The organism is Pseudomonas sp. GW823-FHT02E01 (assembly GCF_058797535.1).
Map to the genome: position 1 here is coordinate 57,672 of NZ_JBXAJS010000015.1, position 54,904 is coordinate 112,575.

42 protein-coding genes and 3 tRNA genes (1 of these 45 running past the window's edge) are annotated in these 54,904 nt (G+C 59.5%); 34 read left to right on the plus strand and 11 right to left on the minus strand.

The features are described 5' to 3' along the window. From dnaK to AC1RDQ_RS26870, 7 genes are all read left to right on the plus strand, one after another. Positions 1–1,793 carry the 3' portion of a molecular chaperone DnaK gene (gene dnaK, locus AC1RDQ_RS26840; protein ID WP_057716483.1) on the plus strand. The gene continues 124 nt to the left of window position 1, outside the view, so the window shows 1,793 of its 1,917 coding nt (coding positions 125–1,917); the start codon falls outside the window, past its left edge; it ends in the stop codon at positions 1,791–1,793. Positions 1,794–2,088: 295 nt separating this feature from the next. Further along, a complete protein-coding gene (dnaJ, locus tag AC1RDQ_RS26845) occupies positions 2,089–3,213 on the plus strand; it encodes a molecular chaperone DnaJ (RefSeq protein ID WP_057716482.1) in 1,125 nt (374 codons plus the stop codon). Between the two features lie 10 nt (positions 3,214–3,223). Continuing rightward, the gene (gene dapB / locus AC1RDQ_RS26850; RefSeq protein ID WP_492588601.1) at positions 3,224–4,027 is read left to right on the plus strand and encodes a 4-hydroxy-tetrahydrodipicolinate reductase; all 804 of its coding nucleotides are present in this window, start codon (positions 3,224–3,226) and stop codon (positions 4,025–4,027) included. A gap of 259 nt (positions 4,028–4,286) precedes the next feature. Beyond that, positions 4,287–5,423 carry a glutamine-hydrolyzing carbamoyl-phosphate synthase small subunit gene (gene carA, locus AC1RDQ_RS26855; RefSeq protein ID WP_492588602.1) on the plus strand — a complete coding sequence of 379 codons (1,137 nt, stop codon included), beginning with the start codon at positions 4,287–4,289 and terminating at the stop codon, positions 5,421–5,423. Positions 5,424–5,539: 116 nt separating this feature from the next. Beyond that, positions 5,540–8,761, plus strand: coding sequence for a carbamoyl-phosphate synthase large subunit (carB, locus tag AC1RDQ_RS26860; RefSeq protein ID WP_007988688.1), 3,222 nt, complete (start codon positions 5,540–5,542; stop codon positions 8,759–8,761). A gap of 2 nt (positions 8,762–8,763) precedes the next feature. Continuing rightward, positions 8,764–9,240 carry a transcription elongation factor GreA gene (gene greA, locus AC1RDQ_RS26865; RefSeq protein WP_057716674.1) on the plus strand — a complete coding sequence of 159 codons (477 nt, stop codon included), beginning with the start codon at positions 8,764–8,766 and terminating at the stop codon, positions 9,238–9,240. Between the two features lie 28 nt (positions 9,241–9,268). Further along, positions 9,269–9,673 carry an MFS transporter gene (locus AC1RDQ_RS26870; RefSeq protein WP_090457736.1) on the plus strand — a complete coding sequence of 135 codons (405 nt, stop codon included), beginning with the start codon at positions 9,269–9,271 and terminating at the stop codon, positions 9,671–9,673. A 9-nt stretch (positions 9,674–9,682) separates the two neighbouring features. Here AC1RDQ_RS26870 and AC1RDQ_RS26875 read toward each other — a convergent pair whose 3' ends face one another. After that, complete coding sequence (locus AC1RDQ_RS26875) at positions 9,683–9,991, minus strand: YhbY family RNA-binding protein (RefSeq protein WP_007942889.1); 309 nt, start codon at positions 9,989–9,991, stop codon at positions 9,683–9,685. Between the two features lie 105 nt (positions 9,992–10,096). Between AC1RDQ_RS26875 and rlmE the strand changes: the two genes are divergently transcribed. The 17 genes from rlmE (at position 10,097) to AC1RDQ_RS26960 (ending at position 26,269) form a co-directional block, all read left to right on the plus strand. Further along, complete coding sequence (rlmE, locus tag AC1RDQ_RS26880; protein WP_057716479.1) at positions 10,097–10,729, plus strand: 23S rRNA (uridine(2552)-2'-O)-methyltransferase RlmE; 633 nt, start codon at positions 10,097–10,099, stop codon at positions 10,727–10,729. A 199-nt stretch (positions 10,730–10,928) separates the two neighbouring features. Next, positions 10,929–12,839 carry an ATP-dependent zinc metalloprotease FtsH gene (gene ftsH / locus AC1RDQ_RS26885; protein ID WP_057716478.1) on the plus strand — a complete coding sequence of 637 codons (1,911 nt, stop codon included), beginning with the start codon at positions 10,929–10,931 and terminating at the stop codon, positions 12,837–12,839. 8 nt (positions 12,840–12,847) lie between these two features. After that, a complete protein-coding gene (gene folP / locus AC1RDQ_RS26890) occupies positions 12,848–13,699 on the plus strand; it encodes a dihydropteroate synthase (protein ID WP_218494886.1) in 852 nt (283 codons plus the stop codon). A 16-nt stretch (positions 13,700–13,715) separates the two neighbouring features. Next, entirely contained in the window at positions 13,716–15,053 is a 1,338-nt protein-coding gene (glmM, locus tag AC1RDQ_RS26895; protein ID WP_057716476.1) for a phosphoglucosamine mutase, read from the plus strand. Positions 15,054–15,119: 66 nt separating this feature from the next. Beyond that, entirely contained in the window at positions 15,120–15,875 is a 756-nt protein-coding gene (gene tpiA / locus AC1RDQ_RS26900) for a triose-phosphate isomerase (RefSeq protein ID WP_218494887.1), read from the plus strand. Positions 15,876–15,879: 4 nt separating this feature from the next. Then, complete coding sequence (gene secG, locus AC1RDQ_RS26905) at positions 15,880–16,263, plus strand: preprotein translocase subunit SecG (protein ID WP_017336473.1); 384 nt, start codon at positions 15,880–15,882, stop codon at positions 16,261–16,263. 22 nt (positions 16,264–16,285) lie between these two features. After that, positions 16,286–16,371, plus strand: a tRNA-Leu gene (locus tag AC1RDQ_RS26910). A gap of 97 nt (positions 16,372–16,468) precedes the next feature. Beyond that, positions 16,469–16,545 (plus strand) — tRNA-Met (locus AC1RDQ_RS26915). 138 nt (positions 16,546–16,683) lie between these two features. Next, complete coding sequence (gene rimP / locus AC1RDQ_RS26920; protein WP_007915250.1) at positions 16,684–17,142, plus strand: ribosome maturation factor RimP; 459 nt, start codon at positions 16,684–16,686, stop codon at positions 17,140–17,142. A gap of 59 nt (positions 17,143–17,201) precedes the next feature. Continuing rightward, complete coding sequence (gene nusA / locus AC1RDQ_RS26925) at positions 17,202–18,683, plus strand: transcription termination factor NusA (RefSeq protein ID WP_007988680.1); 1,482 nt, start codon at positions 17,202–17,204, stop codon at positions 18,681–18,683. A 27-nt stretch (positions 18,684–18,710) separates the two neighbouring features. Further along, positions 18,711–21,236, plus strand: coding sequence for a translation initiation factor IF-2 (infB, locus tag AC1RDQ_RS26930; RefSeq protein WP_057716474.1), 2,526 nt, complete (start codon positions 18,711–18,713; stop codon positions 21,234–21,236). A 159-nt stretch (positions 21,237–21,395) separates the two neighbouring features. Then, positions 21,396–21,797 carry a 30S ribosome-binding factor RbfA gene (gene rbfA, locus AC1RDQ_RS26935; protein ID WP_007973108.1) on the plus strand — a complete coding sequence of 134 codons (402 nt, stop codon included), beginning with the start codon at positions 21,396–21,398 and terminating at the stop codon, positions 21,795–21,797. A 3-nt stretch (positions 21,798–21,800) separates the two neighbouring features. After that, positions 21,801–22,718 carry a tRNA pseudouridine(55) synthase TruB gene (truB, locus tag AC1RDQ_RS26940; RefSeq protein WP_057716473.1) on the plus strand — a complete coding sequence of 306 codons (918 nt, stop codon included), beginning with the start codon at positions 21,801–21,803 and terminating at the stop codon, positions 22,716–22,718. Between the two features lie 117 nt (positions 22,719–22,835). After that, positions 22,836–23,105, plus strand: coding sequence for a 30S ribosomal protein S15 (rpsO, locus tag AC1RDQ_RS26945; protein ID WP_015093441.1), 270 nt, complete (start codon positions 22,836–22,838; stop codon positions 23,103–23,105). A 206-nt stretch (positions 23,106–23,311) separates the two neighbouring features. After that, positions 23,312–25,417 (plus strand): polyribonucleotide nucleotidyltransferase, encoded by a 2,106-nt coding sequence (gene pnp / locus AC1RDQ_RS26950; protein ID WP_007915263.1) that lies wholly within the window; start codon positions 23,312–23,314, stop codon positions 25,415–25,417. A 139-nt stretch (positions 25,418–25,556) separates the two neighbouring features. Continuing rightward, positions 25,557–25,632 (plus strand) — tRNA-Thr (locus tag AC1RDQ_RS26955). 331 nt (positions 25,633–25,963) lie between these two features. Next, on the plus strand, positions 25,964–26,269 hold the full coding sequence (locus AC1RDQ_RS26960) for a DUF6388 family protein (RefSeq protein WP_057716472.1): 306 nt from the start codon (positions 25,964–25,966) through the stop codon (positions 26,267–26,269). A gap of 131 nt (positions 26,270–26,400) precedes the next feature. Here the strand turns inward: AC1RDQ_RS26960 and nadC are convergent, their stop codons facing one another. Beyond that, positions 26,401–27,249: a carboxylating nicotinate-nucleotide diphosphorylase gene (gene nadC / locus AC1RDQ_RS26965; protein WP_057716471.1), complete on the minus strand. Its 849-nt coding sequence runs from the start codon at positions 27,247–27,249 to the stop codon at positions 26,401–26,403. Positions 27,250–27,492: 243 nt separating this feature from the next. On the opposite strand from nadC, the gene ampD reads away from it, so the two are divergent. The 3 genes from ampD to AC1RDQ_RS26980 all read left to right on the plus strand — a co-directional run bounded on the left by ampD (position 27,493) and on the right by AC1RDQ_RS26980 (position 31,125). After that, positions 27,493–28,053: a 1,6-anhydro-N-acetylmuramyl-L-alanine amidase AmpD gene (gene ampD / locus AC1RDQ_RS26970; RefSeq protein WP_218495116.1), complete on the plus strand. Its 561-nt coding sequence runs from the start codon at positions 27,493–27,495 to the stop codon at positions 28,051–28,053. After that, positions 28,050–28,886 carry a regulatory signaling modulator protein AmpE gene (gene ampE / locus AC1RDQ_RS26975; RefSeq protein WP_492588603.1) on the plus strand — a complete coding sequence of 279 codons (837 nt, stop codon included), beginning with the start codon at positions 28,050–28,052 and terminating at the stop codon, positions 28,884–28,886. The genes ampD and ampE overlap by 4 nt, the downstream gene beginning before the upstream one ends. A 1,534-nt stretch (positions 28,887–30,420) precedes the next feature. After that, positions 30,421–31,125: a methyl-accepting chemotaxis protein gene (locus tag AC1RDQ_RS26980; protein WP_371319476.1), complete on the plus strand. Its 705-nt coding sequence runs from the start codon at positions 30,421–30,423 to the stop codon at positions 31,123–31,125. 27 nt (positions 31,126–31,152) lie between these two features. Here the strand turns inward: AC1RDQ_RS26980 and AC1RDQ_RS26985 are convergent, their stop codons facing one another. Together AC1RDQ_RS26985 and cra are read right to left on the minus strand one after the other, a co-directional pair. Beyond that, positions 31,153–31,929, minus strand: a complete 777-nt coding sequence (locus tag AC1RDQ_RS26985; RefSeq protein WP_492588604.1) for a TatD family hydrolase — start codon at positions 31,927–31,929, stop codon at positions 31,153–31,155. A gap of 3 nt (positions 31,930–31,932) precedes the next feature. Further along, a complete protein-coding gene (gene cra, locus AC1RDQ_RS26990; RefSeq protein WP_150812831.1) occupies positions 31,933–32,928 on the minus strand; it encodes a catabolite repressor/activator in 996 nt (331 codons plus the stop codon). Between the two features lie 290 nt (positions 32,929–33,218). On the opposite strand from cra, the gene ptsP reads away from it, so the two are divergent. The 4 genes from ptsP to AC1RDQ_RS27010 all read left to right on the plus strand — a co-directional run bounded on the left by ptsP (position 33,219) and on the right by AC1RDQ_RS27010 (position 40,497). Next, entirely contained in the window at positions 33,219–36,080 is a 2,862-nt protein-coding gene (ptsP, locus tag AC1RDQ_RS26995; RefSeq protein WP_492588605.1) for a phosphoenolpyruvate--protein phosphotransferase, read from the plus strand. Next, on the plus strand, positions 36,080–37,021 hold the full coding sequence (pfkB, locus tag AC1RDQ_RS27000) for a 1-phosphofructokinase (protein WP_492588606.1): 942 nt from the start codon (positions 36,080–36,082) through the stop codon (positions 37,019–37,021). The genes ptsP and pfkB overlap by 1 nt, the downstream gene beginning before the upstream one ends. A gap of 11 nt (positions 37,022–37,032) precedes the next feature. Then, positions 37,033–38,772 (plus strand): PTS fructose-like transporter subunit IIB, encoded by a 1,740-nt coding sequence (locus AC1RDQ_RS27005; protein ID WP_492588607.1) that lies wholly within the window; start codon positions 37,033–37,035, stop codon positions 38,770–38,772. Between the two features lie 183 nt (positions 38,773–38,955). Next, on the plus strand, positions 38,956–40,497 hold the full coding sequence (locus AC1RDQ_RS27010; RefSeq protein ID WP_492588608.1) for an alkaline phosphatase D family protein: 1,542 nt from the start codon (positions 38,956–38,958) through the stop codon (positions 40,495–40,497). 128 nt (positions 40,498–40,625) lie between these two features. On the opposite strand, the gene AC1RDQ_RS27015 is transcribed toward AC1RDQ_RS27010, so the two are convergent. Together AC1RDQ_RS27015 and AC1RDQ_RS27020 are read right to left on the minus strand one after the other, a co-directional pair. After that, the gene (locus tag AC1RDQ_RS27015) at positions 40,626–43,154 is read right to left on the minus strand and encodes a PepSY domain-containing protein (protein WP_492588610.1); all 2,529 of its coding nucleotides are present in this window, start codon (positions 43,152–43,154) and stop codon (positions 40,626–40,628) included. A gap of 162 nt (positions 43,155–43,316) precedes the next feature. Beyond that, positions 43,317–45,641 (minus strand): TonB-dependent receptor, encoded by a 2,325-nt coding sequence (locus tag AC1RDQ_RS27020; protein WP_057716460.1) that lies wholly within the window; start codon positions 45,639–45,641, stop codon positions 43,317–43,319. Positions 45,642–45,848: 207 nt separating this feature from the next. On the opposite strand from AC1RDQ_RS27020, the gene AC1RDQ_RS27025 reads away from it, so the two are divergent. Next, a complete protein-coding gene (locus tag AC1RDQ_RS27025; protein ID WP_090453057.1) occupies positions 45,849–46,529 on the plus strand; it encodes a Fe2+-dependent dioxygenase in 681 nt (226 codons plus the stop codon). A 30-nt stretch (positions 46,530–46,559) separates the two neighbouring features. Then, positions 46,560–47,288, plus strand: coding sequence for a tetratricopeptide repeat protein (locus AC1RDQ_RS27030; protein WP_492588613.1), 729 nt, complete (start codon positions 46,560–46,562; stop codon positions 47,286–47,288). Between the two features lie 157 nt (positions 47,289–47,445). Here AC1RDQ_RS27030 and AC1RDQ_RS27035 read toward each other — a convergent pair whose 3' ends face one another. The 5 genes from AC1RDQ_RS27035 to AC1RDQ_RS27055 all read right to left on the minus strand — a co-directional run bounded on the left by AC1RDQ_RS27035 (position 47,446) and on the right by AC1RDQ_RS27055 (position 52,720). Continuing rightward, entirely contained in the window at positions 47,446–48,609 is a 1,164-nt protein-coding gene (locus AC1RDQ_RS27035; protein ID WP_056728269.1) for a type III PLP-dependent enzyme, read from the minus strand. A gap of 660 nt (positions 48,610–49,269) precedes the next feature. Next, complete coding sequence (locus AC1RDQ_RS27040) at positions 49,270–50,427, minus strand: osmoprotectant ABC transporter ATP-binding protein OsmV (protein WP_090453059.1); 1,158 nt, start codon at positions 50,425–50,427, stop codon at positions 49,270–49,272. Continuing rightward, the gene (locus AC1RDQ_RS27045; RefSeq protein ID WP_057716456.1) at positions 50,424–51,077 is read right to left on the minus strand and encodes an ABC transporter permease; all 654 of its coding nucleotides are present in this window, start codon (positions 51,075–51,077) and stop codon (positions 50,424–50,426) included. The genes AC1RDQ_RS27040 and AC1RDQ_RS27045 overlap by 4 nt, the downstream gene beginning before the upstream one ends. 12 nt (positions 51,078–51,089) lie before the next feature. Continuing rightward, positions 51,090–51,983, minus strand: a complete 894-nt coding sequence (locus tag AC1RDQ_RS27050) for a glycine betaine ABC transporter substrate-binding protein (protein WP_492588612.1) — start codon at positions 51,981–51,983, stop codon at positions 51,090–51,092. 20 nt (positions 51,984–52,003) lie between these two features. After that, on the minus strand, positions 52,004–52,720 hold the full coding sequence (locus AC1RDQ_RS27055; RefSeq protein ID WP_057716454.1) for an ABC transporter permease: 717 nt from the start codon (positions 52,718–52,720) through the stop codon (positions 52,004–52,006). 438 nt (positions 52,721–53,158) lie between these two features. Here AC1RDQ_RS27055 and AC1RDQ_RS27060 point away from each other — a divergent pair, with 438 nt between their 5' ends. Then, complete coding sequence (locus AC1RDQ_RS27060) at positions 53,159–54,742, plus strand: peptide chain release factor 3 (RefSeq protein ID WP_057716453.1); 1,584 nt, start codon at positions 53,159–53,161, stop codon at positions 54,740–54,742. The last annotated feature ends 162 nt before the right edge of the window (positions 54,743–54,904 follow it).

A 54,904-nucleotide genomic window follows, 5' to 3' on the forward strand; every position in this document is an offset into this window, starting at 1 on the left:
ACGCCAACGATGGCGAAATCCTGGTTGGCCAGTCGGCCAAGCGTCAGGCCGTGACCAATCCGCACAACACCCTGTACGCGGTGAAGCGTCTGATCGGTCGTCGTTTCGACGAAGAAGTCGTGCAGAAAGACATTCAGATGGTCCCTTACAAGATCGTCAAGGCTGACAACAGCGACGCCTGGGTTGAAGTGAACGGCCAGAAAATGGCGCCGCCACAAATCTCGGCTGAAATCCTGAAGAAGATGAAGAAGACCGCCGAAGACTATCTCGGCGAGACCGTGACTGAAGCGGTGATCACCGTTCCGGCCTACTTCAACGACAGCCAGCGCCAGGCGACCAAAGACGCCGGCCGCATCGCTGGCCTGGACGTAAAACGTATCATCAACGAACCAACCGCAGCTGCTCTGGCTTACGGCATGGACAAGGCCAAGGGCGATCACACCGTGATCGTTTACGACCTGGGCGGCGGTACTTTCGACGTTTCCGTGATCGAGATCGCTGAAGTCGATGGCGAGCACCAGTTCGAAGTACTGGCCACCAACGGTGACACGTTCCTGGGCGGTGAAGACTTTGACATTCGTCTGATCGACTACCTCGTCGACGAATTCAAGAAAGAAAGCGGCATGAACCTCAAGGGCGACCCGCTGGCCATGCAGCGCCTGAAAGAAGCTGCTGAAAAAGCCAAGATCGAACTGTCCTCGAGCCAGTCGACCGACGTGAACCTGCCGTACATCACTGCAGACGCCACCGGTCCTAAGCACCTGAACGTGAAGATCTCCCGCGCCAAGCTCGAAGCGCTGGTGGAAGACCTGGTTCAGCGCACCATCGAACCTTGCCGCATCGCAATGAAAGATGCCGGTATCGACGTTGGCGCGATCAACGACGTGATCCTGGTGGGCGGTCAGACCCGTATGCCACTGGTTCAGAAGCTGGTAACCGAGTTCTTCGGTAAAGAAGCTCGTAAAGACGTCAACCCGGACGAAGCGGTTGCCATGGGTGCTGCCATCCAGGGTGCGGTACTGGCCGGTGACGTGAAGGACGTTCTGCTGCTCGACGTCAGCCCGCTGACCCTGGGTATCGAAACCATGGGTGGCGTGATGACCGCGCTGATCGAGAAAAACACCACGATTCCTACCAAGAAATCGCAAGTGTTCTCGACTGCCGACGACAACCAGGGCGCCGTGACCATTCACGTGCTGCAAGGCGAGCGTAAGCAAGCCGCACAGAACAAGTCCCTGGGCAAGTTCGACCTGGCCGACATTCCACCAGCTCCACGTGGCGTGCCGCAGATCGAAGTGACCTTCGACATCGACGCCAACGGCATCCTGCACGTAGGTGCGAAGGACAAGGCTACCGGCAAGACTCAGTCGATCGTGATCAAGGCCAACTCCGGTCTGTCCGACGAAGAAATCGAGCGCATGGTGCGTGATGCCGAGGCTAACGCCGAGGAAGATCGCAAGTTCGAAGAGCTGGCCGCTGCCCGTAACCAGGGTGATGCACTGGTTCACTCGACTCGCAAAATGGTCTCCGACGCCGGCGATAAAGTGACCGCTGAAGAGAAGACTGCAATCGAAGCTGCCGTAGTTGCCCTGGAAGCCGCCGTTAAAGGCGACGACAAGGCTGCTATCGACGCCAAGGTTGAAGAGCTGTCGAAAGTCTCCGCTCCAGTGGCGCAGAAGATGTACGCCGAACAGGCTCAGCCTGCTGAAGGCGCGGCACCGCACGACGACAAGGCGGAAAAGGCTGACGACGTTGTCGATGCCGAGTTCGAAGAAGTCAAAGACCACAAGTAAGTTGTTGGTCGGCCGGTTGACTGCCTTTAGGCGGTGACTGGTAGGATGTCGCCGCGCGGGAGCTTGCTCCCGCGTTGGCGTATCTGGAATACGCGAATTTTTACAGCATGCGACAGCGTTCACGTGCTGGTGGTATGGCCGGAAATGCTCCTGCTTTTCGTGCCGCAAGTACCGCAAGAATCAAAGACCAGGATCGTTGAATTGACGTGAGTTGGGTCCGGGCCTGTATTGGGGCTCAACGAGTTCGGCAAACTCAGGAGGGTTTTGTCGGACGTCCTCAAGAGTGCAAAGACTTATGGCAAAGCGTGACTATTACGAAGTGTTGGGTGTTGAGCGTGGCTCAAGCGAAGCGGACCTGAAGAAGGCTTACCGTCGCCTGGCGATGAAGCACCACCCGGACCGTAATCCCGATGACAAGGCGTCGGAAGAGATGTTCAAGGAGGCCAACGAGGCCTACGAAGTGCTGTCCGATTCCAGCAAGCGCGCGGCGTACGACCAGTACGGCCATGCCGGTGTCGACCCGAGCATGGGTGGCGGCGGTGCCGGTTTCGGCGGTCAGAACTTCTCCGACATCTTTGGTGATGTCTTCAGTGACTTCTTCGGTGGCGGTCGCGGCGGTTCCCGTGGCGGTGCTCAGCGCGGCAGTGACTTGCGCTACACCCTGGAGCTGGATCTCGAAGAGGCGGTGCGCGGTACGACCGTGAATATCCGCGTTCCGACGCTGGTCAACTGCAAGCCTTGCGACGGCTCCGGCGCCAAGAAAGGTTCTGCGCCGGTGACCTGCCCGACTTGCGGCGGTATCGGCCAGGTGCGCATGCAGCAAGGTTTCTTCTCGGTGCAGCAGACCTGCCCGCGCTGCCATGGCCAAGGCAAGATCATTTCCGATCCGTGCGATTCCTGCCACGGCGAAGGTCGTGTCGAAGAGTACAAGACCCTGTCGGTGAAAGTGCCGGCCGGTGTCGATACCGGTGATCGCATTCGTCTGTCCGGCGAAGGCGAGGCGGGTGCCCAGGGTGGCCCGACTGGCGACCTGTACGTGGTGATCAATGTGCGCGAGCACTCGATTTTCCAGCGCGATGGCAAGCACCTGTTCTGCGAAGTGCCGATCAGCTTCGTCGATGCGGCGCTGGGTGGCGAGCTGGAAATTCCGACCCTTGATGGTCGGGTCAAGCTGAAGATCCCTGAGGGGACCCAGACCGGCAAGCAGTTCCGTGTGCGCGGCAAGGGTGTCGCGCCAGTGCGTGGCGGTGGTGCTGGCGACTTGATGTGCCGCGTGGCGGTCGAGACTCCGGTCAACCTGAGCCGTCGCCAGCGTGAAATGCTCGAGGAATTCCGTAGTTCGCTGGCGGATGACAACAGCCATTCGCCAAAAACCACCGGTTGGTTCGAAGGTGTGAAGCGCTTCTTCGGCGATTTGTAAGGAGACAGGCATGCGACGTATTGCAGTGATGGGCGCCGCCGGGCGCATGGGCAAGACCCTGATTGAAGCCGTGCAGCAAACCCCGGGCGCCGGTCTGACGGCGGCGGTGGATCGTCCCGACAGCACGTTGGTCGGCGCGGATGCCGGTGAGTTGGCTGCGCTGGGTCGTATCGGCGTGCCTCTGTCCGGTGATCTGGATCGGGTGGTCGACGAGTTCGACGTGCTGATCGACTTCACGCACCCGACGGTGACCCTGAAGAACCTGGCCTTCTGCCGTAAACACGGCAAGGCCATGATCATCGGTACCACCGGTTTCAGCGTTGAAGAAAAGCAGTTGCTGGCGGAAGCGGGCAAGGACATTCCGATTGTCTTCGCGGCCAACTTCAGTGTCGGGGTCAACCTGTGCCTGAAGTTGCTCGACACGGCCGCTCGCGTATTGGGCAACGATGTCGATATCGAAATCACCGAAGCTCACCATCGGCATAAAGTCGATGCGCCGTCCGGCACTGCCGTGCGCATGGGAGAGGTGATTGCCGATGCGTTGGGTCGCGATCTGAAAAAGGTGGCGGTGTATGGTCGTGAGGGCCAGACCGGCGCTCGTGATCGCGAGACCATTGGTTTCGCCACTGTGCGCGCTGGCGACATCGTCGGTGATCACACCGTGCTGTTCGCCGCCGACGGCGAGCGTGTCGAGATCACACACAAGGCATCCAGTCGCATGACGTTCGCCAAGGGTGCGGTGCGTGCCGCATTGTGGCTGGACGGGCGCGAGCCTGGCCTTTACGACATGCAAGACGTGCTCGATCTGCGTTAAGATGCACCCGAAATCGGGCTCGCGCACAGCGTTTGAGCCCGGTTTTGTTCCGCCAAGCGACGTCCTGTCGCATTCTCCAGCCTTTAAGGCTCATTGGCGGTAGACCAAAAAGGCCTTTTTCTGTAAGCTACAGCTTTAGTGTGTCCACTAAAAGCGCGCAGAATAATTCAGTGAAGAAGCGGGGTGACGTGTCCATACGTCACTCCGCTTTTTTACAACCTGCGATCGCCCTTTCAGGCTTTATTTACGGGAGGTCTTCTTGACTAAGCCAGCCATACTCGCCCTTGCTGATGGCAGCATTTTTCGCGGCGAAGCCATTGGAGCCGACGGTCAAACCGTTGGTGAGGTGGTGTTCAACACCGCAATGACCGGCTATCAGGAAATCCTTACCGATCCTTCCTACGCCCAACAGATTGTTACCCTGACTTACCCGCACATCGGCAACACCGGCACCACGCCGGAAGACGCCGAATCCAACCGCGTCTGGTCTGCCGGCCTGGTCATCCGTGACCTGCCACTGGTGGCGAGCAACTGGCGTAACACGATGTCCCTGTCCGACTACCTGAAGGCCAACAATGTTGTGGCCATCGCCGGTATCGACACCCGCCGCCTGACGCGCATCCTGCGTGAAAAAGGCGCGCAGAACGGCTGCATCATGGCTGGTGACAACATTTCCGAAGCTGCCGCCATTGCCGCCGCCCAGGGCTTCCCTGGCCTCAAGGGCATGGACCTGGCGAAAGTCGTCAGCACCAAGGAAAGCTACGAGTGGCGCTCGACTGTCTGGGATCTGAAAACCGACAGCCACGCGACCATCGAAGCTTCCGAGCTGCCGTACCACGTGGTTGCCTACGACTACGGCGTCAAGGTGAACATCCTGCGCATGCTGGTCGAGCGCGGTTGCCGCGTGACCGTCGTGCCTGCGCAAACGCCTGCTGCCGAAGTGCTGGCGCTGAAGCCGGACGGCGTATTCCTGTCCAACGGCCCTGGTGACCCGGAGCCTTGCGACTACGCGATCCAGGCGATCCAGGACGTGCTGGAAACCGAAATTCCGGTCTTCGGTATCTGCCTCGGCCACCAACTGCTGGCCCTGGCCTCCGGCGCCAAGACCCTGAAAATGGGTCATGGCCACCACGGTGCTAACCACCCCGTCCAGGACCTGGACAGCGGTGTGGTGATGATCACCAGCCAGAACCACGGTTTTGCCGTAGACGAAGCGACCCTGCCGGCCAACGTTCGCGCGATCCACAAATCGCTGTTCGACGGCACCCTGCAAGGTATCGAGCGTACCGACAAGAGCGCCTTCAGCTTCCAGGGTCACCCGGAAGCCAGCCCTGGCCCGAACGACGTAGCGCCATTGTTCGATCGCTTCATCACCGAGATGGCCAAGCGACGCTGATCGCTCGCCCTGATGTAGCAAGGCTTGAGGGTGGTCCCGATACCGGCGGCCCCCTCAAGGCTTCAGATTGAACAAGACGGCTTGCCGACTGACCTGCGGATTTGAGTGACAAACCCATGCCAAAACGTACAGACATTAAAAGCATCCTGATTCTCGGCGCTGGCCCGATCGTGATCGGCCAGGCCTGCGAATTCGACTACTCCGGCGCCCAGGCCTGTAAAGCCCTGCGCGAGGAGGGCTACCGCGTCATCCTGGTGAACTCCAACCCGGCCACCATCATGACCGACCCGGCCATGGCCGACGCGACCTACATCGAGCCGATCAAGTGGCAGACCGTTGCCAAGATCATCGAAAAAGAGCGTCCGGACGCGCTGCTGCCGACCATGGGCGGCCAGACTGCTCTGAACTGCGCCCTGGACCTGGAGCGCGAAGGCGTTCTGGAGAAGTTCGGCGTAGAGATGATCGGTGCCAACGCCGACACCATCGACAAGGCTGAAGATCGTTCGCGTTTCGACAAGGCGATGAAATCCATCGGCCTGGCGTGCCCGCGTTCCGGTATCGCCCACAGCATGGAAGAGGCCAATGCGGTCCTCGAGAAGCTTGGCTTCCCGTGCATCATCCGTCCGTCCTTCACCATGGGCGGCACCGGTGGCGGTATTGCTTACAACCGTGAAGAGTTCGAAGAAATCTGCGCCCGTGGTCTGGACCTGTCGCCGACCAAGGAACTGCTGATCGACGAATCGCTGATCGGTTGGAAAGAGTACGAGATGGAGGTTGTCCGCGATAAGAAGGACAACTGCATCATCGTCTGCTCCATCGAAAACTTCGACCCGATGGGCGTGCACACCGGTGACTCGATCACCGTGGCACCTGCACAGACCCTGACTGACAAGGAATACCAGATCCTGCGTAACGCCTCCCTGGCGGTACTGCGCGAGATCGGCGTGGAAACCGGCGGCTCCAACGTTCAGTTCGGTATTTGCCCGAACACTGGCCGCATGGTCGTGATCGAGATGAACCCGCGTGTATCCCGTTCGTCGGCCCTGGCTTCGAAAGCCACCGGCTTCCCGATCGCCAAGGTTGCGGCCAAGCTGGCCGTGGGTTACACCCTCGACGAGCTGTCGAACGACATCACCGGCGGCAAGACCCCGGCGTCCTTCGAGCCGTCCATCGACTACGTCGTCACCAAGCTGCCACGTTTTGCCTTCGAGAAGTTCTCCAAGGCTGACGCGCGCCTGACCACTCAGATGAAGTCGGTCGGTGAAGTCATGGCCATCGGCCGGACCTTCCAGGAGTCCCTGCAGAAAGCCCTGCGCGGCCTGGAAGTCGGTGTTTGCGGTCTGGACGAGAAGGTTGATCTGGCCAACCCGGAAAGCATGAGCGTGCTCAAGCGCGAGCTGACCGTGCCGGGCGCCGAGCGTATCTGGTACGTGGCGGACGCCATGCGCGCCGGCATGAGTGTTGAAGACATCTTCGGCATGACCATGATCGATCCTTGGTTCCTGGTGCAGATGGAAGACCTGATCAAGGACGAAGAGAAGGTCAAGACCCTGGGTCTGACCAGCATCGACCGCGATCTGATGTTCCGCCTCAAGCGCAAAGGCTTCTCCGATATGCGCCTGGCCAAACTGCTGGGCGTGACCGAGAAGAGCCTGCGTGCTCATCGTCACAAGCTGGAAATCTTCCCGGTCTACAAGCGCGTCGACACCTGCGCCGCTGAGTTCGCCACCGACACCGCTTACCTGTACTCGACGTACGAAGAAGAGTGTGAAGCGGCGCCATCGGGTCGCGACAAGATCATGATCCTGGGTGGCGGTCCGAACCGTATCGGCCAGGGCATCGAGTTCGACTACTGCTGCGTACACGCGGCACTGGCCCTGCGCGATGACGGGTACGAGACCATCATGGTCAACTGCAACCCGGAAACCGTATCCACCGACTACGACACCTCCGATCGCCTGTACTTCGAACCAGTGACCCTGGAAGACGTGCTGGAAATCGTCCGCGTCGAGAAGCCGAAAGGCGTGATCGTCCAGTACGGCGGCCAGACCCCGCTGAAACTGGCGCGTGCCCTGGAAGCCGCCGGCGTGCCGATCATCGGTACCAGCCCTGACGCCATCGACCGTGCGGAAGACCGTGAGCGCTTCCAGCAGATGGTTCAGCGCCTGAACCTGCGTCAGCCGCCAAACGCCACCGTGCGCAGCGAAGACGAAGCGATTCGTGCCGCCGCCAAGATCGGTTACCCGCTGGTGGTACGTCCGTCCTATGTACTGGGCGGTCGTGCGATGGAAATCGTCTACGAAGAAGAAGAACTCAAGCGCTACCTGCGCGAAGCGGTTCAAGTGTCCAACGACAGCCCGGTGCTGCTGGACCACTTCCTCAATTGCGCCATCGAAATGGACGTGGATGCAGTCTGCGACGGCAAGGACGTGGTGATCGGCGCGATCATGCAGCACATCGAGCAGGCTGGCGTTCACTCCGGTGACTCCGCATGCTCGCTGCCGCCGTACTCGCTGCCGGCGCACATCCAGGACGAAATGCGCGAACAGGTCAAGAAAATGGCCCTGGAACTGGGTGTGGTCGGCCTGATGAACGTACAGTTGGCGCTGCAAGGCGAGGACATCTACGTCATCGAAGTCAACCCGCGCGCTTCCCGTACCGTACCGTTCGTGTCCAAGTGCATTGGTGTTTCCCTGGCGATGATCGCGGCGCGCGTGATGGCCGGTAAAACCCTGAAAGAACTGGGTTTCACCAAGGAAATCATTCCGAACTTCTACAGCGTGAAAGAGGCGGTGTTCCCGTTCGCCAAATTCCCTGGCGTTGACCCGATCCTCGGCCCAGAGATGAAGTCGACCGGTGAAGTGATGGGCGTGGGCGACACCTTCGGTGAAGCGTTCGCCAAGGCCCAGATGGGTGCCAGCGAAGTGTTGCCGACCGGCGGTACTGCGTTCATCAGCGTGCGTGACGACGACAAGCCACTGGTTGCGGGCGTGGCCCGTGATCTGATCAACTTGGGCTTCGAAGTGGTCGCCACTGCCGGTACTGCCAAGCTGATCGAGGCTGCAGGCCTGAAAGTGCGCCGTGTGAACAAGGTGACCGAGGGTCGTCCGCACGTGGTCGACATGATCAAGAATGACGAAGTCACGCTGATCATCAACACCACCGAAGGTCGTCAGTCGATCGCTGATTCGTACTCCATTCGTCGTAATGCCCTGCAGCACAAGATTTACTGCACCACCACCATTGCTGCTGGCGAAGCCATCTGTGAAGCGCTGAAGTTCGGTCCCGAGAAGACCGTGCGCCGCTTGCAGGATCTACACGCAGGATTGAAGGCATGAGCATAACGAAGTACCCGATGACCGTTCAGGGCGCACGCGCCCTGGAAGAAGAGCACACTCACCTGACCAAGGTCGTTCGTCCGAAGCTTAGCCAGGATATCGGTACGGCCCGCGAGTTGGGTGACTTGAAGGAAAACGCCGAATACCACGCTGCCCGTGAGCAGCAGGGTATGGTCGAGGCGCGGATCCGTGATATCGAAGGCCGCATGCAGAACGCGGTGATCATCGATGTGACGACCATTCCTCACTCCGGCAAGGTGATTTTCGGCACAACCGTCGAAATCGCCAACGTCGAAACCGATGAAAGCGTGACTTACCAGATCGTTGGTGAGGACGAGGCTGACATCAAACTCGGCAAGATCTCTGTCGGCTCGCCGATTGCCCGCGCCTTGATTGCCAAGGAAGAGGGTGATGTGGTTGCCGTCAAGACGCCTGGTGGCGTTATCGAGTACGAGATTGTCGAAGTTCGCCACGTCTGAAGGCCGGCGCCCGTTTCGTGCGGGCGTCATGCTTTGGCAGCTGACCCAGATGTTGTGGGTCGGCGGCTTGTGGCTGTTGCACGTCGGTCTTTTGCCGGTGCTGGGACGAATTGGCCTGGCACCGCTGCTGATCGATGAAATCGCAGGCATGCTCAATACGTTGGTAGTGGGATTCGCTACGGCGTGTGTGATATTGCAGGCTTTGGTGCTGGTTAAGGCCGAGGGCCTTGTCAGTCTATGGCGCGATATTCGCGGGCAACTGCTGTTGATGGCGTTGTATGCGTGCGCGATGTACTTCGTGGTGCGTTTCGGCTGGCCGGATGCCGTGCGTTGGCAGGCGTTCAGCTATCTTGTTCTGGGCTTTACCGGGCTGGTGCTGGTGTTGCAGCCGATGCCGGGATGGAGTGGCAGGGTGCGCGAAGCACACCCTTGACCCTTGCCATCACTTGAAGCGATGGACGTTCGACAGCTGCTTGTTGACGCTGAAGTTCTTGCGGTAGATCAGTGCCATCTTGCCGATGACCTGGACCAGATCCGCTTTGCCGACCTTGCAGAGCTCTGCAATGGACGCCAGGCGCGATTCGCGATCGAGGATGTTGAGCTTGATCTTGATCAGCTCGTGATCCGCCAATGCGCGTTCGAGTTCGGCTAACACACCTTCAGTCAAACCATTGTCTGCCACAATCAGAACCGGTTTCAGATGGTGGCCAATGGATTTGTACTGTTTCTTCTGCTCTTGAGTGAGCGGCATAATCTGACCCCTGCGTCTGATCTTGTAAAAAGCGGCGGCCAGTTTACCCGAGCGAGTCCGGGACCGCCCAGTTAATCACGACCCGTTTTATTTTCGAGGTGGCCCGTGGCCCGTTCCAAGACAAGCCTTAACTGGCTGAAAGAACATTTCAACGACCCATTCGTCAAAATGGCGCAAAAAGACGGGTATCGTTCCCGCGCCAGCTACAAACTGCTGGAGATCCAGGAAAAGGACCGTCTGATCCGCCCGGGCATGAGCGTAATCGACCTTGGAGCGGCCCCTGGTGGCTGGTCCCAGGTGACCAGTCGTCTGATTGGTGGGCAGGGGACATTGATCGCTTCTGACATTCTGGAAATGGACAGCATCCCGGACGTGACCTTCATTCAGGGCGACTTTACCGAGGATGCCGTGCTGGCCCAGATCCTCGATGCCGTCGGAAATAAGGAAGTAGACCTTGTGATTTCCGATATGGCCCCCAATATGAGTGGACTACCAGCCGTGGACATGCCGCGAGCGATGTTCCTGTGCGAGTTGGCACTGGATCTCTCGACTCGGGTGCTCAAGCCCGGTGGTGATTTTTTGATCAAGATCTTCCAGGGCGAAGGTTTCGACGAGTTCCACAAGAGCGTTCGCCAGCAGTTCGAGAAGGTGCAGATGCGCAAGCCGACTTCGTCGCGCGACCGTTCTCGCGAGCAGTACCTGCTGGGCCGTGGTTTCCGCGGACGCAGTGAGAGTTGAGTGAATTTTCGATCAAGGCGATAGGATTTTTGTATTACGCCTTGTCAGAATTAGCGAATATTGTGTAGGAAGTGTTTCACAAAGGGTTACAGACGGCGCCTGCCAAGTTGTAGGTAATGTAGTAAGTTAGGCCGGTGAATATCATGCGAAGCGCGCGCCAGTAGCGGAGCTTGCTTCAGAGGGTAGTTAATTGAACGATATGGCAAAGAATCTGATCCTGTGGTTGATCATCGCGGCTGTCCTGGTGACGGTGATGAACAACTTCTCCAGCCCTAACGAGCCGCAGACCCTCAACTATTCCGACTTCATCCAGCAGGTCAAGGATGGCAAGGTCGAGCGCGTAGCGGTTGATGGCTACGTGATTACCGGCAAGCGCAACGATGGCGACAGCTTCAAGACCATTCGCCCGGCGATCCAGGACAACGGCCTGATCGGCGACCTGGTGGATAACCACGTCGTGGTCGAAGGCAAGCAGCCTGAACAGCAAAGCATCTGGACTCAGCTTCTGGTTGCCAGCTTCCCGATCCTCGTGATTATCGCCGTGTTCATGTTCTTCATGCGGCAGATGCAGGGCGGTGCCGGTGGCAAGGGCGGGCCGATGAGCTTCGGCAAAAGCAAGGCGCGCCTGCTCTCCGAAGATCAGGTGAAGACGACCCTGGCTGACGTTGCCGGTTGCGACGAAGCCAAGGAAGAAGTCGGTGAACTGGTCGAGTTCCTGCGCGATCCGGGCAAATTCCAGCGCCTCGGTGGCCGCATTCCTCGCGGTGTGCTGATGGTGGGTCCTCCGGGTACCGGTAAAACCTTGATCGCCAAGGCCATTGCCGGCGAAGCCAAGGTACCGTTCTTCACCATTTCCGGCTCCGACTTCGTCGAAATGTTCGTCGGCGTGGGTGCCAGCCGTGTTCGCGACATGTTCGAGCAGGCCAAGAAACACGCTCCATGCATCATCTTCATCGACGAAATCGATGCGGTCGGTCGCCATCGTGGTGCTGGCATGGGTGGTGGTCACGACGAGCGCGAGCAGACGCTCAACCAATTGCTGGTTGAGATGGACGGCTTTGAGATGAATGACGGCATCATCGTGATTGCCGCGACCAACCGTCCCGATGTTCTGGACCCTGCGCTGCTGCGTCCGGGCCGTTTCGACCGTCAGGTTGTAGTTGGTCTGCCGGACATTCGTGGTCGCGAACAGATTCTCAAGGTTCACATGCGTAAAGTGCCGATGGGCGACGACGTTGCCCCGGCCGTGATCGCTCGTGGTACTCCAGGCTTCTCCGGTGCTGACCTGGCGAACCTGGTGAACGAGGCATCGTTGTTCGCTGCCCGTGCCGGCAAGCGCATCGTCGAGATGAAAGAATTCGAACTGGCGAAAGACAAGATCATGATGGGCGCCGAGCGCAAATCCATGGTCATGTCCGAGAAAGAAAAGCAGAACACGGCTTATCACGAAGCGGGTCACGCCATTGTAGGTCGTGTCGTGCCTGAGCATGATCCGGTGTACAAGGTGTCGATCATCCCGCGCGGTCGCGCGCTGGGTGTGACCATGTTCCTGCCGGAAGAAGATCGTTACAGCCTGTCCAAGCGTGCGTTGATCAGCCAGATCTGCTCGCTGTACGGCGGTCGTATCGCTGAAGAAATGACCCTGGGCTTCGATGGCGTGACCACCGGTGCCTCCAACGACATCATGCGCGCCAGCCAGATTGCGCGGAACATGGTGACCAAGTGGGGTCTTTCGGAAAAGCTCGGTCCGTTGATGTACGCCGAAGAAGAGGGTGAAGTGTTCCTCGGTCGCGGCGGTGGCGGTCAGAGTGCAAGCTTCTCTGGTGAGACAGCCAAGCTGATCGATTCCGAAGTGCGCAGCATCATCGATCAGTGCTATGGCACGGCGAAGCAGATTCTCACGGACAACCGTGACAAGCTCGATGCGATGGCCGATGCCTTGATGAAGTACGAAACGATCGATGCCGAGCAGATCGACGACATCATGGCGGGTCGTACGCCTCGCGAGCCGCGCGACTGGTCGGGTGGTACGGGTACTTCCGGCACCCCTCCGGTGGTGCAGGATGAGCGTCCGGAAACACCGATCGGCGGTCCTGCTGCTGACGTATAAGGTTTTAAATGACTTCTGTTCAGTCCTCGACCCGGTTGCCTTGCGGCAACCGGGTTCTTGATTTGGCCCAGACGCATGTCATGGGTATTCTCAATGTCACCCCTGATTCTTTCTCCGATGGTGGCCAATACAGCCAGCTCGACGCGGCCATGCGCCACGCCGAAGCCATGGTGGCGGCCGGCGCGACGCTGATCGACGTCGGTGGAGAGTCCACCCGCCCTGGTGCCAGGGTTGTGTCGCCACTCGAAGAGCTGGAGCGCGTAGCCCCTATCGTCGAGCGCATCAATCGCGAACTGGATGTGATCATCTCGGTCGACACCTCAACGCCTGCCGTCATGCGAGAAGCAGCGCGCCTGGGTGCGGGCCTGATCAACGATGTGCGTTCGTTGCGACGCGATGGTGCCCTGGATGCTGCTGCTGCCACCGGGCTGCCGGTTTGTCTGATGCACATGCTGGGCGAGCCGGGCGATATGCAGGACAATCCGCAGTATCAGGATGTCACCCGGGAGGTCGGCGAGTTTCTCGCCGAGCGCATGCATCAGTGTTCATTGGCGGGTATTCCAGCTGAACGGATCATTCTTGATCCCGGCTTTGGCTTCGCCAAAACCTTGCAGCACAATCTGAGTTTGTTCAAACATATGGAAGCCCTGCATGTCTTGGGGCGGCCCCTGTTGGTCGGGGTTTCGCGTAAGAGCATGATTGGTCAGGCATTGAATCGTCCGGTGGGAGACCGGCTGTATGGTGGTTTGGCGCTCGCGGCGCTGGCTTTGGCGAAAGGTGCGCGTATATTGCGCGTCCATGATGTAGCCGAAACAGTGGATGTGGTGCGGATGATCGCCGCAGTGGAATCAGCCGAATAAGAATGAAGGAGCACTTATGAGCAAAAAATATTTTGGCACCGATGGTATTCGTGGGCGTGTCGGTGAGTACCCGATTACTCCTGATTTCATGCTCAAGCTCGGCTGGGCTGCAGGCATGGCTTTCCGCAAGATGGGCGCCTGCAAGGTATTGGTAGGCAAGGACACCCGAATCTCCGGCTACATGTTTGAGTCGGCGCTTGAAGCGGGGCTGACGTCGGCAGGTGCCGATGTGATGCTGCTGGGGCCGATGCCGACTCCGGCAATCGCCTACCTGACGCGCACTTTCCATGCCGAGGCAGGCATCGTCATCAGTGCGTCACATAATCCGCATGATGACAATGGCATCAAGTTCTTCTCCGGCCAGGGCACCAAGCTTCCGGATGAAGTCGAGCACATGATCGAAGAGCTGCTCGATACCCCAATGACTGTGGTTGAGTCGAGCAAGATCGGCAAGGTGTCGCGAATCAATGACGCGTCGGGTCGGTATATCGAATTCTGCAAGAGCAGTGTGCCGACCGGTACCAGCTTTACCGGCCTCAAGATTGTGATCGACTGCGCCCATGGTGCGACCTACAAAGTGGCGCCGAGCGTGTTCCGCGAGTTGGGCGCTGAAGTCGTCGTATTGTCGGCGCAGCCGAATGGATTGAACATCAACGACAATTGCGGTTCGACCCATATGGGGTCGCTGCAGGCTGCCGTTGTGGCCGAGAAGGCTGATCTGGGCATTGCCTTCGATGGTGACGGTGATCGCGTTCAGATGGTCGATCACACGGGAGCGGTGGTGGACGGCGACGAATTGCTGTTCATCATTGCCCGTGACCTGCATGAGCGCGGCAAGCTGCAGGGCGGCGTGGTCGGAACCCTGATGAGTAACCTGGGGCTGGAGCTGGCCTTGGCGGATCTGGGTATTCCATTGGTGCGCGCCAATGTCGGTGACCGCTATGTCATTGCCGAACTGCTGGAGCGCAACTGGATCGTGGGTGGTGAAAACTCCGGGCACATCGTGTGCTTCAGCCACACCACCACGGGCGATGCAATTATTGCGGCGCTGCAGGTGTTGATGGCGCTGGGCAGGCGTGACGAAGGTCTGGCGCAATCGCGGCAGGCGCTGCGCAAGTGTCCTCAGGTGCTGATCAATGTGCGATTCGGCGGCGGCGCAAGCCCTCTCGAGCATCCGTCGGTCAAGGAGGCCAGCGAGCGTGTGACCAAGGCCATGGCAGGTCGCGGGCGTGTGCTGTTGCGCAAATCCGGAACCGAGCCGCTGGTGCGTGTGATGGTCGAAGGCGAAGACGAAACGCAGGTTCGTGGGTATGCCGAAGAGCTGGCAAAACTGGTAACTGAAGTTTCTGCCTGAATTCGGCTTGCCAGCCATGATTGTGTTGGGTAACATCTGCGCCCACTTTGACCGACGAGGTACAGCATGCGTCGCCCTATGGTAGCTGGTAACTGGAAGATGCACGGTACCCGCGCCAGCGTCGCAGAGCTGATCAACGGCCTTCGTGACTTGGCCTTGCCGAGCAGTGTTGATGTTGCGGTATTCCCGCCTTTCCTGCATATCAATCAAGTGATTGAAGGCCTGGAAGGAAAGTCGATTTCGGTCGGCGCGCAGAATTCTGCGGTGGAATCCGGACAAGGTGCGTTGACTGGTGAAGTTGCACCGAGTCAGTTGGTGGATGCAGGTTGTTCCCTGGTGCTTGTCGGGCATTCCGAGCGCCGCCAGATTCTGGGGGAGCAGGACGCAATGCTGATCCGCAAGTTCGCAGCGGCACAGGCATGTGGCTTGACTCCGGTGTTGTGCATAGGGGAAACCCTGGAGCAGCGTGAAGCCGGAAAAACTCTTGAGGTTGTCTCGCGTCAGCTTGGCAGTATCATTGAGGAGCTGGGTGTCGGTGCCTTTGCCAAGGCAGTGATCGCTTACGAGCCGGTCTGGGCCATTGGCACGGGGCTGACTGCAACGCCGCAACAGGCGCAGGATGTGCACGCAGCCATTCGCGCCCAGTTGGCGGCAGAGAATTCTGAAGTCGCACAAGGTGTGCGGCTTCTATACGGCGGCAGCGTGAAGGCGGCCAATGCGGTCGAACTGTTCGGCATGCCGGATATCGATGGGGGTCTCATTGGTGGGGCTTCCCTGAATGCAGATGAGTTCGGTGCGATCTGTCGCGCCGCGGGAAACTGAAAAAATGCTGGAAACAGTCGTAGTCGTTTTTCATCTGCTGGGTGCATTGGGCGTAGTAGCTCTGGTTTTGCTGCAGCAGGGTAAAGGTGCGGATGCTGGCGCGTCTTTCGGAGCAGGTGCTTCAAATACTGTGTTCGGAAGCCAAGGTTCCTCTACCTTTCTTAGTAAGTTTACTGCTATACTTGCCGCAGGTTTTTTCATAACCAGCTTGGGGTTAGGTTACTTTGCTAAAGAGAAGGCTCACCAGCTGACTCAAGTAGGTCTCCCAAATCCAGCGGTACTGGAAGTTCCAAAGCAACAACCGGCTTCTGATGATGTCCCGGTGCTTCAAGAGCAAAAGTCGGCTACTCCAGCGACTGACGTGCCTCCAGCTCAAGAGCAGAAGTAAGAAGGGTTTCAAACGTAGTATTGCCGAGGTGGTGGAATTGGTAGACACGCAACCTTGAGGTGGTTGTGCCCATAGGGTGTAGGGGTTCGAGTCCCCTTCTCGGTACCAATTAGTCAGGAGAGCCCGCTGTTGCGGGCTTTCTTGCAGGTGGAAGGTTACATTGACCCTGTAGGGGATCGGTCGTATACTTCCGCCCCAGCTTTGTCGCGGGGTGGAGCAGTCTGGTAGCTCGTCGGGCTCATAACCCGAAGGTCGTCGGTTCAAATCCGGCCCCCGCAACCAGTTTAAGGAGCCCCTTTTAAGGGGCTTTTTGTTAGCTGGACACTTTCAACGCCGCTGTTCGACGGCGTTTCAAGGATGGGCGTTTCGCCCATTTTTTTATTTTGCATAGCATGCACATACATGCACTAGGGGGTTCAGGTGTCGAGCAAGCTAGAAGAGTTGCAGGCCTTGCTGGCCCCGGTGGTCGTGGCCCTAGGCTATGAATGCTGGGGTATCGAGTTTTCGGCTCAGGGTCGTCACTCGATGTTGCGCGTTTATATCGATAAAGAAGGCGGCGTGCTGGTGGACGATTGCGCCATCGTCAGCCGTCAGATCAGCGGTGTGCTGGATGTTGAAGATCCAATCTCCGTTGAGTACACCCTTGAAGTTTCCTCGCCTGGCATGGAACGCCCTCTGTTCACTCTTGAGCAGTTTGCAAAATTTGCCGGTGAACAAGTGAAGATCAAGCTGCGCTCGCCTTTTGAAGGACGACGCAACTTTCAGGGCCTTCTGCGCGGCGTAGAAGAGCAGGATGTCGTGGTGCAGGTAGATGACCATGAGTTCCTGTTGCCGATCGATATGATCGACAAGGCCAACATTATTCCCAGTTTTGACTGAGGCGTGCCAGATACTGCGGATCCCGCGGATCCAATGGCTTGCGAAAGGCGAGGCGTACGATGAGCAAAGAAGTACTGCTGGTTGTTGAGTCGGTATCCAATGAAAAGGGCGTACCGGCAAACGTGATTTTTGAAGCGCTGGAGCTGGCCTTGGCCACTGCTACCAAAAAGCGTTTTGAAGACGAAGTTGATCTGCGTGTGGAAATCAACCGCCACACGGGTGCATACGAGACATTCCGTCGCTGGACGGTCGTCGAAGAAGCAGACCTGGACGATCCGGCCATCGAAACCTGGCCGAGCAAGGTTGCTGAAACGCATCCTGGCGCCAAGGTCGGTGACGTCGTAGAAGAGAAGATCGAGTCCATCGAGTTCGGCCGCATTGCTGCACAGACTGCCAAGCAAGTCATTGTGCAGAAAGTTCGCGAAGCCGAGCGCGCTCAGGTTGTTGACGCTTACCGCGAGCGCCTGGGTGAAATCATCTCCGGCACCGTGAAAAAAGTTACCCGCGACAACGTGATCGTTGATCTGGGCAACAACGCTGAAGCGTTGCTGGCCCGTGAAGACATCATTTCTCGCGAAACTTTCCGGGTTGGCGTGCGTCTGCGTGCGCTGCTCAAGGAAATCCGCACCGAGAACCGCGGCCCGCAGTTGATCCTGTCGCGTACCGCGCCGGAAATGCTGATCGAGTTGTTCCGCATCGAAGTGCCGGAAATTGCCGAAGGCCTGATCGAAGTGATGGCTGCGTCCCGTGATCCGGGTTCGCGCGCCAAGATCGCCGTTCGCTCCAAGGACAAACGCATCGACCCGCAGGGCGCTTGCATCGGAATGCGCGGTTCGCGCGTCCAGGCAGTGTCGGGTGAGTTGGGCGGTGAGCGTGTTGACATCGTCCTGTGGGACGACAACCCGGCTCAGTTCGTGATCAACGCCATGTCCCCGGCCGAGGTTGCGGCAATTATCGTTGACGAAGATGCCCACGCAATGGACATCGCCGTTGGCGCAGACAATCTGGCTCAGGCCATCGGTCGCGGTGGTCAGAACGTGCGTCTGGCCAGCCAGTTGACTGGCTGGACCCTGAACGTGATGACCGAATCGGACATCCAGGCTAAACAGCAAGCAGAAACCGGCGACATCCTGCGCAACTTCATCGACGAGCTGGAAGTCGACGAAGAACTGGCTCAGGTGCTGGTTGATGAAGGCTTCACCAGCCTGGAAGAGATTGCCTACGTACCGTTGGAAGAAATGCTCAACATCGACGGCTTTGACGAGGAAATCGTCAACGAGCTTCGCGCTCGTGCCAAGGATCGCTTGTTGACCAAAGCCATCGCTACTGAGGAAAAGCTGGCAGACGCCCATCCGGCCGAAGACCTGCTCTCGCTTGAGGGTATGGACAAGGATTTGGCGATGGAACTGGCGGTGCGCGGCGTAATTACCCGCGAAGACCTGGCCGAGCAGTCTATTGACGACCTGCTCGACATCGACGGCATTGACGATGATCGTGCCGGCAAGTTGATCATGGCCGCCCGAGCCCACTGGTTCGAGTAATTAGGCGCGGCCTGAGGAGAGAAGTGCATGACGCAAGTCACGGTGAAACAACTGGCCGATGAGGTCAAAACACCGGTAGAGCGCCTGTTGCAGCAGATGCGTGAGGCAGGTCTGCCGCACACCGCCGCCGAAGAAAGTGTGACTGACAGTGAGAAGCAATCGTTGCTGACTCACTTGAAAAGCAGCCACAAGGCGAAAGTGGAAGAACCACGCAAGATTACGCTGCAGCGTAAAACCACCAGCACCCTGCGTGTTGCTGGCAGCAAGAGCATCAGCGTTGAAGTACGCAAGAAGAAAGTCTTCGTACAGCGCAGCCCGGAAGAAATCGAAGCCGAGCGCAAGCGTGAACTGGATGAACGTCGCGCAGTAGAAAATGCTGCTCGTCAGAAGGCTGAAGAAGAAGCCAAGCGTCGCGCCGAAGAAGAAGCGCGTCGCCAGCCTGCTGCTGCGCCGACCGCTCAAGCCGAACCTGTTGCAGCGCCTGCTGCGGTGGCCGAGCCAGTTCGCGAAAGCGCACCGGTTGTGGCGGCTGCTCCAGCTCCTGCGGCCGATACCCGCAAGCGCGACGAACAGCGCCGTCCGGACAAGCCACGTGCCGACGATAACAATCGTCGCGGTAGCGGCGATGGCGAGCGCAAAAACGCTCCGCATCGTGCTTCGGTCAAGGAAAAGGCTCCGGCTCCACGTGTTGCCCCACGTACTACCGACGAAGAAAGCGATGGCTTCCGTCGTGGTGGTCGCGGCAAGGCCAAGCTGAAGAAACGCAACGCCCACGGTTTCCAGAGCCCGACCGGCCCTGTCGTGCGCGAAGTGAAGATCGGCGAAACCATCACTGTTGGCGATCTCGCCCAGCAGATGTCGGTGAAGGCTGCTGAAATCATCAAGTTCATGTTCAAACTGGGTACTCCAGCGACCATCAACCAGGTACTGGATCAGGAAACTGCCCAGTTGGTTGCCGAGGAACTGGGCCACAAAGTGACCCTGGTCAGCGACACCGCCCTGGAAGATTCCCTGGCCGAGTCCCTGAAGTTTGAAGGCGAGGCAGTTTCCCGCGCACCAGTCGTGACCGTAATGGGCCACGTTGACCACGGTAAGACTTCCCTGCTCGACTACATCCGTCGTGCCAAGGTTGCTGCTGGCGAAGCCGGTGGTATCACCCAGCACATCGGCGCATACCACGTTGAAACCGACCGTGGCATGGTGACGTTCCTCGACACCCCTGGTCACGCCGCGTTTACCGCAATGCGTGCCCGTGGTGCCAAGGCGACCGACATCGTGATCCTGGTGGTTGCAGCGGACGACGGCGTGATGCCGCAGACCATTGAAGCTGTCCAGCACGCGGTAGCGGCTGGTGTGCCACTGGTTGTTGCAGTGAACAAGATCGACAAGCCAGGTGCTGACCTCGATCGCATCCGTAGCGAACTGTCGGTTCACGGCGTGACGTCGGAAGAGTGGGGTGGTGACACTCCGTTCGTACCGGTCTCGGCGAAGATGGGTACTGGCGTCGACGAACTGCTCGAAGCCGTATTGCTGCAAGCCGAAGTCCTGGAACTGACTGCAACTCCGTCGGCTCCTGGTCGTGGCGTCGTGGTTGAATCGCGTCTGGACAAGGGCCGTGGCCCGGTGGCTACCGTTCTGGTTCAAGACGGTACCCTGCGCCAAGGCGACATGGTCCTGGTCGGTTCGAACTATGGCCGTGTACGTGCCATGCTCGACGAGAACGGCAAGCCAATCAAGGAAGCCGGTCCGGCCATCCCTGTCGAGATTCTCGGCCTGGACGGTACCCCGGACGCTGGCGACGAGATGAGCGTGGTTGCCGACGAGAAGAAAGCCCGTGAAGTGGCTTTGTTCCGTCAAGGCAAGTTCCGCGAAGTCAAACTGGCTCGCGCTCACGCCGGCAAGCTGGAAAACATCTTCGAAAACATGGGCCAGGAAGAGAAGAAGACGCTCAACATCGTCCTCAAATCCGACGTCCGTGGTTCGTTGGAAGCGTTGAACGGTGCCTTGAACGGCCTGGGTAACGACGAAGTGCAAGTGCGTGTAGTGGGTGGCGGTGTCGGTGGTATCACCGAATCCGACGCCAACCTGGCACTGGCCTCCAACGCTGTACTGTTCGGCTTCAACGTACGTGCCGATGCCGGCGCGCGCAAGATCGTCGAGCAGGAAGGTCTGGATATGCGTTACTACAACGTGATCTACGACATCATCGAAGACGTCAAGAAAGCCCTGACCGGTATGCTCGGCAGCGATGTTCGCGAGAACATCCTGGGTATCGCCGAAGTGCGTGACGTGTTCCGTTCGCCGAAGTTTGGCGCGATCGCCGGTTGCATGGTTATCGAAGGTGTTGTTCACCGTAACCGTCCAATCCGTGTACTGCGTGAAGACATCGTTATCTTCGAAGGCGAGCTGGAATCCCTGCGCCGCTTCAAGGATGACGCTTCCGAAGTACGTGCCGGCATGGAATGCGGTATCGGCGTGAAGAGCTACAACGACGTTAAAGTCGGTGACAAGATCGAAGTCTTCGAGAAGGTGCAGGTTGCTCGCAGCCTCTAACTCGCGCACTTCAGGAGCCGTGACGGGGCGTCGCATGCAAATGCGCAATTCGTCACTAGGACTCTAAACGCAACGCCCGGTCTGGCTTTTGTCAGGCCGGGCGTTTGCCGCTTTCAGACCTCACGGGTTTCACCGTGGGGCAGTAACAGGTAACAAGACATGGCAAAAGAATATAGCCGTACCCAACGCATCGGCGATCAGATGCAGCGTGAGCTGGCACAACTGATCCGTCGTGAAGTCAAAGACCCGCGCGTCGGCCTGGTCACCATTACCGCAGTGGAAGTCAGCCGTGACGTCGGTCACGCCAAGATCTTCATCACCGTGATGGGGCAGGACAGCGCCGAAGAAATTGCACAAAGCATCAAGGTGCTCAACTCCGCCGCCGGTTTCCTGCGCATGCAGTTGGCTCGCGAGATGAAACTGCGCAGCGTTCCACAGCTGCACTTCCACTACGACGAAAGCGTCGTGCGTGGTGCGCATCTGTCGGCATTGATCGAGCGCGCAGTGGCTGAAGACAATCAGCATCCGGTTGCGGCAGAAGCCGAAGACACCAAGGAGTAATCGGTGGCTCAGGTCAAACGTATCCGTCGTAACGTCAGCGGCATTATCCTTCTCGACAAGCCGCTGGGGTTTACCTCCAACGCGGCCTTGCAGAAGGTTCGCTGGTTGCTGAACGCCGAAAAGGCAGGTCATACCGGCAGTCTCGATCCCTTGGCCACCGGCGTGTTGCCGCTGTGCTTCGGCGAGGCGACCAAGTTCTCGCAATACCTGCTCGATTCCGACAAGGGTTATGAAACCCTGGCGCAACTGGGCAAGACCACCACCACGGCGGATGCCGAAGGTGAAGTTTTGCAGGAGCGCCCGGTGACCGTTGGTCGCACCGATATCGAGGCTGTACTGCCGAAATTTCGTGGGCAAATCAGTCAGATACCGCCGATGTACTCGGCGCTCAAGCGTGACGGCCAGCCGCTGTACAAGCTGGCTCGTGCAGGTGAAGTAGTGGAGCGCGAACCGCGTTCTGTTACTATTACGCGCTTGGAATTGCTGGCCTTCGAAGGAGATACTGCGCGGCTGGCGGTGGATTGCAGCAAAGGCACCTATATCCGTACCCTGGTGGAGGATATCGGTGAGCAACTCGGTTGTGGCGCTTACGTTGCAGAACTGCGACGTACCCAGGCCGGGCCATTCACCCTGGCGCAGACGGTTACCCTCGAAGAGCTGGAAGCGGTACATGCCGAAGGCGGCAACGAAGCGGTCGATCGTTTCCTGATGCCATCGGACAGCGGCCTGCTGGATTGGCCACTGTTGCAGTTCTCGGAAGCGAGTGCGTTCTACTGGCTCAACGGCCAGCCGGTACGTGCCCCGGATGCTCCGAAGTTCGGCATGGTGCGGGTACAGGATCACAATGGTCGCTTCATCGGTATCGGTGAAGTGAGCGAAGACGGGCGCATCGCGCCGCGTCGACTGATTCGGTCAGAATGACCGGACGAGGGTGGCTGTCAACAGGCACGGTCACTACTCATTTTTAGATACAGGGATTTGTCCCTGGCCTGTTGAAACTGTTTTTCTGAAACAGTTTCCTGATAAAAGGATTGCCTCATGGCTCTCGACGTTCAAGAAAAAGCTCAAATCGTAGCTGACTACCAGCAAGCTGTTGGTGACACCGGTTCGCCAGAAGTGCAAGTTGCACTGCTGACCGCCAACATCAACAAACTGCAAGGTCACTTCAAGGCCAACGGTAAAGACCACCACTCCCGTCGTGGTCTGATCCGCATGGTTAACCAGCGTCGTAAGCTGCTGGACTACCTGAAAGGCAAGGATCTGGGTCGTTATCAGACTCTGATCGGTCGCCTGGGTCTGCGTCGCTAATAAGCGATTGCGCTAGAGGTTGGTTGTCTGTCGTGCACCAGCGGGTTTCCCGCCGGCGCATGGCAGGCTCCCAGCCTCAAGTTTTATCTGGATACCTGCTTTGCCTGAGTAACACCTGGACAAACCAGTCGGGCCGATTCCCGGCGTTGCCCAAGAATTTCGCAAGAAACCAGTTCCCCCAAGAGCCACAAAGAAGGTAGGACACCGTGAACCCGGTAATCAAAAAATTCCAGTTCGGTCAGTCGACCGTTACCCTCGAGACTGGCCGTATCGCCCGTCAGGCCTCCGGCGCAGTATTGGTCACCGTTGACGACGACGTCAGCGTATTGGTGACCGTAGTCGGTGCAAAACAAGCCGATCCAGGCAAGGGCTTCTTCCCTCTGTCTGTTCACTACCAGGAAAAGACTTACGCTGCCGGTAAGATCCCTGGCGGTTTCTTCAAGCGTGAAGGCCGTCCTTCCGAGAAAGAAACCCTGACTTCCCGACTGATCGACCGTCCGATCCGTCCGCTGTTCCCGGAAGGCTTCATGAACGAAGTGCAGGTTGTCTGCACCGTCGTTTCCACCAGCAAGAAGACCGATCCGGACATCGCTGCGATGATCGGTACCTCGGCTGCGCTGGCGATCTCCGGCATTCCTTTCGATGGCCCGATCGGCGCTGCCCGCGTTGCGTTCCACGAAAGCACCGGTTACCTGCTGAACCCGACTTATGAGCAACAGGCTGCTTCGAGCCTGGACATGGTCGTTGCCGGTACTTCGGACGCTGTGCTGATGGTTGAATCGGAAGCCAAAGAGCTGACCGAAGACCAGATGCTGGGCGCGGTACTGTTTGCTCACGACGAGTTCCAGGTTGTGATCAACGCCGTCAAAGAACTGGCCGCTGAAGCTGCCAAGCCAACCTGGACCTGGGCTCCTGCGCCAGAAGCCACCGAACTGCTGGGCGCTATCCGTGCCGAGTTCGGCGAAGCGATCTCCCAGGCCTACACCATCACCGTCAAGGCCGACCGTTACGCTCGCCTGGGCGAGTTGAAGGATCAGGTCGTTGCCAAGCTGTCCGGTGAAGAAGGCCAGCCTTCTTCCAGCGAAGTCAAAGCGGCTTTCGGCGAAATCGAATACCGCACCGTTCGCGAAAACATCGTCAACGGCAAGCCACGTATCGACGGTCGCGACACCAAGACCGTACGTCCGTTGAACATCGAAGTCGGCGTACTGCCTAAAACCCACGGTTCGGCTCTGTTCACCCGTGGCGAAACCCAGGCTCTGGTCGTTGCAACTCTGGGCACCGCCCGTGACGCACAACTGCTGGACACCCTGGAAGGCGAGAAGAAAGACCCGTTCATGCTGCACTACAACTTCCCTCCGTTCTCGGTAGGCGAGTGTGGTCGCATGGGTGGCGCTGGTCGTCGCGAAATCGGTCACGGCCGTCTGGCCCGTCGTTCGGTTTCGGCCATGCTGCCTGCCGCTGACGTGTTCCCGTACACCATCCGTGTTGTGTCGGAAATCACCGAATCCAACGGTTCGAGCTCGATGGCTTCCGTTTGCGGCGCTTCCCTGGCCCTGATGGACGCTGGTGTGCCGATGAAGGCGCCGGTTGCCGGTATCGCCATGGGTCTGGTTAAGGAAGGCGAGAAATTCGCCGTCCTGACCGACATCCTGGGTGACGAAGATCACCTGGGCGACATGGACTTCAAGGTAGCCGGTACCGCCAAAGGCGTCACCGCGCTGCAGATGGACATCAAGATCAAGGGCATCACCGAAGAGATCATGGAAATCGCTCTGGGCCAAGCCCTGGAAGCGCGCCTGAACATCCTCGGCCAGATGAACCAGATCATTGGCCAGTCGCGTACCGAACTGTCGGCCAACGCTCCGACCATGATCGCGATGAAGATCGACACCGACAAAATCCGTGATGTCATCGGTAAAGGCGGCGCGACCATTCGTGCGATCTGTGAAGAAACCAAGGCTTCGATCGACATCGAAGACGACGGTTCGATCAAGATCTTCGGCGAAACCAAGGAAGCGGCTGAAGCAGCACGTCAGCGCGTTCTGGGCATCACCGCTGAAGCCGAGATCGGCAAGATCTACGTCGGCAAGGTTGAGCGCATCGTCGACTTCGGCGCATTCGTCAACATCCTGCCGGGCAAGGACGGTCTGGTTCACATCTCCATGCTGAGCGATGCTCGCGTTGAGAAAGTGACCGACATCCTGAAAGAAGGCCAGGAAGTGGAAGTGCTGGTACTGGACGTGGACAACCGCGGCCGTATCAAGCTGTCCATCAAAGACGTGGCGGCAGCCAAGGCTTCGGGCGTTTAATCACGCCTCACGCCTGACCGCTTCAACGTTATAAAAAATGCCCCGCCGTGAAAACGGTGGGGCATTTTTTTGTCTGTAGATCACAGAGTTGATTGACGACGTTGCCGTTGCCGAAACTCGGTGCTAGGTTTAGCCCACCGCCCGTGTAGCTCAGCCGGTAGAGCAGCGCACTCGTAACGCGAAGGTCGCAGGTTCGATTCCTGTCTCGGGCACCATTTCCCCCTCGCTTGTTTCACCTTTCCGCTCAGGTTCTCGACGGTGCGCTTGAGGTTCTCGAGTTCGCGGTCCTGATCGCTGTTTGAATTTATGTTCCCGCCGCCATCAAAACATTGTGTGCACAACTTTTTGTGGGGAGATGTAAAGAGACGTGTAAATCCTCAGCCAAACGTCCTATATTCGGAGTCTGCCTGAGCAACGCCCAGCAGTTTTCAGATGATCCAGAATGGTTCTGAAGGCCAGATAAACCGGGCTTGATCCGGTTTTTTGTGTCAGAGAGATCCTTGAAGATCCAGATCCATCTTCCATTCCCAGATCAGCGAGAACGCCATGACTGTTAAAGAGATGACCCAGGAAGCCCGACACGAAGAAGCGCTGAAGAAGTATGTGCTGGATGCCCCCGAGTTGATGGACGAGATCAAGGACTTGCCCGCCGACGATCAGAAAGACCAGATCCAGTGGGCGTTCGAGGATGAAGCCGAAGCCCAGGGCTTGCAACCGTGGGAACTGACGCTCAAGTACACATCAACCCCGGAAGAATACGAGACCGAACGCCTGAAACTGCACAAGGAAGCAGCCGAGGTGTTGGGCGTCGAGTGGGAAGAGTACTGCGAGATGAACAATCTGGTGGTCTGACACTCATGCAGGAGCGAGCTTGCTCGCGATGGTCGTTAACGATAACGCGTGTTTACTGGTTAAACATGGCGCTTTCAGGTACATCGCGAGCAAGCTCGCTCCTACAGTTTTGGCAACTCACATACGTGTGATCAGAGACTCAGGCGCATCGACAGATCGACCGCCTTCACATCCTTGGTCATCGCACCGATCGAAATGTAATCCACCCCAGTCTGTGCAATTGGCAGCAACGTACTTTCGTTGATCCCGCCGCTGGCCTCCAGCTTGGCCTTGCCGGCATTCAGGCGCACGGCTTCACGCATGTCGTCCAGGCTCAGTTCGTCGAGCATGATGATGTCGGCACCGGCCGCCAGCGCTTCCTTGAGTTCATCCAGGCTTTCCACTTCAATCTCGACCGGTTTGCCCGGGGCGATCTTGTGCGCGGCGGCAATGGCCTGCGCGATGCCGCCGCTGGCGGCGATGTGGTTTTCCTTGATCAGGAAGGCGTCATACAGGCCGATGCGGTGGTTATGGCAACCGCCGCAGGTCACGGCGTACTTTTGCGCCAGGCGCAGCCCCGGCAGTGTTTTGCGGGTGTCGAGCAGCTTGACCTGAGTCTCGGCCACGAAGTCCGCCAGGTATTGCGCGCGGGTCGCCACGCCGGAGAGCAGTTGCAGGAAGTTCAGGGCGCTGCGTTCGCCGGTCAGCAGTGAGCGCGCAGGGCCTTCGAGGTGGAACAGCACCTGATTGGGCGTCACCCGTTCACCGTCGGCAACCTGCCAGTGCACCGCCACCCGCGGGTCCAGTTGCCGAAACACGTTATCGACCCAGGCGGTGCCGCTGATGACGGCCGCGTCGCGGGTAATGATGGTGGCTTTGGCCAGGCGTTCGGCCGGGATCAACTGCGCGGTGATATCGCCACTGCCGATGTCTTCATGCAGCGCACGGCGCACGTTGGCTTCGATTTCGGCGGTCAGATCGGCGAGACGTAGATTCGGCATAACAGACTCCACAAACAAAGTGGCTCGATTATAGGGCCATGCCACCGACCAACCCAAGGCATCAGAGCGTTACGTTTGCGCTGGCACCTGTATTTGGTCGAATCCCTGACGTTGCCGGCGTTGGTTGTCGATTCCGAACATACGCCTGTTTTAGATCGACAACCTCAAACGCGGCAAGTGATCGCGTCCTGGGGGATTATCGCGGCATACTGTGCCAATACAGTCGACGTTGAAGGAATCGGTATGCAGTTGGACCCCGCGAGCGGTTGGATTCAGGGTGTGCATGTCTGCCCCTCTCCCAACTTCAATGCGCGCCCCACAGGCGAAATTTCCCTGCTGGTGATCCACAACATCAGCCTGCCGCCGGCGCAGTTCGCCACCGGCAAGGTGCAGGAGTTTTTCCAGAATCGTCTGGATGTCACCGAACATCCCTATTTTGAAGGGATTGTGGACTTGCGGGTGTCGGCGCACTTTCTGATCGAACGTGACGGTACCGTTACCCAGTTTGTTTCGTGCCTTGAGCGTGCGTGGCATGCGGGCGTCTCGAGCTTCGAGGGGCGGGAAACCTGTAACGATTTTTCCGTGGGCATCGAGCTCGAAGGCACGGATGATCTGCCGTTCACCGACGCGCAATACCGCGCGTTGACAGCCCTGACGCGCCAGTTGCAACAGGCGTTCACGGCAATCACCACAGAGCGTATCTGCGGGCACAGCGACATTGCACCGGGGCGCAAAACCGATCCAGGGCCGGCGTTCGACTGGGCACGCTATCGTGCCGCCCTGGCACAAGAGGAAGGACGATGAGTTTTCTGGTGTTGCTGTTGGCGGTGTGGATCGAGAAGTTCTCGGCCCTGCGCCATCGGGTTCAGCGTGACAATGGCTGGACACACGAGCTGAACAAGCTTGAGGCCAGCCCGCGATTTTCAAACCGACCATGGCTGGTGCTGTTGATACTGGTCTTGTTGCCGGTGGCGTTGCTGGGGTTGCTGCTGGTCGTCATCGAGCCGGTGGCCTATGGCTTGCTGGCGTTGCCGATCCATATGCTGGTAGTCATCTACAGCCTGGGGCGCGGTGATCTACTGGGCGATCTCGGGCCGTTCCGCGATGCCTGGCGTCGGGAGGACCTGCAAGCGGCGGCCCATGTCGCCCAGCGTGATCTGGATATCTGCGCAGACAATGGCGAGCAGCTGCTGGAGCAGGTCGAAGGGCATTTGCTGTGGGAAGCCTACCAGAGCTTTTTCGCGGTGATTTTCTGGTACTTCCTTTTGGGTCCGGTTGCGGCGCTGAGTTATCGGTTGCTGGCGCTGGCCGAAGAGCACGGGAAAAACCCTGCAGTGGTCGAGCGCGCCGGGCAACTGCGTCACGCCTTCGACTGGTTGCCGGTGCGTCTGCTGGCCGCGAGCCTGGCGTTGGTCGGCAATTTTGTCGCGGTCAGTCGGGTGATGCTGCATGAGCTGCTGAACTGGAACATCAGCGCCGCGCAATTGATCGTGAAAGTCGGGCTGGTGGCCGGTGAAATTCCGGCGCCGGTGACCGGCGCGGAAGGTATCAACAATCTGGACCGCATCTGGGCGCTGCTGCTGCGTGCGGCGGTGCTCTGGTATGCCGGCTTTGCGTTGTGGACGGTCCTGCATTAACCCGGCTGTCTGAGCCATTGTGGCGAGGGGGCTTGCCCCCTCGCCACATTGAGTTCGCTTCGTATCGCTCGCGGACTTCTGTCGTTAACCTTAAGTTACAAAACCTCCTGCCGATTTAAGTTATACAGAGATAGCGTCGAATAGTGGCTATCTGCTTTCTGTCTGCGCCTGCCAATAAAAAAAATAAGAAACTGAAGGGAGACATCCAGTGAAGAGCTTGCTCTATCCCGCTGTCGCACTGATGAACCGTCTGAGCTTCGGTATGAAGTTCAGCCTGATCAGCGTACTGTTCCTGGTGCCGATGCTGGTGACCAACTTCTATCTGGTGCGTGACTCCTACCGCGAATTCCAGGGCACGCGCATCGAGCTGCAAAGTCTCGACCTGTTGGGCAACAGCCTGACGTTGCGGCGCGATCTGGAAACCCTGAACAACCTGGTGCAGATCAATGTCAGCCTCGGCCAATCCGGCAAGGCCGGCAACGTCGAGTCGAAAATCAGCGCCCTTGAGCAGAATATTCTGACTCGTCTGCAAGGGCTGACGGCGATGACCAGCGACCCGGAGCAGGTTGCGGTGTTTGATGGCAAACGCGATGAAATGATCGCCGCGTTCAAGGCCCAGCAAACGGAAAATTCCCTGCAAAGCAAAAGTGCCTTGATCGGCAAGCTGGTGGGCAGCGCGCAGATTTTCAGCCAGCTCATCACCAGCCAGTCCGGTCTCAGTCGCGACAACCAGAGCGACATGCGCCAGTTGAGCGAGCTTGTCACCCTCGTCACGCCGCGGGTCACCCAGATCCTGGGCGAAGGTCGGGCAATGGGGTCTTACTCGTTGGGGCAGGGATTCATCAACTCGGCTTCGAGTACCCGTTTCGATGAATTGCTGGCGCAGATTGAAAAGCTCCAGGCCGAGTATGGCCTGAAGTTGCAGGATGCCCTGGGTTCCAGCAAGGCTGCGCGTGAGACCCTGGCCACTCAGGCCGATAGCAGCCGGGCATCCTTGAAGAAAGCCAGCGAGCTGTTCGAAGAACAAGTGGTCATGGCTGATACCCTCGACGCGCCGTGGCAGGGCTTTTACGATCAGGTCAGCGCCCTGATGGACCAGACTTACCAACTCAACGAGGCGGTCCTGAAGTATCTCGGCCCGCAATTGCAGCAGCGACTTGAGCAGAATCGCACGCACATGGTCTTGCAGGCCGTGGCGCTGTCAGTCGTCTTTGTGTTGATCTTTTATCTCTACGGCGCTTTCTATGCCTCGACCCGCACCACGCTCAAGCGCCTGGGGGCGGTGATGGACAAGGTGGCGGCCGGCGACATGACTGTGACCTTCAGCGCCCACAGCCGCGATGAGCTGGGGGAGCTGGGCGAAGTGTTCAACGGCACGGTGAAAAAGATCCATGACCTGATCGAGCGGGTGGGGCAGACCGTCAGCGAAGTCGAGCGTCAGGCCGGCCAGGTGGAAAGCGTTTCCGCGCAAAGCAACCAGGCCGTCGCCGGGCAGCGCACGCAGATCGAACAAGTGGCCACGGCGATGAACCAGATGTCGGCCACTTCCCAGGAAGTGGCGCGCAGTGCCGCCGCGGCGGTGAGCAGTGCCCACAGTGTCAACGATGAGACCATCAGTGGTCGTGGCCTGGTGGAGTCACAGCAAGGCAGCATTGCCGCGTTGGCCAGCGAGATCGATCAATCGGTACTGGTGATCAACCAACTGGCCAGCGACAGCCAGTCCATCAGCCGTGTGCTCGAAGTGATCAAGAGTATCGCCGAGCAGACCAACCTGCTGGCGCTCAATGCCGCCATCGAGGCGGCACGGGCCGGTGAGCAGGGCCGTGGTTTCGCCGTGGTAGCCGACGAAGTCCGGACCCTGGCCAAACGAACCCAGCAATCGACCGAAGAAATCGAGCAGATGATCACCAGGCTCCATGGCGGTGTCGGCGCGGCGGTCAAGGCCATGGGCACCAGCCATGAAATGGCCAATGGCACGGTCGGGCAGTCGGAAAAGGTCCAGCGAGCGCTGGAAAACATCTTGGGAGCGGTCGGCATGATCGTCGACCAAAACCAGCAGATTGCCGCCGCAGTGGAGCAACAAACCGCCGTGGCCCACGACATCGACCAGAACATCGTCGAGATCAATCGCGCTGGCGAGCGCACCGCTGAAGGTGCGCACCAGACCGAAGATGCCAGCCGGGCGTTGTCGGCCCAGGTCGTGGAGTTGAAACAGTTGATCAGCGCGTTCCGGGTATAGCGGTCGCCTGATACCACAGGATTTGATTCACCAGTTGAACAACTCGCAGGCATTGGCCGTACTGGCCGCAGCCAATTGCTCGGGGCTGATCGCCATGATGTCGGCCAGTGCCGCGCAGATCGCGGGCAGATGCGCGGGGCTGTTGCGTTGGCCGGGGAACATGGCGGGCGCCATGTCCGGGGAGTCGGTTTCCAGCACCACAGAATCCTGCGGTAGCTCGGCGAGCACTCGGTGCATGCGCAGCGCTTGAGGCCAGGTCGCGGCACCGCCCAGGCCGAGTTTGAAACCCAGCTTGATGTATTCCCGGGCTTCTTCCTGGCTGCCGGCAAAGGCGTGGATGATGCCGGCCCGTTTCAGGCGAAACCGTTTGAGCGTGGCAATCACCGCCGCATGGCTACGCCGCACATGGATCAGTGCTGGAAGATTGAAATCCGCCGCCAATTGCAATTGCGCCTCGAACAACGCCTGCTGGCGGTCGCGGTCCAGGTTTTCGATGAAGTAGTCCAGGCCGATCTCGCCGACGGCACACAGTTGCCGATGGCCAGCCAGGCGGGTCAGCCAATCGCCGAGTTCGCTCAAGTCTTCAGGGCGATGATCGTCCAGATACACCGGGTGCAATCCGAACGCCGCATGCAGGTCGGGATCGTTTTGCACCAGCTCCCAGACCCGCTGCCAATTGGCCTGATAAACCCCCAGCACCACGATCCGCCGCACCCCGAGGGCGCGGCTTTCGGCCAGCAGCGCCTGACGGTCGGCGTCGAAGTCCGGAAAATCCAGATGGGTGTGGGTGTCGATCAGCTCCACGGTTCAGTCCTGGCGAATACGCTGCTTGAACGTGCGGGCAATGGCTTGCACACCGGGCCGGTAATCCGACTGCTCGATGGCTGCCAGGGCCAGTGCGAGGGCCTTGTCGGCGATCAGCTGGTGCTGCTGGGCCATGGCGTTGACCGGCAGCGGCAGGAAGTCCAGCAACTGAGTGTCGCCGAACGTGCCGAGGCGCAGCGGGCGGTTTTTCAGCGGGAAGTCGTGCAGCGCATCGAACACGCCTTGAAGCAGCACGTAGGATGTGGTCACCAGGGCATCGGGCAAATGGCCTAGGCGCTGCAGTAATTCTTCCATCAATTGTTTGCCGCACTCGCGGCTGAAGGATTCGCCTTCTTCAATCAGCACCTCACCGTTGAACCCGACGAGCGCCTCTTTGAAACCGGCGCAACGTTCCTGGCTGATGCTCAGCTCCGGGCGGGCGCCGATCAGCGCGATCTGTTTGGGCAAGGGATCGAGCAGGCTGCGGGTCAGTTGCAGGCTGGCCTCGCGGTCGTCACTGATCACCGAGCAGAAATGCTCGGGTTCCATGACCCGGTCGATGGCGATGATCGGAATGCCCTTGGCCTGCAATTGGCGATAGCTGTCGTCGCCAGGCGGCAGGCAGCTGGCAACGATCAGTGCGTCGCAGCGCCGGGCGCGGAACAACTGCAGCAATTGCCGTTCGCTGTCCGGCGCATCGTCGGAACTGGCGATCAGCAACTGATAACCCCGGGCCCGCGCACCTTGTTCCAGCAATTTGGCGATTCGCGCGTAACTGGGGTTTTCCAGATCCGGCAGAATGAACCCCAATGTGCGGGTGTGTCGGCTGCGCAATCCGGCGGCCTGTGGGTTAGGCGTGAAGCCATGTTGTTCGACGACCGCGCGCACGCGTTCGACGGTAGCGCTGCTGATGCGCTGTTGTTCGGCCTTGCCATTGATGACATAGCTGGCGGTGGTGACGGACACACCGGCCAACTGGGCGATATCACTGAGTTTCAACCCGCTGTTTCCTTGTTTTTTCGAGATTGCCTCGACATTTTCGTCAATCCTAACCGATTAAGGCAGGCGACCATTGTCGCAACGCATCCGACAAGTTGGACTTCAAGGATGGGCCAATTTCGAGTAACGTGCCAATCGATATAGATTAAACGTTTCAGCAAGCGTATTTTCTACGTTTTAGGCGCCTTTGGCCGGTTCTGCCGTGAAACCGCCAAAAGCGATGACCAAGCGCCTAAGCTGACTCATTCAAAACAATACCTGGTGCCCCAAGGCGCCAAAAAGGAGAAAGCATGCTCGAGCTCACTGTAGAGCAGATTTCGATGGGCCAATCGGCTGTGGATAAGTCCGCAGCCCTGCAATTGCTGGCCGGGCATCTGGTCGCCGACGGCCTGGTTGCCGAGGGTTATCTCGCCGGCTTGCAGGCGCGGGAGGCTCAGGGCTCGACCTTTCTCGGTCAAGGTATTGCCATCCCCCACGGTACGCCCGAAACCCGCGACCTGGTGTTCACCACCGGTGTGCGCCTGATGCAGTTCCCCGATGGCGTGGACTGGGGCGATGGTCATATCGTTTACCTGGCGATCGGTATCGCCGCCAAATCCGATGAACATCTGCGCCTGTTGCAATTGCTCACCCGCGCCCTCGGCGAGACTGACCTGGGCCAGGCCCTGCGTCGCGCCGGCTCCGCCGAAGCCTTGCTGAAGTTGCTGCAAGGCGCGCCGCAGGAGCTGGCGCTGGATGCACAGATGATCGGCCTCGGTGTGGCGGCCGAAGATTTCGAAGAGCTGGTCTGGCGTGGTGCACGTTTGCTGCGGCAGGCCGACTGCGTGAGCAACGGTTTCTCCGCGGTGTTGCAGCAGGTTGAAGCGCTGCCCTTGGGCGATGGCCTGTGGTGGCTGCACAGCGAGCAGACGGTGAAGCGTCCGGGCCTGGCCTTCGTCACCCCGGACAGACCGCTGCGTTATCTCGGCCAGCCACTCACTGGACTATTCTGCCTGGCCAGCCTCGGTGAGGCCCATCAAGCCTTGCTCGAACGCCTGTGCGCGTTGTTGATCGAAGGGCGTGGCCATGAGTTGGGGCGCGCCACCAGCAGCCGCAAGGTCCTCGAAGTGCTCGGTGGTGACGTGCCCGCCGACTGGCCCAGCGCGCGAATTGCATTGGCCAACGCCCACGGTTTGCATGCGCGCCCGGCGAAAATCCTCGCGCAACTGGCAAAGAGTTTTGAAGGTGACATCCGCGTACGCATCGTCGATGGCCATGACAGTGCGGTGTCGGTAAAGAGCTTGAGCAAGTTGCTCAGCCTCGGCGCTCGTCGGGGACAGGTCCTGGAAATCATCGCCGAACCGGGCATCGCGGCGGATGCGTTGCCGGCCTTGTTGGCCGCCATCGAAGAAGGCCTCGGGGAGGAAGTCGAACCGCTGCCGCCGGTAAGTCAGGCGCTTGAAGTCGTTGCCGATTTGACCGAAGTGGTCCTCGCCCCGTTATCTGGCAGTGTGGTTCAGGCGATTGCCGCCGCTCCGGGGATCGCCATCGGCCCGGCGCATATTCAGGTGCTGCAAACCATCGATTACCCGTTGCGCGGCGAGTCCGCCGGCATCGAGCGCGAGCGCCTCCAGCACGCCCTGGAGCAGGTACGCCGTGACATCCAGGGCCTGATCGAGCGCAGCAAGAGCAAAGCCATTCGCGAAATCTTCATTACCCACCAAGAGATGCTCGACGACCCGGAACTGACCGATGAGGTCGATACGCGCCTCAAACAGGGCGAAAGTGCCGAGGCGGCGTGGATGGCCGTGATTGAAGCGGCGGCTCGGCAACAGGAAGCGTTGCAGGATGCCTTGCTCGCCGAGCGTGCGGCCGACTTGCGCGACATCGGGCGTCGGGTGTTGATGCAACTCAGCGGCATCGAAACCCCGAGCGAACCGGATCAACCGTACATTCTGGTGATGGACGAGGTCGGCCCGTCCGACGTCGCGCGTCTCGACCCGGCTCGCGTGGCGGGGATTCTCACCGCTCGGGGTGGTGCTACGGCGCACAGTGCGATTGTTGCCCGGGCGCTGGGTATTCCGGCCTTGGTCGGCGCCGGTCCCGGCGTGTTGCTGCTGGCACCGGGTACGGCTTTGCTGCTCGATGGCCAGCGTGGTCGTCTGCATGTGGACGCTGACGCGGCGACCTTGCAGCGCGCCACGGCCGAACGCGATACCCGCGAGCAACGCTTGAAGGCGGCTGCTGAACTGCGTCATCAACCGGCATTGACCATCGATGGCCACGCCGTCGAAGTGTTCGCCAACATTGGTGAAAGCGCCGGCGTCACCAGTGCGGTGGAGCAGGGCGCCGAAGGCATTGGCCTGTTGCGCACCGAACTGATTTTCATGGCCCACCCGCAAGCGCCCGACGAGGCGACCCAGGAAATCGAGTACCGCCGCGTTCTCGACGGTCTGGCCGGACGGCCGCTGGTGGTGCGCACCCTCGATGTCGGTGGCGACAAACCGCTGCCGTACTGGCCGATTGCGAAGGAAGAGAACCCGTTCCTCGGCGTGCGCGGCATTCGCCTGACCTTGCAGCGTCCGCAGATCATGGAAGCGCAACTGCGCGCCTTGTTGCGGGCTGCCGACAACCGGCCGCTGCGGATCATGTTCCCGATGGTGGGCAGCGTCGACGAGTGGCGCCAGGCCCGTGACATGACCGAACGCCTGCGCCAGGAAATCCCGGTCGCCGACCTGCAACTGGGGATCATGATCGAAGTGCCGTCGGCGGCATTGCTGGCACCGGTCCTGGCCAAGGAAGTCGATTTCTTCAGCGTCGGCACCAACGACCTGACCCAGTACACCCTGGCCATCGACCGTGGCCATCCGACACTGTCGGCCCAGGCCGATGGCTTGCATCCGGCGGTGCTGCAACTGATCGACATCACCGTGCGTGCGGCCCATGCTCACGGTAAATGGGTCGGTGTGTGCGGCGAGCTGGCGGCCGACCCGCTGGCGGTGCCGGTGCTGGTCGGCCTCGGAGTGGATGAGCTCAGCGTCGGGGCGCGCAGCATTGCCGAGGTCAAGGCGCGGATTCGCGAACTGGGCTTCACTCAGACTCAAACCCTTGCCCGACAGGCGCTGGCCGTGGGCAGTGCCAATGAAGTGCGCGCATTAGTGGAGGACTTGTAATGTCCCGGATTCTTACCTTGACCCTCAACCCGGCGCTGGACCTGACCGTCCAGTTGCCGCGCCTTGAAGCCGGCCAGGTCAACCGCAGCGATGTGATGCACACCCACGCGGCGGGCAAAGGCGTGAACGTGGCACAGGTGCTGGCGGACCTCGGGCATCAACTGACCGTCAGTGGCTTTCTTGGCGAAGACAACCTGCAAGCGTTCGAAACATTGTTCGCCAAACGCGGTTTTGTCGATGCCTTCATCCGTGTTCCGGGCGAAACCCGCAGCAATATCAAACTGGCGGAAAGCGACGGCCGCATCACCGACATCAACGGGCCGGGGCCGCAGGTCAGCGAGGCGGCGCAGCAGGCCTTGATGGATCGGCTGGAGCAGATTGCTCCGGGGCACGATGCGGTGGTTGTCGCCGGAAGCTTGCCGTTGGGCGTCAGTGCGCAATGGTTGCAGGCGTTGATCTTGCGCTTGAAGAACCTGGGGCTGAATGTCGCCCTCGACACCAGCGGCGAGGCATTGCGCGCAGCGCTGAAAGCGGGGCCGTGGCTGATCAAACCCAACACTGAAGAACTGGCTGAGGTGCTGGGCTGCGAGGTCGTGTCGGTCAGTGCCCAGGCCTTGGCGGCGGAGCGTTTGCATGCCCAGGGCATCGAGCATGTGGTGATTTCCCATGGCGTCGATGGCGTGAACTGGTTCAGCGTCGGCTCGGCGCTGCATGCCACACCACCCAGGGTCAACGTCGCCAGCACGGTGGGCGCGGGTGATTCGTTGCTGGCGGGGATGCTCCACGGTTTGCTCAGTGCCGATACGCCGGAGCAGACCTTGCGCACCGCCACGGCGATTGCCGCGATGGCAGTGACCCAGATCGGATTCGGCATTGGCGATGCAGCGCAACTGGCGCAGCTCGAACAGGGTGTGCGCGTGCGTCCCCTGACAGAACAATAAGAGGGATTGTCATGAAGTTAGCCATCGTTACGGCCTGCCCGAACGGCATGGTCACCAGTGTGCTGTGTGCCCGGCTGCTCGATGCCGCGGCCCAGCGTCAGGGCTGGAGCACCAGTGTCGAAGTCACCGATGCCGCGCATCCCGAAAAACAACTGTCGGCGGCCACCCTCGACGCGGCGGAGTGGGTGTTGCTGGTGACCAGCGCGCCGGTGGAAATGTCGCGTTTTGTCGGCAAGCGAGTGTTCCAGAGTACCCCGGCCCAGGCCCTGCAAGACGTGGAAGCCGTGCTGCGCCGTGGAGCGCAGGACGCTCAGGTTTACGCCGCCGAAGAGGCCGCCGTCGAACCTGCGGCGGTTGTCCAGAACGCGCCGCGACTGGTGGCCGTTACCGCGTGTCCGACGGGTGTCGCTCACACGTTCATGGCCGCCGAAGCCTTGCAGCAAGCGGCCAAGCGCCTGGGCTATGAGCTGCAGGTGGAAACCCAGGGCTCGGTCGGCGCGCGCAATCCATTGAGCGCGCAAGCGATTGCCGAGGCCGATGTGGTGCTGCTGGCGGCCGATATCGAAGTCGCCACCGAGCGTTTCGCCGGCAAGAAAATCTATCGCTGCGGCACCGGCATTGCCCTCAAGCAAGCCGAAGCGACGTTGAAAAAGGCCTTGGCCGAAGGCCAACAGGAAAGCGCATCGAGCGCTGCCAAAACAACGGCCAAACAGGAGAAGACGGGCGTCTATAAACACTTGCTGACCGGCGTGTCCTTCATGTTGCCGATGGTGGTGGCCGGCGGCTTGATGATCGCCTTGTCGTTCGTGTTCGGCATCACCGCGTTCAAGGAGGAGGGCACGCTGGCGGCGGCGTTGATGCAGATCGGTGGCGACAGCGCGTTCAAGCTGATGGTGCCGCTGCTGGCAGGCTATATCGCCTATTCCATCGCCGACCGTCCGGGCCTCGCGCCGGGGATGATCGGCGGACTGCTGGCGAGCACCTTGGGCGCCGGTTTCATCGGCGGGATCATTGCCGGCTTTCTTGCCGGTTATGCGGCCAGGGCGATCAACCGTTATGCGCGATTGCCGCAAAGTCTTGAGGCGCTCAAGCCGATCCTGATCATCCCGCTGCTGGCGAGTCTGTTCACCGGTCTGGTGATGATCTACGTGGTCGGCAAACCGGTCGCCGGGATGCTTGCCGGGCTCACGAATTTTCTCGACAGCATGGGCACCACCAACGCGATTCTGCTCGGTGTGTTGCTGGGCGGCATGATGTGTGTCGACCTCGGCGGGCCGATCAACAAGGCGGCCTATGCATTTTCGGTGGGGTTGCTGGCGTCGCAGAGCTACGCGCCGATGGCGGCGACCATGGCGGCCGGCATGGTGCCGCCGATCGGCCTGGGCATCGCCACGTTCATTGCCCGACGCAAGTTCGCCCAGACCGAGCGCGAGGCCGGCAAAGCAGCGCTGGTGCTGGGGCTGTGCTTTATCTCTGAAGGGGCGATTCCTTTTGCGGCGAAAGATCCGCTACGGGTGATTCCGGCGAGCATCGCCGGCGGTGCGCTGACGGGTGCGTTGTCGATGTATTTCGGCTGCAAATTGATGGCGCCCCATGGTGGGTTGTTCGTCCTGGCGATCCCGAACGCGATCAACCATGCGCTGCTCTACCTGTTGGCGATTGTGGCGGGGAGTCTGTTGACGGCGGTGGCGTATGCGCTGGTGAAACGGCCGGAAGTGGTGGAGTTGGCGGTAGAGCCCGTCACCGCCTGACACCTGACCCTGTGGGAGCGAGCTTGCTCGCGATGACGGATTCACACTCAACAAATATGTTGGCTGAACGACCGCTATCGCGAGCAAGCTCGCTCCCACAGGGATCTTCAGCGCTGGGAAGATTTGTGTCATGCCAGGGTCATAGGGTCATGCTTTAGTTTTTCCTTTTCCAGGGAGAACACCATGAGCGATTTCAACCTCGGGCGCCGTCGTGTCATGCAAGCGGTCGGCGCCGGATTGCTGTTGCCGGGGCTGGCGCCGGCGGTGATCGCTTCGGTCAAGGATCGGCCGCAACTCACCGACGGCGTGCAGTCCGGCGACCTGCTGGGCGACCGGGCGATCATCTGGAGCCGCTGCGACCGCCCCGCGCGGATGGTGGTGGAGTGGGACACCCGCAGCCTGTTTCCCAACCCCCGGCGATTCGTCTCGTCCCTGGCCGATGCGCGCACCGATTTCACTGCCCGGGTCGAACTCACCGGGCTGCCCGCCGGTCAGGCGATTTTCTATCGCGTGCAGTTTGAAGACGCCCAGAGCGGTATCGCCAGCGAGCCCTGGTTCGGTCACTTGCGCAGCGTGCCGCAGACCCGCCGTGACATCCGTTTTGTCTGGAGCGGCGACACCGTCGGCCAGGGCTTCGGCATCAACCCGGACATTGGCGGCATGCGCATCTACGAAGCAATGCGCCTGCGTCTGCCAGACTTTTTTATCCACAGCGGCGACACCATTTACGCCGATGGTCCGATCCCGGAACAGCTCATCACAGAAGGTGGCCGTGTGTGGCGCAACATCACCACCGAGGCCAAGAGCAAAGTCGCCGAGACCCTTGATGAGTACCGCGGCAATTACCGCTATAACCTGATGGACGAAAACATCCGTCGTTTCAATGCCGAGGTCCCGCAGATCTGGCAGTGGGACGACCACGAAGTGGTGAACAACTGGTCGCCGGGCAAACAGCTGGATGCGCGTTACCAGGACAAAGATATCCACAGTCTGGTGGGCCGCGCACGCCAGGCCTGGCTTGAATATGCGCCGATGCGTTTGCAGAGTGCCAATGGCGGCGGGCGGATCTATCGCAAGCTTGGTTACGGGCCGCTGCTCGATGTTTTTGTACTGGACATGCGCAGTTATCGCGGGCCCAACGATGACAATCAGGGCGCTGAAAAACCTTTCCTCGGGCGTGAGCAACTGGACTGGCTCAAGCGCGAAATGCAGGCCTCGAACGCGCAATGGAAAGTGATCGCCGCCGACATGCCCATTGGCCTCGGCGTGCCCGACGGCGAGGTCAGCCCTGGTGTCGCGCGCTGGGAGGCCGTGGCCAACGGTGACCCCGGCCCGGCACAGGGGCGTGAACTGGAAATCGCAGAATTGCTTGGCTTTCTGCGGGCGCAACAGGTGCGCAATTTCCTGTTCCTGACCGCGGATGTGCATTACTGCGCGGCCCATCATTACCATCCGGATCGGGCGGCGTTTCAGGATTTCGAACCGTTCTGGGAGTTCGTCGCCGGACCGCTGAATGCCGGTAGCTTTGGACCGAACTCGCTGGATAAAACCTTTGGTCCTGAAGTGGTGTTCGAGAAGGCGCCGCCCGCGCAGAACGTCTCACCGTTTGCCGGGTTTCAGTTTTTTGGCGAGGTGAACATCGATGGGCAGAGCGGGGAGTTGAGCGTGGTGTTGCGGGATCTGGACGGGGTGTCTGTATTCGAGCGGAAGTTGCAGCCGGTTTGAGATGGAGATGGATACATGAGCCCTTGTGGGAGCGAGCTTGCTCGCGATGGCGGTATTACATTCAACACATTGGTTGACTGATAGACCGTAATCGCGAGCAAGCTCGCTCCCACAGGGAACTCAGTGAATCAGTACACGTCGCGGCGGTAGCGGCCCTGTTCGATCAGGCGCTCCACTTCGGCGCTACCCAACACTTCGTTGAGCACCTGATCCACGCCCGAAGCCATGCCTTGAAGGCTGCCGCAGATGTAGATCACCGCATCGTCCGCCAGCCACTTCTTGAGCTCGGCCGCTGATTCACGCAGGCGATCCTGTACGTAAATCTTTTCGGCCTGGTCGCGGGAAAATGCCAGGTCGAGGCGCGCCAGATCACCATTGATCAGCCACTCCTCCAGCTCCTTTCGGCACAGGTAATCGTGCTCGCGGTGGCGCTCGCCAAACAGCAGCCACTGGCGTTGCTGACCATCGGCAATCCGGGCCTTGAGCAGGCTGCGCAACCCGGCCAGGCCCGTGCCATTGCCCAGCAGGATCATCGGCACCGGTTGGGCCGGCAGATGGAAACCACTGTTGCGCCGCACGCGCAGGCTGATGGAACTGCCCACCGGCGCGTGTTCGGTCAGCCAGCCGGAACCGACACCGAGGTTTCCGTCGGCATGCACTTCCTGACGCACGATCAATTCCAGCACGCCATCGGCCGGGATCGACGCAATGGAATACTCGCGCATCGCCAGCGGCACGAGGGCCTCTGCCAACGCTTGGGCGTGCAGGCCGACCAGGTGGGCGCGGTTCTCCGGCAACTGGCGGCTGGCCAGGGCCTGTTCGAGGGTTTCTTCCAGGCCGTTGAGTTGCACCTTGGTTTCACCGTGAATCCCCATGCCATCGAGGAAGTGCTCGATGGCCCACGGGCAGTTGCGCGGCATCACTTCCACCAGGTCGCCCGCCAGCCAGCTGCTGGTGGAAGGAGGCTTGAGGCCCAACAAGTACACCGGCGAGCCACTGCTGTCCGGATTGAGCAGTACACGATGCAGCAGGGTCCAGTTGTCGTAGCTGGGCGCTTGCCAGGTATCCACGGGGGCCTGGCCGGTCAACAGGCCCAGTTGCTGTTGCCAGTGGCGCAAGGCGTAAGGGTCACCGCTGTCGACCTCCACCGGGGCGAACAGGGTCTTTGCGCCCTGTTCGCCCAACCAGGCGTGCAGGCGTTTGGCGAAACCGCAGAAGTGTTGATACTGCCGGTCGCCCAACCCCAGGACGGCGTAATTCAGGCGTCCCAGGCTCGGTGTCCGGCCCAGTACCTTGCGCTCGAAACTGCGGGCGCTGTCCGGTGCTTCGCCGTCGCCGAAGGTGCTGACGACGAACAAGGCATTGTTCGATTCATGCAAGTCCTGTTCGCTGACGTCCGCCAATGGCTGCACTTTGACCGGCAAGCCTGCGGCCTGTAAATGCCCGGCGGTTTGCCATGCCAGCTGTTCGGCAAAACCACTTTGGCTGGCGAAGCCGATCAGCCACGCCGGCGCGTCGCTGGCGGTTTGCACGAGATCTTTGCGCGCATCCTTGATCTGGCGTTTTTTGCGCCGACGATCCAGGTACAGCATCCAGCCGGTGATGAAGAACAGCGGCATGGTCAGCGAGGCGATGGTCAGGATAATGCGCCCGACGATGCCGAAGTAACTACCGACGTGCAGCGCATAGATGCTGGTCAGCAGTTGCGCCTTGAGGCTCTTGTCGCTGTAGCGATCAACCCGTTTGACCACGCCGGTGGCCGGGTCAAGGGTGATCTGGTTCAGGGCGCGGTCGTGAGGCGAAGTTTTCAGCAGGAAGTAAACGGTCGCTGGTTGGCCGGCCACGGGCGGCATGCGCACGTTATAGGAGCTCAGTTGCGGACCGGCCGCACTGTAGATGCTGCTCCACATCGCCGCGTAATCGGCCGTCGGTGCCGGACCGCTTGGCGCAGGGCCGCGTCCGCCGCGAACGCGTTCGCTCTGTGGTGAATCGGAGAGCAACCGGGTCAGGCCTTTGTTGTACCACTCGTAGGACCAGGACAACCCGGTCAGCGCCGCCAGGAGGTAAAACACCAGGCACCAGGTGCCGGCCACCGAGTGCAGGTCCCAGTTGAAGCTGCGGCCCTTTTTCTTCCAGTCCAGGGTCAGCCAGGTCCGCCAGCTTTTCCACTGGCGAGGCCAGCGCAGGTACAGGCCGGACAGGCAGAAGAACACCAGGATCAGCGTGCACGCGCCGGTGATCTGCCGACCCGTGTCGCCCATGGCGAGGAAACGGTGCAGTTGCAGCATCAGGCCGAAAAAGCCCTGGCCGGTGGCGTCGCCGAGGAACTCGGCGGTGTACGGGTCGAAGTAGCGCATCTCGCCACGGCGTTCACCCGGCGGCGGGGTGAACCACACTTTGGCGGCGCTGCCGCTGTCCGTTTCCACCGTGAGCATCGAGACTTTTTTGCCCGATGCGGCTTCGATTCGCTCCACCAGTTCGACGGGCGGCAGCACACCGGCGACCTGTTTCTCGACCTGCAACACAGAAGGATTGAGTGTGCTCAGGATTTCATCCTGAAACGACACCGCCGCCCCGGTGATGCCCATCAGGGCCAGGACCAGCCCGGCGCTGATGCCGAAAAACCAGTGCAACTGGAACAGGGTTTTCTTCAACACGTCGCTCGCCTTGTTCGTTCAAGTTGATTCATCACGGCGCGCATTATGCCGTGGGGTTGTCGAGAAGCATTCTTTTTACGCACAAAGGCCCCGTTCATGTGGATGAACGGGGCCAGGTCTGATTTCAGCATTCACCCACAGGGATTGCAGTGTGAGTGGCAATCAGAAGTGGAAGTTGGTGCTCAGCAAAGCGGTACGACCGGCCGCCTGGTTGGCGAAGTGAGTCGAGAACGCCTTGTCGTAGTAGGTTTCGTCGGTCAGGTTCTGTACGTTCAGTTGCAGGTCGACGTTCTTGGTCAGCTTGTACGCCGCCATTGCGTCGTAACGAACGTAGGAATCGACCATGGTGGTGTTGGCGGCACTGCCGAACACGTCATCGACATAGAACGCACCGCCACCGATGGTCAGCCTTGGCGTGACCTGATAGGTCGTCCACAGGCTGGCGCTGTTTTTCGGCGTGTTAGGCAGTTCGTTGCCGTTGTTGGCTTTGTTTGCCGGCAGGTCGCCGCCATCGACTTGCTCGCTGTCCATGTAGGCGTAACCGGCGAAGACCTGCCATTTGTCGGTGAGCTTGCCGGTGGCCGACAGTTCGATACCTTGAACGCGGGTTTTGCCGACGTTTTCAAACGTAGTGGTGTTGGTTTGCACACGAGCGTTTTCTTTCTCGGTGCGGAAGATGTCGGCAGTCAGGGACAAACGATCGTTCAGCAGATCCCACTTGGTACCGATTTCGTAGTTCTTGGTGGTTTCCGGCTCCATGTCGCTTTTGAGCAGGTTGCCGTTGCGATCCGGCGTGCCACCCAACGGGTTGCCTTCCGCGCCATCGCCGAGGGTGTTGCCTGGTGGAGTGGCAGACGTCGCATAGGAGGCATAGATGCTGCCGTTTTCCGCTGGTTTGTACACCACACCGAACTGACCGGTAACGAACTCGCTGGTGTCATCGCCCTTGGACGTGGTCACGCTGGAACCGTTGAAGGTTTTGTAGTCGGTGTCGAAATGGTCGTAGCGCAGGCCCATGTTCACCAGCCACTGCTCGGACAACGTCAGGGTGTCGAATACATACAGTGCGTAGGTGTTGGCCTTGGTATCGGTGCCCGCGTAGTTGCGGGAGATGGCACCGCTCCACGGATCATTCGGCGTCGGGTTGGACAGCGAGGTGCAGTTGTAACCGCTTGGCGCGCCGATCAGTGCCGGCGAGCAGTTGTTGGTTACCGCTGCCGTTCCCGGGGTGGTGTCCGTGTTGACGTTGTACGAGGATTTTTCACTTTCCTCGTGGGTGTATTCGACACCGGTGGAGAAGCTGTTCTTGAACCCGGCGATGTAGATATCACCAAACAGGTCGGTCTGGTTGGTGGTGGTCTCGGTGTTGCTCACGCGGGTGTTCGCCCGGCGCCAGACGCTGCCGTTGTTGACGTTGCCTTTACTGTCGTCCGGCTGGGTCAGGATGTAATCCTGCATGCTGGTGCCGTGACGCAGGGTGTTCTTGATGGTCAGCGAGTCGCTCAGGTCGTGCTCGATGGCGAAGGTCGCGGTGTCGGTGCGGGTCTTGCGGAAGTCGCGGTCGGTCAGACCATAGAAATTGCTGCTGTCGCCGCCGTCATTCGGCTTGTCCGGGTTGGACTTGGTGCGTCCAGCCGCGAGAGTGGTCGGGATCGAGTACGGAATGCCCGAATCCGGCGTGTCGTTGCTTTCGAGGTGGTAGTAGTCGAGGTTGACGCGAGTGTCTGTACCCAGGCCGAAAGCCAGGGACGGTGCGACACCCCAGCGGTCGTAGTCGACGCTGTCACGTCCGGCGACGTTGCTCTCATGGCTCATCAGGTTCAGACGGCCAGCGGCAGTGTCGGTGAACTGATAGTTGCCGTCCATGGTGTAGCGCTGGGTCTGGTCGGAGCCCCAGGTGAAACCACCATCGAACGAATTGCCCAGGTGAGCTTTCTTGCTGACCAGGTTGATGCTGCCGCCTGCAGCGCCGCGACCGCCGATGGCAGAGTTCGGGCCTTTGCTGACTTCGATCGATTCCACAGCGAAGATCTCGCGGCTCTGGGAACCGGTATCGCGAACGCCGTCCAGGTAGGTATCGCCCTGGGCGTCAAAGCCGCGAATGAACGGACGGTCGCCCTGTGGGTTACCGCCTTCACCGGCACCGAAGGTGATGCCAGGAATGGTGCGCAGGGCGTCCTGCATGTTCATGGCGCCCGTGTCTTTCAACACTTGTTGCGGAATGACGGTGATCGAGCGCGGTGTGTCCACCAGCGGCGCGGTGTACTTGGGCGAGGAGGCTTTCTCTACGTTGTAGGTCGTCTCGTCCTGAGCTTCGCCGGTGATGGCGGTGGCGCCCAGCGAAATCACATTGCCCGGTGCTTTTTCGTCGGCTTTTTCCGCCGCGAAAACCATGTGGCCCGCAGAGCCGGCAGTAATCGCCATGCCGATGGCCGATGCGAGCAGACGTGGTGAACTGACCGGTACTTGTGGTTGTTGACGCGACATTTGAGTTCCCCTCCCCAAGGATTTGAGGCCGCGGAATATAGGGTAAACACGTATTCGTATCAATTGCGAAACATTACTATTCGCACTGAATTTACATTCTTTACAATTTACCCTTACGGTTTCTGCTGACTCATTCGTCAGATGTGTTTTACACAGGCAATAAGAATCAATACCATTGGCATCCCTTTGGTTTCAGGTGCCTTTGTCATGCTGCTGCACATTCCCGGCCTGTTTGAAAAAGACGAGGTGCAGCGCATTCGCGAGGCTCTGGAGCAAGCCGATTGGGCCGATGGCAAGATCACCGCCGGCTACCAGTCGGCGAAGGCCAAACACAATTTGCAGTTGCCGGAAGGTCACCCGCTGGCCAAGGAGATCGGCGCGGCGATGCTGGAGCGGCTGTGGAAAAATCCGCTGTTCATGTCAGCAGCGTTACCGCACAAAGTCTTCCCTCCGTTAGTGAACTGTTACACCGCCGGTGGCAGTTTCGATTTCCATATCGACAACGCGGTGCGTCAGCCAAAAGGCAGCATCGAGCGGGTGCGAACGGATTTGTCCGCCACGCTGTTCTTCAGCGAGCCGGAGGATTACGACGGCGGCGAGCTGGAGATCCAGGACACCTTCGGCACCCAACGGGTGAAGCTGCCTGCCGGCGACATGGTGCTGTATCCCGGCACCAGTCTGCACAAGGTCAATGCGGTGACACGCGGAGCGCGGCTCGCCTCGTTTTTCTGGACGCAAAGCCTGGTGCGTGAAGACAGCCAGCGCGCCCTGTTGTTCGAGATGGACGGGGCAATCCAGCAACTGACCCGCGATGTGCCCGATCATCCATCGCTGATCCGCCTGACCGGGACGTATCACAACCTGTTGCGTCGCTGGGTCGAGGTGTAAGTGGCAGATTTTCGTTTACGCCGCGAGGAAATGCTCGACGGTGAGCGCCTGCGCGCGATGCTCGACGAAAGTCCGGCCCGTGCGGCCCAGGCCATCCTGATTGCCGCACGAGAAGGAGAGGTCGAAGCCCAGGCCTTGCTCGGGCAGATCCTGCTCGACGGCCAGGGGATCGCGCAGGACCAACCGCTGGCGCTGAGCTGGTTCGGCATCGCAGCGCGCCAGGGGCACCTCATGGCGCGCAACATGCTCGGTCGTTGCCATGAGCATGGTTGGGGCTGCGCTGCCGATGCCTCGCTAGCGGCCAGGCATTACCGACTTGCGGCCACTGCAGGGCTGGATTGGGCGATGTACAACTACGCCAATCTGCTGGCGACCGGTCGCGGGGTGGTTGAGGATCAGCTTCAGGCACTGAGTCTCTATCGCCGTGCGGCTGAGTTGGGCCATGCAAAATCGATGAATCTGTTGGGGCGGTATCTGGAAGAAGGGCGGGTCTGTCCGGTGAATCCGGCAGCGGCTCGTAACTGGTATCGACGTTCGGCCGAGGGCGGGGATTTTCGCGGGCAGTTCAGCTTTGCTGCGGTCTTGACCGACGAAGGGAATATCGAGGATGCGTTGGTCTGGCTGCGCAAGGCATTGGCCGGTGGCAACCTGAATTTTCTGCGAGTGGCCTGTGAGGCATTGTCAGCCGCCAATGATCCACAGATTCAGGCGATGGCTGTGGATTACAAACAACGTGCCGAACAGCTCGAAACCCTGTAGGAGCGAGTTTGCTCGCGATGGTGGACAACGATAACGCGTGCTGTCTGAGTACACGCGGTGCTCTGAAATCCATCGCGAGCAAGCTCGCTCCTACATGGAACTGCATAAACAAAAAAGCCCATGACAGGTCATGGGCTTTTTGTTTTCTACGCAGTATTTACACGTAGAACGACTTCAGCGGCGGGAAGCCATTGAACTCGACGGCGCTGTAACTGGTGGTGTACGCACCGGTCGACAGCCAGTACAGGCGATCACCGATGGCCAGGTTCAGCGGCAGGCCGTACTTGTAGTTTTCGTACATGATGTCGGCGCTGTCGCAGGTTGGACCGGCGATGACCACTTCTTCCATTTCGCCTTTCTTCTCGGTCCAGATCGGGAACTTGATGGCTTCGTCCATGGTTTCGATCAGGCCGGAGAACTTGCCCACATCCGTGTACACCCAACGCTCTACCGCGGTACGGGATTTACGTGCAACCAGTACCACTTCGCTAACCAGGATGCCGGCGTTGGCGATCAGCGAGCGGCCTGGCTCCAGGATGATTTCCGGCAAGTCATCACCGAAGTCTTCCTTCAGGAAGCGGATGATTTCCTCGGCGTAGGTTTCCAGGCTGTTGGTGCGGGTGATGTAGTTGGCCGGGAAGCCGCCACCCATGTTGATCAGCTTCAGGTGGATACCGTCTTCTTCCTTCAGGCGCTCGAAGATCACTTTGACCTTGGCGATCGCCGCGTCCCAGACGCTGATGTCGCGCTGCTGCGAGCCGACGTGGAACGAGATGCCGTAAGGCACCAGGCCCAGGTCGCGGGCGAGGATCAGCAGGTCCATGGCCATGTCGGTCTGGCAGCCGAATTTGCGCGACAACGGCCAGTCGGCGGTGGTCGAGCCTTCGGTCAGGATACGCACGTAGACTTTCGAGCCCGGTGCGGCCTTGGCGATGTTGCGCAGGTCGGCTTCGGAGTCGGTGGCGAACAGGCGCACGCCCTTCTCGTAGAAGTAGCGGATGTCCTTGGATTTCTTGATGGTGTTGCCGTAGCTGATCTGGTCGGCGCTGACGCCGCGACCAAGCACTTTGTCCAGCTCGTAGATCGAGGCGATGTCGAAGCTCGAGCCTTTCTCTTTGAGCAGGTCGATGATCTCGACGGCCGGGTTGGCCTTGACCGCGTAGTAGACCTTGGCGAATTCGAAACCGGCGCGCAGGTCGTCATAGGCCTGGCTGATCATCGCGGTGTCGATCACCACGAACGGGGTTTCCTGTTTGTCGGCGAACGCCTTCATTTTCTGAAAGGTTTCACGCGCGAAATAGTCTTCGACCTGGATCGACATACCTGGGAGCTCCTAAAGGCAAACGTTGTTAATCAATGGGTGCAAATGAACGTCCTCCGTATCCCCACTTTGGTTCGCCTACTTCCCAAGGCATGTCGCCGAAAGCAAAAAGGCCATGGGAAGTGCAGCTTTCCCTTGGCCTTGCTGTCTCGTCGTCAGTACTTGAGCCGGATGGATCGTTTCCAGCATGGACGTTCGGCGCGAACTTTAGGGCGTGAGGGGCTTGAGATCAACAAAAAATGTCGCGTTTTTGCACTCTTCTGACGCGCGTTGCAGGCATCACTCTTTGTAACCGACACAGATGACAGTCGGATGTTCCCGAGGATTTATGGAGTGTTAAAAATACCTGCACGTTCGACGCTTTTGTGTGCAAAGTCGCTAGTAACTACGATAGCGTCAACATCGGCGAAGTTGGCTGCGAAAAGGTGGGCTGAGAGGGGATTTGACTATTCAGGAGCGTGTTTTCGGATGGTTTTTACAGGCGCTACTGTTGATATTTTTTTCCGGCCTGCGAATCACTGGAAAATCGCATAGAACCTGTGGGAGAGAGCTTGCTCGCGATGACATTTTCACAGCCAGCATCGTAGTCGTCTGAAATGACGCCATCGCGAGCAAGCTCGCTCCCACAGGTTTTGTGTTTTTACCTGGTTATGTGAGCTGTCAGGCGACCACCGCCTCGGCTGGCGAGACGATATTGGTCTTCATTCCACGGGAGCGACCGGAGCTCAAATAAGCCGCTATCGACTCCTGCGTCACCTCGCCCAAAAACACCCGCTCGGCATCCATCACCGGCAACCACGCCCGATTGAACTCGTACATGCGCGACAGCAGAATACGCAAATGTTCGTCGTACGCCGCCGTGGCGTTGAACTCGCGTTGGTACTGCGCGCAGGTGCCGCTCTGACGGTGCAAGTCACGACGTCGTACATAACCCAGGGCTTTATTCTCGGCACAAGTGACCACCACATAGCGTCGGTCATGCTCGTCCATCAACTCCAGAGCTTCGGCCACCGGGGTATGCGGGCTGACGGAAGGCGCGTTGTCCGCCGCATCTTCGGCTTTCACCAGCAGCAGGCGTTTCAGTGTGCTGTCCTGGCCGACGAAGTTGCTGACAAACTCATCCGCCGGATGCGCGAGCAAAGTGTCCGGGTGATCGATCTGCAGCAGCTTGCCGGCGCGGAAAATCGCGATCTTGTCGCCGAGCTTGATCGCCTCGTCGATGTCGTGGCTGACCATGATCACGGTCTTGTTCAGCGCCCGCTGCATTTCGAAGAACTCATTCTGGATCATCTCGCGGTTGATCGGGTCGACTGCCCCGAACGGCTCGTCCATTAATAGCAGTGGTGCATCGGCGGCCAGTGCGCGAATCACGCCGATCCGCTGTTGCTGGCCACCGGACAATTCGCGGGGATAGCGATGCAGATATTGCTTGGGTTCAAGTTTGATCATGCTCATCAACTCGCGGGCGCGGTCGTGGCATTTCTGCTTGTCCCAGCCGAGCAGTTTCGGCACCACGACGATGTTCTCCTCGATGGTCATGTTCGGGAACAAACCGATTTGCTGGATGACGTAGCCGATGTTGCGGCGCAGCGTCACTTCGTCGAGGCCCGTGGTGTCTTCACCGTTGATCAGGATCTTGCCCGAGGTCGGTTTGATCAGGCGGTTGATCATTTTCAGCGTGGTGCTTTTGCCGCAACCCGATGGCCCGAGGAACACGCAGATTTCGCCTTCATTGACGGTCAGGCTCACCGAGTCCACGGCTTTCACATCTTTGCCGTTGCTTTGGAAGGTCTTGCTGAGGTTTTGAAGTTCGATCATTTGAGCAGTCCTTTTGGAGTCAGCGAACGTTGCAGCACTTGCAGGATCAGGTCGGCGATGATCGCCAGCACACTGACCAGTACAGCGCCGACAATCAGCATCGACATGTCGCTGCGGCTGATGGCAGCGAGGATGAGTACGCCCAGGCCACCGGCGCCGATGGTCGCGGCGATGGTCATGACGCCGATGTTCATGACCACGGCAGTGCGCACACCAGCGAGGATCACCGGCACGGCGATGGGTAATTCGACCATGCGCAGGCGCTGGCCGAAGGTCATGCCGATGCCGCGCGCGGCTTCACGGATGCCCGGTTCGACGTTGGTCAGGGCCAGGTAGGTGTTACGCATGATCGGCAGCAGCGAATACAGAAACACCGCGGTGATGGCCGGCATCGGGCCCAGGCCCTGGCCAAACTTGGAGTAGAACGGCAGCAGCAGGCCAAACAGGGCAATCGACGGCACGGTCAGGAGCACCGTGGCGCTGGCTTGCAAAGGCCCGGCGAGGCTCGGGAAGCGTGTCATCAGGATGCCCAGCGGCACGCCAACCACAATCGCCAGGGTCACGGCGATGCCGACCAGGGTGATGTGTTGGCCGGTCAGCTGTATCACCTGCTGCCAGTCGAGGTGGGAAAAGGCGTTGAGAAATTCCATGGCTTTTCCTCCTTATTTGATTGGATGCTGGCGCAGGAAATCTGCGGCAATGGACGAAGGGCTTTGGTGATCGACATCGACCCGCGCATTGAGCTCGCGCATGGTGTCGTCGTCGAACAGCTCAGCCAGAGGCTTGAGTTGTTCGGCCAGTTGCGGATGCGCATCGAGGTAGGCCTGACGCACCACCGGTGCGGCGGTGTAGTCGGGGAAGTAATGCATGTCGTCTTCCAGGAGCTTGAGTTTGAAGGCGTTCAAGCGACCGTCGGTGGTGTAGACCAGACCGGCAAACACCTGGCCGTTACGCAGCGCGGTGTAGACCAGTCCGGCGTCCATCTGGCGGATGTTCTTGCGGGTCAGGTTCATGTCGTAGAGCTTGACCATGCCATCAAGACCGTCCGAGCGGTTGGCGAACTCGGTATCCAGCGCCACCAGATTGTTGGCCTCGGCTTCCTTGCGCAGCACCGAGTTCAGCTCGCTGATGGTGTTGATCTGCGGGTATTGGTCAGCAACGTTTTTCGGCAGTGCCAGGGCATAGGTGTTGCTGAATTTCGACGGTGTCAGCCAGACCAGGCCTTTTTTCGCGTCGAGTTCTTTTACTCGTGCGTAGGACTGTTCGCTGTCGAGTTTTTCAGTGACATGGTTGTAGGCCACCAGCGAAACGCCGGTGTATTCCCAGAGCATGTCCAGTTGACCACTTTCATGGGCGCTGCGGGCCAGATTGCTGCCCAGGCCGCCGGTCACCCGCACCTCGTAACCCTTGGTGCGCAGGTACTGCGAGGTGATTTCCGCCAGCAGGGTCTGTTCGGTGAACACCCGGGCACCGATGCGGATCAACGGTTTTTCCGTGGCTTGGGCAAATCCTGCGAACAGCAGGACGCAGCCTAGTAAAAAGCTTGAAGTTTTCATGACGATTCCTTTGCCGAGGCTTAAGACGGGCGCAAGCCGCGTTCGAGCCAGAGGCGGCTGGCGAGTGTCACCAGACCGTCGAGCAACAAGGCCAGCAGGGCGGTGCAGGCCGCGCCGAGCAGCAATTGCGGCTGATTGTTCAGGGCGATGCCGGGGAAGATCAGGCTGCCGAGACTGTTGGCGCCGATCAGGAACGCCAGCGGCGCCGTCCCGACATTGATCGCCAATGCCACACGCACACCACCGATGATGATCGGCACCGCGTTGGGCAATTCGACTTTCCACAGCACCTGGCGCGGGGTCATGCCGATGCCGACGGCGGCTTCCTTGAGCGAACCCTGAACGTTTTTCAGGCCTTCGTAGGTGTTGCGCACGATGGGCAGCAAAGAGGCGAGGAACAGGGCGAAGATCGCAGGACCGCTGCCGATGCCGAGGATGCCCAAGGCGATGGCCAGGACGGCCAGGGGCGGAATGGTGTTGCCAATGTTGAAGAACTGCATGAAGCGTTCGGCACGGCCGATCATGGACGGGCGGCTGAGGAGGATGCCGGCAGGAATGCCCACGACAAGGGCGGCCAGCATGGAAGCGAGGACGAGAACCAGATGAGCTTGCAGGTAAAACAACAAATCGTCGCGGTAGTGTTCGATCGTGTTGATGCCGATCCATTGGATCAGCAGGGCCAGAAGGGCGAATACCAGCGCGCCTCCTATCAGCCCTTTGCCATAGTGGATAGCCACAGGCGGACTCCTTTTTTCAGTCGGCGAACACTTTCTCGTGTGGCAACGCCATTCCTGGCTGCCGAAAAAATGATCGCGATAAGCAGCTCATGCCGAGCGCGTTTCACTGTTGGAGCGAGCTTGCTCGCGAAAAACTTCAAGACAATGCGTACCTTCAGGTACCCAGCATTATCGTTGACGTCCATCGCGAGCAGGCTCGCTCCTACAGGGGGAAACGCACGGCAATCGAGCCATGAGCACAGCCTCGTCAGGCCGAATTGCAGGTGTTTCAGGCCCCCGACGAGTGGTCGTTACGGGGGAGTGGACGTCTCCGTGCTTTAAAAGGTTCCCATCTGAAGCAGCATTTGGCCACCCCTAATGTGCTCAACGGTTCGGTTCTTCGATCAACTTGGGCTATAATCTGCGCCCTTTTTTGAATCACCTGCCAGGCGATTTCCCATGACCAAACAGGCCGCCGAAGTCGCGAAACGCCGCACTTTCGCCATTATTTCCCACCCCGATGCCGGTAAGACCACCATCACCGAGAAGCTCCTGCTGATGGGCAAGGCGATTGCGGTAGCCGGTACGGTGAAATCTCGTAAATCCGATCGCCATGCCACCTCCGACTGGATGGAAATGGAAAAGCAGCGGGGTATCTCCATTACCACGTCGGTCATGCAGTTCCCGTATCGCGAACACATGATCAACCTGCTCGACACCCCGGGCCACGAAGACTTCTCCGAAGATACCTATCGCACCCTGACGGCGGTGGACTCGGCGTTGATGGTTCTCGACGGCGGTAAAGGTGTAGAGCCTCGGACCATCGCCCTGATGGATGTCTGCCGTCTGCGTGACACGCCGATCGTCAGCTTCATCAACAAACTCGACCGTGACATCCGCGACCCGATCGAACTGCTCGACGAAATCGAAGCCGTCCTCAAGATCAAGGCTGCGCCGATCACCTGGCCGATTGGTTGCTACCGTGACTTCAAAGGCGTGTATCACCTCGCCGATGACTACATCATCGTGTACACCGCCGGTCACGGCCACGAACGCACCGAAACCAGGATCATCGAGAAGCTCGACTCCGATGAAGCCCGCGCCCACCTGGGTGACGAGTACGAACGTTTCATCGAGCAACTGGAACTGGTGCAGGGCGCCTGCCACGAGTTCAACCAGCAGGAGTTCCTCGACGGTCAACTGACTCCGGTGTTCTTCGGTACGGCACTGGGCAACTTCGGTGTCGACCACGTCCTCGACGCCGTCGTTGATTGGGCGCCGCGCCCACTGGCACGCGTGGCCAACGAGCGCACCGTGGAGCCGGTGGAAGAGAAGTTCTCGGGTTTCATCTTCAAGATCCAGGCGAACATGGACCCGAAACACCGCGACCGCATCGCCTTCATGCGTATCTGCTCGGGCAAGTACGAAAAAGGCATGAAGATGCGCCACGTGCGCACCGGCAAGGACGTGCGGATCGGCGACGCGCTGACCTTCTTCTCCTCCGAGCGTGAGCAACTGGAAGAGGCGTTTGCCGGCGACATCATCGGCCTGCACAACCACGGCACCATCCAGATCGGCGACACCTTCAGCGAAGGCGAAGTCCTGGGTTTCACCGGCATTCCACACTTCGCCCCGGAACTGTTCCGTCGCGTACGCCTGAAAGATCCGCTGAAATCCAAGCAACTGCGCCAGGGCCTGCAACAACTGGCCGAAGAAGGCGCGACGCAGGTGTTCTTCCCGGAGCGCAGCAACGACATCATCCTCGGCGCCGTCGGTGTGCTGCAGTTCGATGTGGTCGCGAGCCGTTTGAAAGAGGAATACAAGGTCGAGTGCTCCTACGAGCCGATCACTGTTTACTCTGCGCGCTGGATCGAATGCAGCGACAAGAAGAAGCTTGAGGAATTCTCCAACAAGGCTGTGGAAAACCTGGCGCTGGACGGCGGTGGTCACCTGACCTACCTCGCACCGACGCGGGTCAACCTGGCCCTGATGGAAGAGCGCTGGCCGGACGTGAAATTCCGTGCGACCCGTGAGCATCACTAAGCGTTGACTCCGAAACACCCAAAACCCCGTTGCGAAAGCTGCGGGGTTTTTTATTGCCTGGCGCAATTCCCTGTAGGAGCGAGCCTGAACTGGTCAAGTAATCCCGGACACCGGTTACGGTGTTTATGCCGCTTTTTGCTCCATGGCTATTGGCGACAGATA

Coding starts and splice junctions, on each gene's coding strand:
- dnaJ (WP_057716482.1), top strand. CDS start 2,089: ATGGCAAAGCGTGACTATTACGAAGTGTTGGGTGTTGAGCGTGGCTCA.
- secG (WP_017336473.1), top strand. CDS start 15,880: ATGCTGGAAACAGTCGTAGTCGTTTTTCATCTGCTGGGTGCATTGGGC.
- nusA (WP_007988680.1), top strand. CDS start 17,202: ATGAGCAAAGAAGTACTGCTGGTTGTTGAGTCGGTATCCAATGAAAAG.
- AC1RDQ_RS26870 (WP_090457736.1), top strand. CDS start 9,269: ATGCTTTGGCAGCTGACCCAGATGTTGTGGGTCGGCGGCTTGTGGCTG.
- AC1RDQ_RS26875 (WP_007942889.1), bottom strand. CDS start 9,991: ATGCCGCTCACTCAAGAGCAGAAGAAACAGTACAAATCCATTGGCCAC.
- tpiA (WP_218494887.1), top strand. CDS start 15,120: ATGCGTCGCCCTATGGTAGCTGGTAACTGGAAGATGCACGGTACCCGC.
- dapB (WP_492588601.1), top strand. CDS start 3,224: ATGCGACGTATTGCAGTGATGGGCGCCGCCGGGCGCATGGGCAAGACC.
- nadC (WP_057716471.1), bottom strand. CDS start 27,249: ATGCCGAATCTACGTCTCGCCGATCTGACCGCCGAAATCGAAGCCAAC.
- AC1RDQ_RS27060 (WP_057716453.1), top strand. CDS start 53,159: ATGACCAAACAGGCCGCCGAAGTCGCGAAACGCCGCACTTTCGCCATT.
- ampD (WP_218495116.1), top strand. CDS start 27,493: ATGCAGTTGGACCCCGCGAGCGGTTGGATTCAGGGTGTGCATGTCTGC.
- AC1RDQ_RS26980 (WP_371319476.1), top strand. CDS start 30,421: ATGTCGGCCACTTCCCAGGAAGTGGCGCGCAGTGCCGCCGCGGCGGTG.
- AC1RDQ_RS27010 (WP_492588608.1), top strand. CDS start 38,956: ATGAGCGATTTCAACCTCGGGCGCCGTCGTGTCATGCAAGCGGTCGGC.
- rpsO (WP_015093441.1), top strand. CDS start 22,836: ATGGCTCTCGACGTTCAAGAAAAAGCTCAAATCGTAGCTGACTACCAG.
- AC1RDQ_RS27035 (WP_056728269.1), bottom strand. CDS start 48,609: ATGTCGATCCAGGTCGAAGACTATTTCGCGCGTGAAACCTTTCAGAAA.
- ftsH (WP_057716478.1), top strand. CDS start 10,929: ATGGCAAAGAATCTGATCCTGTGGTTGATCATCGCGGCTGTCCTGGTG.
- infB (WP_057716474.1), top strand. CDS start 18,711: ATGACGCAAGTCACGGTGAAACAACTGGCCGATGAGGTCAAAACACCG.
- AC1RDQ_RS27030 (WP_492588613.1), top strand. CDS start 46,560: ATGCTCGACGGTGAGCGCCTGCGCGCGATGCTCGACGAAAGTCCGGCC.
- carB (WP_007988688.1), top strand. CDS start 5,540: ATGCCAAAACGTACAGACATTAAAAGCATCCTGATTCTCGGCGCTGGC.
- ampE (WP_492588603.1), top strand. CDS start 28,050: ATGAGTTTTCTGGTGTTGCTGTTGGCGGTGTGGATCGAGAAGTTCTCG.
- rbfA (WP_007973108.1), top strand. CDS start 21,396: ATGGCAAAAGAATATAGCCGTACCCAACGCATCGGCGATCAGATGCAG.
- glmM (WP_057716476.1), top strand. CDS start 13,716: ATGAGCAAAAAATATTTTGGCACCGATGGTATTCGTGGGCGTGTCGGT.
- ptsP (WP_492588605.1), top strand. CDS start 33,219: ATGCTCGAGCTCACTGTAGAGCAGATTTCGATGGGCCAATCGGCTGTG.
- AC1RDQ_RS27020 (WP_057716460.1), bottom strand. CDS start 45,641: ATGTCGCGTCAACAACCACAAGTACCGGTCAGTTCACCACGTCTGCTC.
- AC1RDQ_RS27025 (WP_090453057.1), top strand. CDS start 45,849: ATGCTGCTGCACATTCCCGGCCTGTTTGAAAAAGACGAGGTGCAGCGC.
- folP (WP_218494886.1), top strand. CDS start 12,848: ATGACTTCTGTTCAGTCCTCGACCCGGTTGCCTTGCGGCAACCGGGTT.
- AC1RDQ_RS27050 (WP_492588612.1), bottom strand. CDS start 51,983: ATGAAAACTTCAAGCTTTTTACTAGGCTGCGTCCTGCTGTTCGCAGGA.
- AC1RDQ_RS27040 (WP_090453059.1), bottom strand. CDS start 50,427: ATGATCGAACTTCAAAACCTCAGCAAGACCTTCCAAAGCAACGGCAAA.
- AC1RDQ_RS27005 (WP_492588607.1), top strand. CDS start 37,033: ATGAAGTTAGCCATCGTTACGGCCTGCCCGAACGGCATGGTCACCAGT.
- AC1RDQ_RS26960 (WP_057716472.1), top strand. CDS start 25,964: ATGACTGTTAAAGAGATGACCCAGGAAGCCCGACACGAAGAAGCGCTG.
- AC1RDQ_RS27045 (WP_057716456.1), bottom strand. CDS start 51,077: ATGGAATTTCTCAACGCCTTTTCCCACCTCGACTGGCAGCAGGTGATA.
- pfkB (WP_492588606.1), top strand. CDS start 36,080: ATGTCCCGGATTCTTACCTTGACCCTCAACCCGGCGCTGGACCTGACC.